Source organism: Paraglaciecola marina, from assembly GCF_004360155.1.
In the GTDB taxonomy this organism is placed as follows: Bacteria; Pseudomonadota; Gammaproteobacteria; order Enterobacterales; family Alteromonadaceae; genus Paraglaciecola; species Paraglaciecola marina.
On record NZ_ML178720.1, the window covers coordinates 1 to 57671 of the forward strand.

Annotated in this window: 52 protein-coding genes (1 of these 52 running past the window's edge); 27 read left to right on the plus strand and 25 right to left on the minus strand. The window is 40.6% G+C overall.

Annotated features, from left to right (window positions below):
* On the minus strand, nucleotides 1-2654 hold a 2654-nt coding region (locus tag EOK74_RS00005; protein WP_133467776.1), incomplete at its 3' end, for a VCBS domain-containing protein.
* A 428-nt stretch (nucleotides 2655-3082) separates the two neighbouring features.
* Between EOK74_RS00005 and EOK74_RS00010 the strand changes: the two genes are divergently transcribed.
* The 5 genes from EOK74_RS00010 (at nucleotide 3083) to EOK74_RS00030 (ending at nucleotide 9049) form a co-directional block, all read left to right on the plus strand.
* Nucleotides 3083-4012 (plus strand): polysaccharide lyase family 7 protein, encoded by a 930-nt coding sequence (locus EOK74_RS00010; protein WP_133467777.1) that lies wholly within the window; start codon nucleotides 3083-3085, stop codon nucleotides 4010-4012.
* A gap of 222 nt (nucleotides 4013-4234) precedes the next feature.
* Entirely contained in the window at nucleotides 4235-5002 is a 768-nt protein-coding gene (locus EOK74_RS00015; protein WP_133467778.1) for a DeoR/GlpR family DNA-binding transcription regulator, read from the plus strand.
* A gap of 16 nt (nucleotides 5003-5018) precedes the next feature.
* Nucleotides 5019-6851 (plus strand): glutamine--fructose-6-phosphate transaminase (isomerizing), encoded by a 1833-nt coding sequence (gene glmS, locus EOK74_RS00020; RefSeq protein WP_133467779.1) that lies wholly within the window; start codon nucleotides 5019-5021, stop codon nucleotides 6849-6851.
* 696 nt (nucleotides 6852-7547) lie between these two features.
* Complete coding sequence (locus tag EOK74_RS00025; RefSeq protein WP_133467780.1) at nucleotides 7548-7916, plus strand: hypothetical protein; 369 nt, start codon at nucleotides 7548-7550, stop codon at nucleotides 7914-7916.
* Nucleotides 7913-9049: a hypothetical protein gene (locus tag EOK74_RS00030; RefSeq protein WP_133467781.1), complete on the plus strand. Its 1137-nt coding sequence runs from the start codon at nucleotides 7913-7915 to the stop codon at nucleotides 9047-9049. The genes EOK74_RS00025 and EOK74_RS00030 overlap by 4 nt, the downstream gene beginning before the upstream one ends.
* Before the next feature lie 1203 nt (nucleotides 9050-10252).
* Here EOK74_RS00030 and EOK74_RS00035 read toward each other — a convergent pair.
* From EOK74_RS00035 to EOK74_RS00060, 7 genes are all read right to left on the minus strand, one after another.
* Nucleotides 10253-11308 carry a DUF2891 domain-containing protein gene (locus tag EOK74_RS00035; protein ID WP_239023970.1) on the minus strand — a complete coding sequence of 352 codons (1056 nt, stop codon included), beginning with the start codon at nucleotides 11306-11308 and terminating at the stop codon, nucleotides 10253-10255.
* Between the two features lie 778 nt (nucleotides 11309-12086).
* Nucleotides 12087-12596 (minus strand): winged helix DNA-binding protein, encoded by a 510-nt coding sequence (locus tag EOK74_RS00040; RefSeq protein ID WP_133467783.1) that lies wholly within the window; start codon nucleotides 12594-12596, stop codon nucleotides 12087-12089.
* Between the two features lie 238 nt (nucleotides 12597-12834).
* Nucleotides 12835-14049 (minus strand): Nramp family divalent metal transporter, encoded by a 1215-nt coding sequence (locus EOK74_RS00045; protein WP_133467784.1) that lies wholly within the window; start codon nucleotides 14047-14049, stop codon nucleotides 12835-12837.
* Between the two features lie 71 nt (nucleotides 14050-14120).
* Nucleotides 14121-17744 (minus strand): hydantoinase B/oxoprolinase family protein, encoded by a 3624-nt coding sequence (locus EOK74_RS00050; protein ID WP_133467785.1) that lies wholly within the window; start codon nucleotides 17742-17744, stop codon nucleotides 14121-14123.
* Between the two features lie 212 nt (nucleotides 17745-17956).
* On the minus strand, nucleotides 17957-18151 hold the full coding sequence (locus tag EOK74_RS00055) for a hypothetical protein (RefSeq protein WP_133467786.1): 195 nt from the start codon (nucleotides 18149-18151) through the stop codon (nucleotides 17957-17959).
* Nucleotides 18152-18427: 276 nt separating this feature from the next.
* Nucleotides 18428-18562, minus strand: coding sequence for a hypothetical protein (locus EOK74_RS21150; RefSeq protein WP_275404646.1), 135 nt, complete (start codon nucleotides 18560-18562; stop codon nucleotides 18428-18430).
* 208 nt (nucleotides 18563-18770) lie between these two features.
* Nucleotides 18771-19670, minus strand: coding sequence for a LysR family transcriptional regulator (locus tag EOK74_RS00060; RefSeq protein ID WP_133467787.1), 900 nt, complete (start codon nucleotides 19668-19670; stop codon nucleotides 18771-18773).
* A gap of 203 nt (nucleotides 19671-19873) precedes the next feature.
* On the opposite strand from EOK74_RS00060, the gene EOK74_RS00065 reads away from it, so the two are divergent.
* Together EOK74_RS00065 and EOK74_RS00070 are read left to right on the plus strand one after the other, a co-directional pair.
* Nucleotides 19874-21100, plus strand: coding sequence for a dicarboxylate/amino acid:cation symporter (locus EOK74_RS00065; RefSeq protein WP_205964436.1), 1227 nt, complete (start codon nucleotides 19874-19876; stop codon nucleotides 21098-21100).
* Nucleotides 21101-21194: 94 nt separating this feature from the next.
* A complete protein-coding gene (locus tag EOK74_RS00070; protein ID WP_133467789.1) occupies nucleotides 21195-22487 on the plus strand; it encodes an aminotransferase class V-fold PLP-dependent enzyme in 1293 nt (430 codons plus the stop codon).
* A 188-nt stretch (nucleotides 22488-22675) separates the two neighbouring features.
* Here the strand turns inward: EOK74_RS00070 and nrtS (EOK74_RS00075) are convergent, their stop codons facing one another.
* The 4 genes from nrtS (EOK74_RS00075) to EOK74_RS00090 form a co-directional block, all read right to left on the minus strand.
* A complete protein-coding gene (gene nrtS, locus EOK74_RS00075) occupies nucleotides 22676-22882 on the minus strand; it encodes a nitrate/nitrite transporter NrtS (RefSeq protein WP_133467790.1) in 207 nt (68 codons plus the stop codon).
* 68 nt (nucleotides 22883-22950) lie between these two features.
* Nucleotides 22951-24681 (minus strand): ArnT family glycosyltransferase, encoded by a 1731-nt coding sequence (locus tag EOK74_RS00080; protein ID WP_133467791.1) that lies wholly within the window; start codon nucleotides 24679-24681, stop codon nucleotides 22951-22953.
* The gene (locus EOK74_RS00085; protein WP_239023949.1) at nucleotides 24678-25397 is read right to left on the minus strand and encodes a TVP38/TMEM64 family protein; all 720 of its coding nucleotides are present in this window, start codon (nucleotides 25395-25397) and stop codon (nucleotides 24678-24680) included. Before EOK74_RS00085 ends, EOK74_RS00080 begins: the two co-directional genes overlap by 4 nt.
* The gene (locus EOK74_RS00090) at nucleotides 25390-26151 is read right to left on the minus strand and encodes a glycosyltransferase family 2 protein (protein ID WP_133468225.1); all 762 of its coding nucleotides are present in this window, start codon (nucleotides 26149-26151) and stop codon (nucleotides 25390-25392) included. Before EOK74_RS00090 ends, EOK74_RS00085 begins: the two co-directional genes overlap by 8 nt.
* A gap of 182 nt (nucleotides 26152-26333) precedes the next feature.
* On the opposite strand from EOK74_RS00090, the gene EOK74_RS00095 reads away from it, so the two are divergent.
* Nucleotides 26334-27005, plus strand: coding sequence for a response regulator transcription factor (locus EOK74_RS00095; RefSeq protein ID WP_133467792.1), 672 nt, complete (start codon nucleotides 26334-26336; stop codon nucleotides 27003-27005).
* On the plus strand, nucleotides 27002-28435 hold the full coding sequence (locus EOK74_RS00100; RefSeq protein WP_133467793.1) for an ATP-binding protein: 1434 nt from the start codon (nucleotides 27002-27004) through the stop codon (nucleotides 28433-28435). The genes EOK74_RS00095 and EOK74_RS00100 overlap by 4 nt, the downstream gene beginning before the upstream one ends.
* Nucleotides 28436-28843: 408 nt before the next feature.
* Here the strand turns inward: EOK74_RS00100 and nrtS (EOK74_RS00105) are convergent, their stop codons facing one another.
* A complete protein-coding gene (nrtS, locus tag EOK74_RS00105; protein ID WP_133467794.1) occupies nucleotides 28844-29050 on the minus strand; it encodes a nitrate/nitrite transporter NrtS in 207 nt (68 codons plus the stop codon).
* Between the two features lie 281 nt (nucleotides 29051-29331).
* Between nrtS (EOK74_RS00105) and EOK74_RS00110 the strand changes: the two genes are divergently transcribed.
* Nucleotides 29332-30420 carry a CFI-box-CTERM domain-containing protein gene (locus EOK74_RS00110; protein WP_133467795.1) on the plus strand — a complete coding sequence of 363 codons (1089 nt, stop codon included), beginning with the start codon at nucleotides 29332-29334 and terminating at the stop codon, nucleotides 30418-30420.
* 335 nt (nucleotides 30421-30755) lie between these two features.
* Nucleotides 30756-31442 carry a sulfotransferase family 2 domain-containing protein gene (locus EOK74_RS00115; protein ID WP_133467796.1) on the plus strand — a complete coding sequence of 229 codons (687 nt, stop codon included), beginning with the start codon at nucleotides 30756-30758 and terminating at the stop codon, nucleotides 31440-31442.
* A gap of 8 nt (nucleotides 31443-31450) precedes the next feature.
* On the opposite strand, the gene EOK74_RS00120 is transcribed toward EOK74_RS00115, so the two are convergent.
* Nucleotides 31451-32194 carry a TrmH family RNA methyltransferase gene (locus EOK74_RS00120; protein ID WP_133467797.1) on the minus strand — a complete coding sequence of 248 codons (744 nt, stop codon included), beginning with the start codon at nucleotides 32192-32194 and terminating at the stop codon, nucleotides 31451-31453.
* Nucleotides 32195-32380: 186 nt separating this feature from the next.
* On the opposite strand from EOK74_RS00120, the gene rlmE reads away from it, so the two are divergent.
* The gene (gene rlmE, locus EOK74_RS00125; RefSeq protein ID WP_133467798.1) at nucleotides 32381-33001 is read left to right on the plus strand and encodes a 23S rRNA (uridine(2552)-2'-O)-methyltransferase RlmE; all 621 of its coding nucleotides are present in this window, start codon (nucleotides 32381-32383) and stop codon (nucleotides 32999-33001) included.
* 119 nt (nucleotides 33002-33120) lie between these two features.
* Nucleotides 33121-34758, plus strand: a complete 1638-nt coding sequence (locus EOK74_RS00130; protein WP_133467799.1) for an NAD(P)/FAD-dependent oxidoreductase — start codon at nucleotides 33121-33123, stop codon at nucleotides 34756-34758.
* Nucleotides 34759-34772: 14 nt separating this feature from the next.
* Here EOK74_RS00130 and EOK74_RS00135 read toward each other — a convergent pair whose 3' ends face one another.
* The 3 genes from EOK74_RS00135 to EOK74_RS00145 form a co-directional block, all read right to left on the minus strand.
* On the minus strand, nucleotides 34773-35198 hold the full coding sequence (locus tag EOK74_RS00135) for a hypothetical protein (RefSeq protein WP_133467800.1): 426 nt from the start codon (nucleotides 35196-35198) through the stop codon (nucleotides 34773-34775).
* A gap of 112 nt (nucleotides 35199-35310) precedes the next feature.
* Complete coding sequence (locus tag EOK74_RS00140; protein WP_133467801.1) at nucleotides 35311-36417, minus strand: DUF3500 domain-containing protein; 1107 nt, start codon at nucleotides 36415-36417, stop codon at nucleotides 35311-35313.
* A 112-nt stretch (nucleotides 36418-36529) separates the two neighbouring features.
* Nucleotides 36530-37078 carry an RICIN domain-containing protein gene (locus EOK74_RS00145; RefSeq protein ID WP_133467802.1) on the minus strand — a complete coding sequence of 183 codons (549 nt, stop codon included), beginning with the start codon at nucleotides 37076-37078 and terminating at the stop codon, nucleotides 36530-36532.
* Between the two features lie 257 nt (nucleotides 37079-37335).
* Here EOK74_RS00145 and EOK74_RS00150 point away from each other — a divergent pair, with 257 nt between their 5' ends.
* Entirely contained in the window at nucleotides 37336-38556 is a 1221-nt protein-coding gene (locus EOK74_RS00150) for a helix-turn-helix domain-containing protein (RefSeq protein ID WP_166638685.1), read from the plus strand.
* Nucleotides 38557-38580: 24 nt separating this feature from the next.
* Here EOK74_RS00150 and EOK74_RS00155 read toward each other — a convergent pair whose 3' ends face one another.
* The 3 genes from EOK74_RS00155 to EOK74_RS00165 all read right to left on the minus strand — a co-directional run bounded on the left by EOK74_RS00155 (nucleotide 38581) and on the right by EOK74_RS00165 (nucleotide 41132).
* The gene (locus tag EOK74_RS00155; protein WP_133467804.1) at nucleotides 38581-38949 is read right to left on the minus strand and encodes a MaoP family protein; all 369 of its coding nucleotides are present in this window, start codon (nucleotides 38947-38949) and stop codon (nucleotides 38581-38583) included.
* A 210-nt stretch (nucleotides 38950-39159) separates the two neighbouring features.
* Nucleotides 39160-40395 carry an ABC transporter permease gene (locus EOK74_RS00160; protein WP_133467805.1) on the minus strand — a complete coding sequence of 412 codons (1236 nt, stop codon included), beginning with the start codon at nucleotides 40393-40395 and terminating at the stop codon, nucleotides 39160-39162.
* Nucleotides 40395-41132 (minus strand): ABC transporter ATP-binding protein, encoded by a 738-nt coding sequence (locus EOK74_RS00165; protein WP_133467806.1) that lies wholly within the window; start codon nucleotides 41130-41132, stop codon nucleotides 40395-40397. The genes EOK74_RS00160 and EOK74_RS00165 overlap by 1 nt, the downstream gene beginning before the upstream one ends.
* An 82-nt stretch (nucleotides 41133-41214) precedes the next feature.
* Between EOK74_RS00165 and EOK74_RS00170 the strand changes: the two genes are divergently transcribed.
* Genes EOK74_RS00170 through EOK74_RS00180 form a run of 3 tightly spaced genes read left to right on the plus strand, consistent with a single transcriptional unit; the run spans nucleotide 41215 to nucleotide 42958 of the window.
* Nucleotides 41215-41799 (plus strand): DUF3299 domain-containing protein, encoded by a 585-nt coding sequence (locus EOK74_RS00170; RefSeq protein ID WP_133467807.1) that lies wholly within the window; start codon nucleotides 41215-41217, stop codon nucleotides 41797-41799.
* Between the two features lie 11 nt (nucleotides 41800-41810).
* Nucleotides 41811-42257 (plus strand): hypothetical protein, encoded by a 447-nt coding sequence (locus tag EOK74_RS00175; RefSeq protein ID WP_133467808.1) that lies wholly within the window; start codon nucleotides 41811-41813, stop codon nucleotides 42255-42257.
* A gap of 20 nt (nucleotides 42258-42277) precedes the next feature.
* Entirely contained in the window at nucleotides 42278-42958 is a 681-nt protein-coding gene (locus EOK74_RS00180; protein WP_133467809.1) for a DUF3299 domain-containing protein, read from the plus strand.
* 27 nt (nucleotides 42959-42985) lie between these two features.
* Here the strand turns inward: EOK74_RS00180 and EOK74_RS00185 are convergent, their stop codons facing one another.
* The 3 genes from EOK74_RS00185 to EOK74_RS00195 form a co-directional block, all read right to left on the minus strand.
* Nucleotides 42986-43660, minus strand: a complete 675-nt coding sequence (locus EOK74_RS00185) for a DUF1826 domain-containing protein (RefSeq protein WP_133467810.1) — start codon at nucleotides 43658-43660, stop codon at nucleotides 42986-42988.
* Nucleotides 43661-43687: 27 nt separating this feature from the next.
* On the minus strand, nucleotides 43688-44095 hold the full coding sequence (locus tag EOK74_RS00190) for a MerC domain-containing protein (protein ID WP_239023950.1): 408 nt from the start codon (nucleotides 44093-44095) through the stop codon (nucleotides 43688-43690).
* Nucleotides 44096-44194: 99 nt separating this feature from the next.
* Complete coding sequence (locus EOK74_RS00195; RefSeq protein WP_133467812.1) at nucleotides 44195-44836, minus strand: ZrgA family zinc uptake protein; 642 nt, start codon at nucleotides 44834-44836, stop codon at nucleotides 44195-44197.
* 148 nt (nucleotides 44837-44984) lie between these two features.
* On the opposite strand from EOK74_RS00195, the gene EOK74_RS00200 reads away from it, so the two are divergent.
* From EOK74_RS00200 to EOK74_RS00240, 9 genes are all read left to right on the plus strand, one after another.
* Complete coding sequence (locus EOK74_RS00200) at nucleotides 44985-47417, plus strand: TonB-dependent receptor (RefSeq protein ID WP_133467813.1); 2433 nt, start codon at nucleotides 44985-44987, stop codon at nucleotides 47415-47417.
* Between the two features lie 37 nt (nucleotides 47418-47454).
* Complete coding sequence (locus tag EOK74_RS00205; RefSeq protein ID WP_133467814.1) at nucleotides 47455-48834, plus strand: 5-methyltetrahydrofolate--homocysteine methyltransferase; 1380 nt, start codon at nucleotides 47455-47457, stop codon at nucleotides 48832-48834.
* Between the two features lie 75 nt (nucleotides 48835-48909).
* Nucleotides 48910-49722: an HAD family acid phosphatase gene (locus EOK74_RS00210; protein ID WP_133467815.1), complete on the plus strand. Its 813-nt coding sequence runs from the start codon at nucleotides 48910-48912 to the stop codon at nucleotides 49720-49722.
* Between the two features lie 22 nt (nucleotides 49723-49744).
* The gene (locus EOK74_RS00215) at nucleotides 49745-51112 is read left to right on the plus strand and encodes an alkaline phosphatase PhoX (RefSeq protein WP_133467816.1); all 1368 of its coding nucleotides are present in this window, start codon (nucleotides 49745-49747) and stop codon (nucleotides 51110-51112) included.
* Nucleotides 51105-52112, plus strand: coding sequence for a CobW family GTP-binding protein (locus tag EOK74_RS00220; RefSeq protein WP_133467817.1), 1008 nt, complete (start codon nucleotides 51105-51107; stop codon nucleotides 52110-52112). Before EOK74_RS00215 ends, EOK74_RS00220 begins: the two co-directional genes overlap by 8 nt.
* Before the next feature lie 175 nt (nucleotides 52113-52287).
* On the plus strand, nucleotides 52288-52815 hold the full coding sequence (locus tag EOK74_RS00225; protein WP_133467818.1) for a DUF1993 domain-containing protein: 528 nt from the start codon (nucleotides 52288-52290) through the stop codon (nucleotides 52813-52815).
* A 286-nt stretch (nucleotides 52816-53101) separates the two neighbouring features.
* Complete coding sequence (locus EOK74_RS00230) at nucleotides 53102-54355, plus strand: hypothetical protein (protein WP_133467819.1); 1254 nt, start codon at nucleotides 53102-53104, stop codon at nucleotides 54353-54355.
* A 128-nt stretch (nucleotides 54356-54483) separates the two neighbouring features.
* On the plus strand, nucleotides 54484-54777 hold the full coding sequence (locus tag EOK74_RS00235; RefSeq protein ID WP_239023951.1) for a hypothetical protein: 294 nt from the start codon (nucleotides 54484-54486) through the stop codon (nucleotides 54775-54777).
* Entirely contained in the window at nucleotides 54764-56368 is a 1605-nt protein-coding gene (locus EOK74_RS00240; protein WP_133467821.1) for a diguanylate cyclase domain-containing protein, read from the plus strand. The genes EOK74_RS00235 and EOK74_RS00240 overlap by 14 nt, the downstream gene beginning before the upstream one ends.
* A gap of 51 nt (nucleotides 56369-56419) precedes the next feature.
* Here the strand turns inward: EOK74_RS00240 and EOK74_RS00245 are convergent, their stop codons facing one another.
* Entirely contained in the window at nucleotides 56420-56617 is a 198-nt protein-coding gene (locus EOK74_RS00245) for a hypothetical protein (protein ID WP_133467822.1), read from the minus strand.
* Between the two features lie 164 nt (nucleotides 56618-56781).
* On the opposite strand from EOK74_RS00245, the gene yjjX reads away from it, so the two are divergent.
* Nucleotides 56782-57315, plus strand: a complete 534-nt coding sequence (yjjX, locus tag EOK74_RS00250) for an inosine/xanthosine triphosphatase (RefSeq protein WP_133467823.1) — start codon at nucleotides 56782-56784, stop codon at nucleotides 57313-57315.
* On the opposite strand, the gene EOK74_RS00255 is transcribed toward yjjX, so the two are convergent.
* On the minus strand, nucleotides 57312-57671 hold the 3' portion of the coding sequence (locus tag EOK74_RS00255) for a CBS domain-containing protein (RefSeq protein WP_133467824.1). Its footprint extends 48 nt past the window's final position; the window shows 360 of its 408 coding nt (coding positions 49-408); the start codon falls outside the window, past its right edge; the stop codon is at nucleotides 57312-57314. The two genes, yjjX and EOK74_RS00255, sit on opposite strands and share 4 nt — an antisense overlap.

Sequence of the window (57671 nt, forward strand, 5' to 3'; positions counted from 1 at the left end):
TCACGATATTTAACCGCGCCACTACTAAACACAATTTCACCAGTTAGGTTATCTGAAGAGGCAGAGCCACCGTAAATACTAATGTAAGCGGTATTATCTTCATCCACATCTGGTGTAGCTGTAAAGCCACTAATCGCTTGTATTTTGATTGTGGTTGAAATTGAACCTTCATCAAGTGCTGTCGTTGTTAGGCGTAATTCAGCATCAGCATCTGTTGTTGTGTCAGCCATTCTTGCAACGTTATTGTCGCCCGTAGCAACAACTATGGTGCCAGAAATAGTAATTATTAATTCAGCAGTCGTTCCATCAAGAGATTCAATAGTAAATGTATCCGTCTCACGCTCACCTACTACAAGAGCAGCAATGGTTGTGTCAGTGGTATCAAGAATATAGGTCCACGAACCATCTTCTAAAATATCTAACGTACCATATGTACCAGTCAGGAAAGACTCAACGATAAAGTCTTCACCTTCGTTTTGGTCAAATACGCTTACCATTCCGGTTAACGCAGTTGTCTCATCACTGTCAATTGATGCGGTCAGGTCTTGGAATATAGCCGGCGTCGCCTCAACTGTGCCATCACCTACGTCATACACAGCAACCTCAGAGTAGATAGCTAAGCTATAAATGCTATCCGTTCCGTCTAAAGTATCGCCTTCATCATAACTTTCAAAATCATCTTCGAATACGCTTACAGTACCAGCGGTATCAGAAAACACTTCAATATTATCTACATAGTAAGAACCAAACAGAATGGTTCTATCATTATCACCAAATCTGAACTGAATTGTTTGAACACCATCTACAAACCACTGATCTAAGCCAGTGAAATCAGTATCAACAACAGCAGCGGTAGAGAAAGCCCCTCCCCCTATTTCTTCACCATCAATGGTTACAGTAATTTGCTCAGTTGCATCTAAATCCCAAGCAATTTCTACGTCATAGAATTGGTCTTCGACGAAGGGTGCTGTGATCATGTCACCAGGATAATCGTCACTGTCAGTATTTCGCACAAAGAAACGTGGCTCAATTGCATTGCCTTCACTATCAGTTTGGTTGCCTTGAATACGTAAGTCAATTAACGACTCACTAGAGCTACCTGAACTACCGTAAAGGGTAATATATGCATCTTTTACGTTTCCATCACTAGCAAGGGCATCTTCTTTAGCGAAAGAGGCACTTAACTTACCTTGACGTAAATTGTCTACGCTAAATCTTATTTCACCTGTATCACCCCCAGTATCAGTAATCTTAGCCACTTGTGTAAGCGCTGCGACACGTATTTCAACTTCCGCAGTAGTGCCATCGATTGATGATATAGTCACAGAATCATTAACTGAATTTCCTAACTCTAGGGCTGCAACCGTTTCATTGTCTACATCTACTGTGTATGACCAGCTACCGTCTGCATCGATACTAAAAGTACCGTAATCCAAAACAACATCCGTTTGGATAAGAATTGCATCTTCTTCAAAGTTAGGGTCAGTCACTGTCACTGCACCTGTAAGAGGGTCAGTTGCAGTGTTGTTAACAACACCACTAAATGTGCCTTCAATAATGGCAGCGACTGGGTCATTGTTATAACCAACAGCAGACCCAATTACATCTAATAAACTTGAGTCTATGTCTGCAGCGACTGCTGAAGTGGTTTCTAGGTTTTCTTGAGCAGTTTCAAATGCGGCTAGTGTCGCTTCTGAATAAGCACCGTCATCAGATATATCAGCAACTAGATCAGATAAAATAGTAGCAATGTCGCTATCGGCATCATCTGCATCTAATTGTGAAATAAGGGCCAATACCGAACCGTATCTGTCTGCATCTTCAGCGTCATCTGCGCCCAGAGCATCTACGCCGACAGTAGTAGGGTAAGTTTCTGTAGTGTCAAAACGAATACCGAAGCGGGCATTAATAATGTCAGCTTCGTCAGAATAAGTTGTAAGATCATCAGCTGCAGCTAGTACTACCATTTCAGTCAAAGGGGACACAATGTAGTCAGGAGCGATAATCGCAGTATCAATGTCATCAGTTAGATCTGAGTCAGCTACGTCTTCAATAACTTCAACCACAGCTCTTAAGGTGGGCGCGTCTAAAGTCTCACCCGTTGATTCATCAGTGTATGTACCACCAGTACATGATATTAAGCCTGTACCTGTAAAATGCACATCTACAAACGAAACCGCACCGCTTGCATCAGAAGTAGCTGAAGCTTGAATATTTGAATCTGCTACGCCACTATCATCTACTGAGACAATGTCACAGCTAGCACCACTTACAGGGCCTTTAACAACAAAAGCAGATACATCTAAAGTTGGAAGTATTTCAGTGGTATCCGCACCAATCGCTTGGTAAAAGCCTGCTTCATCTGTATACAAAGCTGAGGCTGTTAAGATAGAACCTTCATCTTCTTCAGTAATAGTATACGAAGTGCCTGTCGCGACAGTTTCACCACTATCTCTTGTCCATGAATAACTAATAGAATCATCTACTATGCCATCAGGATCAGTTAAGGTTAATGATAATGTAGTGCCAGCGATGAAATCGCTACCCACAATTTCGATGGACCCGTTACTATTACCTTGCAACTTCGCCTTGTCGTCTCCACACCCAACTAAGGCTGTCGCAACAACTAGGGGTATTAGTGATTTCTTAAACATGCTTTCTACTCCCGAAAGTTTTACTTATAAAATGGTGCTGCATAGCAAACCAACTGGTAAATGTATCTATAACGCAAACCAAATTGGTATGACAGAAAAGTAGGCTTTTGGTATTACCAATATATTTAACTTAGTTAGATACACCGAATATGAAACCATAAAACTCCGAATCTTACTAGCCAATTTTAACGTATTTATACATTTTTTTTACAAACCACCCCATTACTGGTAACTTACCATCTTCCTTTGGTTAGTGGGCATAGCGGTAAATCCCCCTCCCGTGTAATACCAATTTAAAGGGTATACCTTGACCAATTGGATCTAGTTATCAATGTTTACACTCTTACCAACTCATTAAGTTAGGTAGTAAGGCTTAAGTTAAATTGTCCTGTGACAAAAGCTCAAAACTGTTTTTTAAAGGTTGAATTATGTTTTTACAAAAAACTGTGGTGATTTCATCACTATTTCTTTTAATAATCTGTTGTACAACAATAGCTAACGAGAGCCTTACACTTAGTGCAGAGCGGCCACCTGGCCATAACTTTGAGTTAATAGATTGGAATATCAGCCTACCTGTAGATACCAATAAAGATGGCCAAGTCGATACCATCCCGGCGGTATATTTAGAAAAAGGATTTGAATACAAACCCTATTTTTATACTGCTGATGACGGCGGTATGGTGTTTACTGCATTCGTAGATGGAGTTAAAACCTCAAAGAATACTAAATACACACGTAGCGAATTACGAGAAATGTTAAGAAGAGGTGACAACTCAGTTAAAGTCAAAGGTGTCACTAAAAACAATTGGGTTTTTAGTAGTGTGAGGGGAAAAACCCAAAGACAAGCAGGGGGAGTAGATGGCCGCCTTGACGCTACCCTTGCAGTAAATAATGTTACGGTAACCGGAAAAGACTACCAAATAGGTAGAGTGATAATTGGTCAAATTCACGCTAAAGATGATGAGCCAGCCCGCTTGTATTATCGAAAGTTACCCAACAATAACAAAGGGGTAGTATACCTTGCCCACGAGCCACGTAAGGGCAACGAGCAGTACTACGAATTTAACGGCTCAAGAGCCAATGACATAGACGATCCTATTGATGGTATCGCCCTTGATGAAAAGTTTAGCTACACCATAGATGTTAAGGGCGACATATTAACCGTCACACTTTCAAGGGAAGGTAAAGAAGACATCACCCAAGTGGTTAACATGAAAGACAGCGGCTACCACAAACGAGACCAATACATGTACTTTAAGGCTGGAGTTTATAACCAAAACAACTCAGGGGATCCTAAAGATTATGTTCAGGCTACATTCTACCGTTTAGAAAACAGCCATACGGGTTACGACTATTAAACTAACTCATCAAATGTGCGCCTATGCAGTGGATAAGAGTGCGTATCAGCAACCTGCTAGAACCTGAGGTTTACTTCATACACTGCATGGGTAGACCAATCATCTATAAATAACAAAAGCAATTAGGTACAAAACCTTATACTTACATTTCGAAAGAAATACTTGACACTCGAAATATAATTATTAATATATATTTCAAAATGAAACTTATTATTTTGAAAAATGCAAAAACGTAATACTCAACAAAGACGAAGAGCCATAATCGAACGCCTGAATAATGAAGGCGAAGTCTCTGTTGATCAGCTTTCTAAAGCATTTTCCACCTCAGAAGTCACTATTCGCAAGGATCTAGCTGAGTTAGAAAACAACGGCTTATTATTACGAAAGTTTGGCGGCGCCGTATTATTACCTAGGGAATCTTCCGAGTTATCTAGTGAAAAAGTTTCAACTCGAAAGATAGCCATTGCAAAACTCGCTGCGACCTTAATCAAAGATCATAACCGCATCATCATCGACAGCGGCAGCACTACATCAGCACTTATTCCAGAATTAAAAAGCAAACTCGGCCTAGTGGTGATGACCAACTCCTTGCACGTAGCAACATCAGTATTAGAGCAAGAAAACGAACCTAAAGTCCTGATGACAGGTGGTACCTGGGACAGTCAGTCGCACTCTTTTCAAGGGCAAATGGCCGAACAAATGCTACAAGCATACAACTTTGACCAAGCATTTTTAGGGGCTGCCGGTATTGATATAGAAAGAGGCACTACTACGTTCAACGAGCTCACTCATTTGAGCCAAGTTATGGCGCAAGTATCAAACCAAATTATCGTATTAGCAGAATCAGAAAAGTTACAACGCAAAATTCCCAATGTGGAATTGCCTTGGCAATCAATTTCGGTATTAGTCACAGACGACAAAATTGACGCCAAATCAAAACAGACAATCGAAGAATACGGCGTGAAGGTTATGTGCGCCTCAACGCAATAAATACGGAGTAAAAAGTATGTGTGGAATAGTAGGCGCAATCGCAGAAAGAAACGTAGTACCTATTTTATTAGAAGGCTTAAGACGCCTAGAATACCGTGGCTACGACTCAGCTGGCGTAGCATTATTAGACGGCCAAGGTAACTTACAACGTACCCGCAGAATAGGTAAAGTTAAAGAACTAGCCGATGCACTACAAGATAACCCAATCAAAGGCGTTACCGGCATAGCCCACACTCGCTGGGCTACCCATGGCGGCGTTACCGAAGCCAACGCACATCCGCACTTCTCTAGTGAACGCATAGCTGTAGTTCACAATGGCATTATAGAAAACTACGAAAGCCTACGTACAGACCTAACAACAAAAGGCTACGGATTTACATCAGACACAGATACCGAAACCATAGCCCACCAAGTACACTTTGAGTTAGACAACTGCGACGACTTACTAACAGCAGTTCAAAATGCGGTTAAAAAATTCCATGGCGCTTACGGCACCGTCATCTTAGATAAGAACGACCCAGACCGCGTAATCGTTGCCCGCTCGGGTAGCCCCCTTGTAATTGGCCTTGGCCTAGGCGAAAACTTTATCGCCTCAGACCAAATGGCATTATTCCCAGTGACCCGCCGTTTCATGTTTTTAGAAGAAGGTGATGTAGCAGAAATTACCCGCACCAGTATCAAAGTATTTGACAGTGCAGGCCTACCAGTTGAACGCGAAGTTAAAGAATCAAACCTAGAGCACGACGCTGGCGACAAAGCCGGATACCGTCACTACATGCTCAAAGAAATTCACGAGCAACCTACAGTTATTCGCAACACCCTAAGTGGCCGCCTTCAAGACAACGGCATCAGCGCAAACATATTTGGCCATGGCGCAGACGAATTACTGGCTAAAATTAAACACGTACAAATCATAGCCTGTGGTACCAGCTACCACTCAGGCATGACAGCAAGATACTGGTTAGAACAATACGCCAATGTCTCATGTAACGTCGAAATTGCCTCAGAATTCAGATACAGAAAATCCTATGTACACCCCAACAGCTTAATTGTGACTATTTCACAATCCGGAGAAACCGCCGATACATTAGCAGCACTGCGCTTAGCAAAAGAACAAGGCTATGCCGCAAGCTTAACCATTTGTAACGTGCCCGGCTCATCATTAGTGCGCGAATCAGACCTCGCATTTATGACACTAGCAGGAGCCGAAATAGGCGTAGCCTCAACCAAAGCATTCACTACCCAGTTAACAGGCTTTTTGATGCTAACTATGGCACTTGGCAAGCACAACAACATGAGCCAAGACGATCACCAGCATATTATCAAAGCCCTGCACAGCCTACCTGCAAAATTAGAAGAAACCCTGCAACTAACAGACGGCATAAAAGCACTAGCAGAAGAATTTGCAGACATGCACCACAGTCTATTTTTAGGCCGAGGCGACCAATACCCCATAGCTATGGAAGGCGCCCTGAAGCTTAAAGAAATCTCATATATACACGCCGAAGCCTACGCCTCTGGCGAACTAAAACATGGACCATTAGCCTTAATAGACGACGAAATGCCCGTAATAGTGGTGGCACCAAATAATGAATTACTTGAAAAGCTAAAATCAAACGTAGAAGAAGTCCGGGCCAGAGGCGGCATTATGTACGTATTCGCCGACAAAGAAGCCAACTTCAAAAGCGACGAAACCATGCGCGTAATCAACGTACCTCATTGCGAATCAGCCATAGCACCCATCGTCTACACCCTGCCCCTACAACTACTGTCATACTATGTAGCAGTCATTAAAGGCACAGACGTAGATCAACCACGTAATTTAGCCAAAAGTGTAACGGTTGAATAAAAGCATGGGGGGAAGGTCTTTGTTGTGGTGTACTGATGTAGCAGAGATTTGTGCTCATTCTTCAGAAGGTTTGTATGCAAATTTTATCGCTAAACTAAGATAAAAGTTAACTGTTGATTTAACATCCAAAAGTCGTTCATATAATAGCCAAAATATTGCAAGCAATATGAAAAGCAACTTGTCTTAGCTCGAGTCGAAAAATGGGCGTGCAATTCAAACAAGTCATTGGTTTGGTATGGAGTTGAAATTTATTTCACCTACTAAAGCGGCACTTTGAATCTCCACCAACCTTCTGGTCTTTGACATTTTACGCGATGCCTAATTGTGGACGGAGTTCCCAAAACTTATCCAGTTCATCTTCAATATAAACCGTTTTATCCAACCTATAACTAAACCTACTTAGGAAGTAGTCATATTAATCTGATTATTCAAAATCTTACATCCGGGAACTTATATAATTGCATCCTCTTAAGCTCATACTATGCTTTAACGAATCGCTCGAAAATGAATTGAGTGGTGAGAGATATACGCCTATTAACGCACTTATCTCTTGAAACCTTCAGGGATGGTTATTGAAAAACCGTGAAATTGTGTTATCACGTCTAGCAACCTCCTTGAACCTAAATACTGTTTCCTCGATATCTTTTTGTTTCGGATGTCGACTGAGAAACTGACGCTTAAAAAAAGGAATTAACTATGTCTTGGAACGTAAATGAACCCGCACACCGTTTTCTTTGGCGTTGTGTTCGTAGCCACAAGTGGGACGCCGCCACCTCAGGTGGTAGCATGACAACTTTTGATGAGGGCGGCCAGTGGCTGAACGCCTTTATTATTGACGTTGTGCCTGGCGACAGTCCTGAAATGGTTCGCTTTAAAGCAGAAAAATTCATACTCATTCTTGACCGCCTAATGATTGATGTCCATCAAAACACACATGAGGCTGGTTATGACTTGTCTAAGACCATTGCTGAACTCGCACCTTTATTTGCCGCACCAGAATCAAAATTGGAATCCTGCGCTGAGGCCGTGGACAACGCTTATAAATGTGTAGGAGAGGATTTATGAAATTTCTCTATTTATCATGTGCATTTTTCTTTCTTCCTATCCCTGCATTGGCGCAAGTATCTGCTGACACAGGTATTTGCTCGGCAGGCATGACAAAGGAAGTGTGTGAAGCATTTAAGAAGACCTTCTATGAAGTTGTTACTGATGAAAATTTCGACTCATCTGACTACGATGGGTTTGTTGACAGTTTCAATGAGTCTTTCGAAAGCATAGTTAAGCAACCAGAATTTCTCAATAGCCTACTAGAGTCCCCTTCTGTAAAAGCTAAGCTTGATGGCATTCCACTAAACATGACATTTAAAATTGTCGACAGAGAAAATGCGGAATCAGTTTTAGCTGTTGATTTCTCTTATTCAAAGCAGTTAAAACGATGGAACCTAAATACAGATGACTCAACTATAAAAAACTTTAGTTTTGACTTCGCACTCAACGGTACAGCAACCCAAAAAGCTGAAGAAAATCCAAGAAATCTTATTGAAATGAGCGTTTCAGCCAAATGGTCTAATATGCCATCATTTTCTGCCAAAGAGATAGGTGATGTAGTAGTCAACGATACTTGCAACAAGCCGGAAATGATAGACGATGATTACTGCGCCGCGCTAGACCGTAGTAATTATTTAAACGCATTTCCTGGCTTTGCTGGTACATGGTTTACAAATTACGGTTTTGACTTTGGGTATGAGGCAGATCAGCGGTTCAAAGCTACTAATCGCAAAATTAGCGCATTTTATTTTGCCGCATATGAAGACTTTGATAGATCTACTACAATGGGGAAGTTTAATATTAAACCAGCGATCTTAATATCCATTGATACTGTCGATCCAAGCGCTGAAACTCCCAGAGCGATGGCGGGTGATGATTCGAGTTATGAAAGGATCTCGGCTGAGTTCTCTCTCAGTATTCCTCTCCACCAATTAGCGGATATTCCTTACACCCTTGGGTTTAGCTATCGGGCATACCAAGAAGTTGAAGCGTCTGACATCGTAAAAACAGTGAATTTAGATCGCTACCGTCTGCGTACTTATAGTTTAAATACTCCTATTGGACTGGTTGTGTCATATTCTTCTGGCCGACTACCTTTTGGCGTAGAAGATGAAAATATAGTGGAGCTTGGATTCAAAACTTACTTTTGAGTAATGTGTTAATAAGCCGTCTCGTCTTTTCGCTTGATGGCCTATTTAAGCAATTGTTTTTAGCTTGTGTCTTGTAAGCCAAAGCTTTCCAACTTTATTCGTATTAAACTGAGTTGGAATGACAGATACAATGAATTAAATTTTCCAACTATATTTCCAAAAGATCTAACTTTATTTGTAAAAATGGCTGAAAGTACCCAGTCCTACTTTCCAACATTATTTGAATACCACACATTTTGTGCGAGTACATTAAAGTTTAAAACTGGGAATTAATGTTTGAAACTCGCACAACCACGCACGTCACTAGGTTTTGGTCGGGTTTGTGCCATTAGTAGTCGTTGAGTTTAAAAAATTTCAACGACTGCTCTGTACGTGAAGCGGAAGTTGGTTCATCTAATTTTTAATTACATAATGCTATTACTTAAAACGGTGTTCGGGTCTAGTTTGCCACTACAAACGCATAAAAGGCTGTATACTCAAGTATTAAATACAAACTAACTTTTAAAAATAAATAGTTATAATCTGAGCTAAATTGCTTAAAAGGATTTTTCATGAATATTGAGGAAGGCTTTAGACGTATCACTTGGGTCATATCAAGAGTAGGCCCACTCATACTAATCTTATGGTATTTCGGCTTCAGCATTGCAATGATACTGTTTAATGGCGGATGGGATAGATATGTAAACGGTATAAGTAGCAACATAGACGAGGTTGCTGGATTTCTAATAGCTCCAATACTTTTATACATAATACCGCCGTTAATCATGAAAATGTTTGTTTGGATCATTGATGGATTTAGGCAAAAAAATGATTAATAATCTCATCTAGTTATGGTTTCCTTACTAAATTTTGGCGTCTCAGTGTCCAGACGTTCTTCGTGTTAATCTAAGGATCTTGGAGATGGAAATTCATTGCGTGAAGATCTATTTTACGCAAAAATGCTTCATTACAAACACTCAATCTGGCTTTCCGCACGTTGTCCAAAGCGGTCGAGCGATGATGCTCAAGTCAACTTCAGCTTTTCGCTCAAACCCGTTTGTCAGTTTATTAGGCAGACTGAGTTTTAAATATTAATGTGCTCGCACACATTTAACCCACACTAACAAACTATGTGGTACAGGGTGCATTTAAACCAACCCCCTATTACCACACACTCAAAAAACAATCAGCAGTATATTCCCTTATGTTGTTTGCTTAATTAGGCTATTGCTTGATCCCTCTTTGGGTCTCTAGGTAAGCAGCGAAGCTTCCTAACCAATGGGATCCCATGTAGTGCATATCTCCGAAAACAGAGTTAAGGCCTGCCTCTCTGTGAGCTTTTAGGTTCTGAGTCAACAGGGAAACCCGTTTGTCATCCTTTTTTAAACCACCAATAATGCCCTCAAGCATCCATGAACGGCTTAGGTTTAAGCCATCTAAATGAGCTAGCTTACCATCTGACTTGTCAGCTACTGTTGCTGGAGTTATCCAACTTTGGTCACCTTCATTAAGCTGCGGAAAAAACTCAGACAACCACACACTATACTCAGATTTTGGTAGTACTCTGCGCATTAAATCTGCTTCCGCCAAACAAGGAGACAAGAAGTCCTGACCAGAAGGCTCGTAGGCAATGGGGCAGGTTTTGTCTTTAAGGTAGAACTGCTTCACTTTCTTGGTTAGCAAGGCTTCAAACTCTGCATTCTCATTAGCACGGCTCCAATCTAACATTAACCCAAAGGCAAAAGCGGTTTGGCTATGTTCGCCGGTGCGAATTGGGTAAGCTAATTTATGTAACCATGAGGTGATGTTAGCCACTATTTTTACTTCTAGTGGCTGTAACGTTTCTATCCACCCTTTAGCTTGGGGGAAACTTGCCTGCCTAAGCTCTGTCATTAATTGCAAATACCATGCTAGGCCATATGGGCGTTCAAAAGTGCTTGTATCACTGCGAGTGTAGGTTTTCATTTCGCCAGCCAGTTTTTCTGGCGTAAAGCTTTGTGCAAGCTTTTCTAATATAAGGTCAGTATCAACCTTATCACTGGCTTTATTGAGCATACGCACTAGCAACCAATGGCCATGTACCGAAGAGTGCCAATCTAAGCACCCGTAAAACGCAGGATAAAGTTTACTCGGCGGCATAACATCCGCTTCACTTTTCATGCTGTGCTTTATTACATTTGGGTATTCTTGATGAATACAGTGTAGCGCTAAGTCTGCAAAGACTTGCTCGTAATGTTCAGATGCTGGCGCTTCCTTGGCACTCACCACATGACTGAGCATAAACAATATTGATATGGGTAATGCTGCTTTCTTGTAATGAATTTTCATACTCTGAATTCTTATGTTAATTTTTTAGAAAGGGAGCCTGCTCGTTAAGAGCAGGCGGGTCTGTCAACCTGTAGATATAAAGCTCTTACTTGATTTTGGTAGCACTCACACCAAAAAACACCCTACTCATAAAAGATACTCTTTCATCGAGTAAATTGCCTCGGTACGGCTAAACAAACAGATGATGCATTGTAGTTGTTGTTTGCATCATTGATTTCTCGTACCTGTTCATATCCAAAATCTTGTTGCACTACAGTGCCTTGAAGATTTGTTTAAATTAATCTTTAAGGCGCATACATATTAAGCGAACAATTAACAAACAGTCAAGCTAGCAATACACACAAATAACACTAGCGTTTTACCATTGTTTACATGAAATGATTTCAAATCATTGTTTTTTATGGAGTATTTCATAAAGTTTAAAAATAAAACTTGGAGTGAAAAAGTTTAGTTACTGAGATAATCAGTGAATAAAAGCCATCATTGGATTACTTTTTAACAGAACCGCATTGAATATTTAGATATAAAGCGGCCATATATATTCATAATTAACAGCACTTAAATTCAAAGGTTTAGTGGCTAATTGACCTTAGACTCTTACCCTATAAATGCTTTGCTTTATGGCAAGAATAAACCCGCGTCTTGAATGGATGGCTACTATTTACAGCAGCCACGGGTAACGCTCGTAAAGGTAGGCTTTAACCTTTAATAAAGATGCTAGGCACTTTCACTACAGACTTGCTGCAGCTCTAGCTGCTTGATCATATACCCCAGATAGCGAGCGTAATGTAGCAGCTACGTTAGACAAGTCTTCTGCGTCTTTACCAGTTAACCCTAGCGAAGAGACTAAACATTCTTCTCTGATTTTTCGGTACTCTTCACACAGTTTTCGGCCCTTAGCGGTAGCCGAGTAATACATTTCTTTGCCCCGTTTTTCCCCTTCTATCAGCTCCGACTTCAGGAGTTTCTTCAAGGCGTAATTGATAGAATGCGTGTCTTCAATATTAAGCATAAAACAAATATCAATCCGCCTTTGCTGGTTTTCTCTTGATTGAATATTATGCAGAGTCATTATGTCTAAAGGGCTTAGATCACTTACCCCTGCCGCCGAGGCACACCTCACAATCCACTTAGTAAACGCATTATAAAATACGGTTAAACCAAGCTCGACTTCTGACAAAGGCCAAGCTACACCTTCAGCCAAACTTTTTGACGAGACTATTTTTCGTTGTGAGGTCATTTATGGGTACTCCGCAGGGCAATGGGTATAATTAGCAAGCCAATATACACGCTATCATATCCGTTTTTAACCACCTTTTTATATACCCACTATTAAAGGGCACTAATCCTTAGGGTAAGTCGCAAATTCAATGAAATAAGCGCAAAGAGTAACCAGTAATAGAGATTTAGGCTGCAGTAGTTAAGTTTTTAACAGAAACTGCAGCCCGAAAAGTTCATATAATACGGAGCAACTGGACCTATATGCCTAGGGCACTAAACACCATTTTTGCACCTAAACCCGCGGTGATAAGTACAACTATACCGCCAAGAATATTTGCTTTTAAAGAGTTGGCATATTTACCAAGTAATTGCTTGTTGTTCATGGCATAAAGCAAGAAGCAAGCAACAATAGGTAAAAGCAAACCATTAGCAAACTGCGCTAAAAGGATCACAGTAACAGGCTTTACACCCGTTAAAGCCAGCAAAGAACCAATTGCTATCACGCTTAAACTGATCCCTCTAAAAGCGGCTCCTTTGTTTTCACTGCTAAGTTTTAACACCTCACAAATGGCATAGCCGGTTGCTAAGGGCGCAGTAATTACACTGCTCAGCCCAGCGGCAAACAAACCTACGCCTAGCAAATACTTAGACCAAGAGCCAAACAAGGGCTCAAATTGATGCGCCATGTCAGCTGCACTATTAACCGATAAACCATGGGCAAACATACTTGCAGCAGACGTAGAGACAACAAGAATAGCAATCAGCCCCCCTAGCCCAATAGATACAATAGTGTCACTTTTAGCATCACTTAATTGCTCTGAACTATGCCAATGGTTTCTGGCGGCAGCGGCGTGCAAAAACAAATTATAAGGGACCACTGTGGTGCCAATTAGCGCGATAACCGTAAGCAAACCACCTTCTGGTATTTCGGGGAAAACTAGCCCTTTAAAAATATCAAGGATACTCGGCTGCACAAAAAAGAAAGTCAGCACAAATGAAAGCCCCATTAAGCTCACTAACCCAATCAATACCTTTTCGATTTGCTTATAAGACCCAAGCAGCAGTATGCAAGCACCAACAATACTAAGAATCAATATTGAGGCAGTGTAGCTGTCTGTGGTTTCACCTACTATCGCTTGAATACCTATAGCCGCTCCGGCTAAGTTACCTGCTTCATAAGCGGAGTTCCCCCCGTAAAGCGCGATAATTATCAGTAAAATAAGAGGCCATTTAAAAACTGAAGCGCTAAACATATTAACAAGCACTTCCCCCAGCCCTTGTTGCGCTACTATTCCCAAACGAACCGCCATTTCTTGCAAAATGATGGTTGATAATGTGGCAAAAAGCAGAGCCCATAGCAAAGCATAGCCAAAATTTGCACCGGCTAACGTGCAAGCGGTAATTGTGCCAGGACCAATAAATGCAGCTGTTACTAATACACCTGGTCCTAAATTTCTTAGTTTTGTTATCACAATCTCAACTCCTGAGTATCCATTCCCCCTTAAAAAAGAGGGAAGGTATTGCCTTTATTATTAGGGGCTGTTTACTTTACTTCGCCATACCCCCCACCAGTTGGAGATTCAATATTAACCGAATCTCCGGGTAAGACCTTGGCATGACCACAACCACCAAGCATCTCCCTATCTCCATTTTTACGTTCAATCCAATTACAGCCAATTTGCCCTGGTTGCCCACCTTTCACGCCAAAGGGAGGGTACTTTCGGTGCTCTGATAAAATCGAACACTCCATCTCATCCTCAAACCTTATTTTGCGATAAATACCATCACCAGCATTCCATTTACCTTTACCACCAGAGCCACGACGAATAGAAAACTCTTCTAAAATAACTGGGTATCTTTGCTCCATGATTTCTGGGTCTGTCATACGAGTATTAGTCATATGAGTATGGACCGCTGCCACACCGTCAAACCCTGGGCCTGCTGGGCTGCCAGAGCATATTGTTTCGTAATACTGATACTTCTGGTTACCAAAGGTCAGGTTGTTCATGGTGCCCTGACTTGAACCAAGTGCTCCTAAAGCACCAAATAACGCATTAGTGACTGCTTGACTGGTTTCTACATTTCCAGCAACGACAGCAGCTGGATATTCTGGGTTCAATAAGGTGCGACTGGGGACCTTAATTGTGATGGGTTTTAAACACCCAGCATTGAGTGGGATCTGATCATCAACCAAACACCTAAACACATAAAGTACCGCTGCGTGAGTAATCACCTTAGGTGCATTAAAGTTGTTATCTAGTTGGCCAGATGTGCCTTCAAAATCAATTACGGCACTACCCTCTTCTTTGTTTACAGTGATTTTTAATGCAATCACAGCTCCCGAATCAAGCTTATATGTAAACTCACTATCGTTAAGCTTTGAGATTGTTTTACGCACTGATGCTTCAGCACTTCGCTGAATGTGTCGCATATATGCATGCACAGTTTCTACACTGCTTTCGTTCACTAGCTTAAGTAACTCATTTGCACCGGTATTATTGGCGGCAACTTGTGCCATTAAGTCCGCCACATTCTGGCTGATATTTCTAGCTGGATAGGGGCCATCTGACAGCCTTTTGGTTATGTCATCAACTAAAAAAGTGCCTCTATCCATTAGCTTCACACAGTCTAAGATAATCCCTTCCTGTTCTATACTAGTAGCCTTAGACGACATAGAGCCTGGTGCTATGCCACCTATGTCTTCGTGGTGTGCCCTACTTGCCAGATAAAAAATAATCTCGTCTTCAGCTTCATTGAAAACAGGCGTTACCACAGTAATATCAGGTAAATGTGAGCCGCCGTTGTATGGGTTATTTTGTACAAACACATCACCTGGGTTTATCTCTTGGTCACTCTCAATGATAACTTTTACCGAGGAGTCCATAGAGCCCAAATGCACAGGTACGTGAGGAGCATTAGCCACCAAGTTTCCTTGGTTATCAAATAGCGCACATGAGAAGTCTAAGCGCTCTTTAATATTTACCGATTGCGAAGTATTTTGCAGCACCAGCCCCATCTGCTCTGCCACAGACATAAACAAGTTATTGTAAATTTCTAAGGTAACCGGATCGCATTTATCGCCTTCATTGGTATTTCGCTTGGTACTCTCTTGCACGTTGCTCAATACCAAATGTCCATATTTATTAACCGCAGCCTGCCAACCGGGCTCAATAACAATTGTCCCCGTATTCTCTATAATCAAAGCGGGCCCTGTAAATTCATGGCCGTGCTTAAGTTGAGTGGCTAGATAAATAGGAGTGGAGTGCCACTGGCCTTTGCTAAACATCATTTCAGTGCGTTGTGGCACCAAGATACTAGGCTCTGAATCTGTCGCTGCAGATTCTACGTTTGCATCACCTTTTACAGACGACAATACCCCGATAGTATCGATTAGGATGTTCTTTTCTGGTGAGATAAAGCCAAACTGCCTTTTATGAATTTTCTCAAACTCTCCTTGCATCTTTTGATGATCGCTAAGGGGTACTTGAATAGTAGAATCTGAATTTTGATACTTTAACTGGGCCCAACGTGTATGAAGAATCTCGTCTTTATTTAAGCCCTGTTCCATTAAAACATCGCTATTTACAGCGGCCATTGACTCAAAATCGTTTACGGCTTCTTGTATTTCATCAGCGCCTAAAGGTTTTCCAAACACATGCTGCTGTTCGGTAGAGATATCTGCTAACCCCATACCATATGCCGATAACACGCCAGACAAGGGGTGCAAAAATATTTTAGACATACCTAAACGTTCAGACACTAAGCAGGCATGCTGCCCTCCAGCGCCACCAAAGCAATTAAGTACATACTCTTGAAGGTTATACCCCCTAGCAACCGAGATTTTTTTAATGGCTTGAGCCATGTGCTCAATCGTAATATCAAGAAACCCTTCCGCAATTTCTTGTGCAGATTTATCTCCGCCTAAGCGCTCAGCAATGGCCGCAAAACCTTTCACAGAAGCTTGTTTGTCTAGTGGTAAGTCTTGCTGTGGTCCAAAAATACTTGGAAAATAATCAGCTTGGATTTTACCTAAACAAAGATTGATGTCGGTGACAGCAAGTTGCTGCCCGCGGCGGTAACAAGCAGGCCCAGGGTTTGCGCCCACCGACTCTGGCCCCACTCGAAAACGGTCTCCATCAAAGGTAAGTTTTGAACCACCACCAGCGGCAACAGTATGAATGTACATCATGGGTACTCGCATGCGCACACCGGCTACTTCTGTCTCGTAGACCTTCTCGTACTCGCCAGCAAAATGAGAAACATCTGTCGATGTACCGCCCATATCAAAGCCAATCATTTTGTCAAAACCCGCTAGTCTTGCGGTATGCACAGCACCCACAATACCACCAGCTGGGCCAGACAAAATTGCATCTCGTCCACGGAATAGGTGCGACCCAGTCAGTCCACCAGAAGATTGCATAAACAGTAACTTACCCTGCTCACCCTTAGCCCCTATGGCATTTTCGATACGATCAACATATTTACGAAGAATAGGAGTCAGATAAGCATCAACAACTGTGGTTTCTCCCCTTGGGACAATCTTAGTTAACGGGCTCACTTCACAACTTGCAGAAACTTGCGTAAAACCTATTTCACGAGCAAGGTCGGCAACTTGTTGCTCATTGGCGGGATAACGATAGGCGTGCATAAAAACAATAGCGATTGAACGAAAGCCTTTTTGATAAGCTTTAGTCAATTGAGCACGAGTTTGCTCAAGATTTAAGGGAGTAAGCACCTCACCCTCAGCGCCAACGCGCTCTTCAACTTCAACAACCTGATTATATAGAAGATCAGGCTTTTTAATATTTAACGCAAAGATATCACTGCGAGCTTGGTGACCTATCTCTAAAGCATCACCCAAGCCCTTGCTAATAGCGAGTACAGTTGGCTCACCCTTTTTTTCTAGCAAGGCGTTGGTGGCAACAGTCGTGCCCATTCTTACGACTTCTATCTCTGCCGTGGGGATTTCATCGTCAGAGCCAAGATTCAAAAAACCTCTGATCCCATGCAGCGCCGCATCATCATATGCTTCTGGGTTTTCAGATAACAATTTTTTAGTATGCAATTCGCCAAGAGGATCTTTAGCTACAATATCTGTAAAGGTTCCACCTCTATCAATCCAAAATTGCCACTTTCGAACAGATTGGGTAACTTGATTCAAACTCATAAACACTCCAGGCACAGAAAACCTATTTCAAATGGGTAAAATTGAATACCATCTAACAGCAATGTTAAACTAAATGTCGAAATAAACCCTTTTGCACTTGCTCAAAACGTTAAATCAAATAGTAAACATCCACTTATAAACCAGCCCAAACTAGGTAGGCTTGCTACTACAAAATATTCTTAGGCGTATTTAAACCGCCCAGCAAGCTAATGCTAATTGTATCCTGGCACGTAGCTACTCAATTCTTCACTCGCCAAGGACACAATAATTCGAGTATTCACATCATCACAGCTAAGCGGCACTTTGTTGCGTGAAAAATTGGGCAGCACAGTGGCCTGCTCAACACAATTTGCTTCTTTGTGTTCGCTATTTTTAACGTTCGAGTTACTAGATTCAACAGTATTCATACCATCTACCCATTCAGTAAATTTTATTATCACAATAAATACTATCATAACATCTGTATTTTGCTAGCGTTTTATGATTAACAATGATACAGCGATAATCTGCATGTTTATGGCAAATAACCTACAGCTAGGTTTTGGATGAGCCAATTGTTTAATTATTGCATTACGCAACGGGGCCCGAATGGTCTCGAGCTTTGCTTCTGCTTCTATGTGCCTAGGTGTGTTTCGGGTGTGGTCAAAAATCAGCGTATCTAGTATTGAGGTCAACTGGCCAGTCTATAAAATGCGGTCTACCCATAGGTATGCTTCTTTATGATTACCTTTAATAATTTGATACGTAGCACCAGCTTCTAAATCCTCAAGTCGCTCAAAATCTGCGGGTGTTTTTCCAGTAAAATACCTCTCTAACAAATCTATAAACTTAGAAGCGTCTGGATGACGATAATATTGCCAAAAGTAGCCACCAAAAACGGGAATAATGATATTTGAAGGTCCAAGGTTATCATCGAAACAATTGTAAGAAAGACAAACCTGCTGTGCATCTTCAAAAAATGCAGCTAAGTTTTTGCACTGATAATGTAATTCAAGTTTTAATAATGGATTGCCATCTTTTGGGCAATTATTTAATGCTATTTAAGAAGCTCTCTGTCTTCATATATGCACCCAATGCTATCGAAAAGGTTTCAATTGTTTTTATCTTACTCGATTTTGGATATCTATTTGACACTAGGTAACAAGCATACTCGGGAGCTGGCACCGAAAGTTCCGAAATTTTAACTGAGTGCTGTTTTTCGAATATCCGCGCAATCCAAATTGGTACTATTGCCCATTTTTCAGTTAAATCAAACATGGTAAATAGTAAAGATACTGTATCCACACTAGAGTGTTCGTTTTGATCGTTTCCCCACCAGCTATTATGCCAAACATCGTAATCAGGTATGTAAGAAAATAGTATTTCATCAGAGGTTTTTAAAGCATGGGGGTGAACTTCTGCTGGGTATTTTGATGATATTGAAGATATTACTACCCCCCTTGACTTAAATAGCAGTTTGGCAATGGCATTGGGGGATTTTAATGAACTCATAGTGAACCCTATATCAGCCTCATAACGTTCAATTAAGTCATACACTGTTTTGGTCCAGTGTGAACTTACATTGAGCGATATGACATTATCACTATTGATAAGATCCTTATATAGCCCTGAAAAAACGCAAGTGTTTAAGCTATCAACACTGGCTAGAGTTAAATTTACTTTAGACTCTTGTTTGGTCCAGAGTTTGGTTTCATTCCATAACGCCTTCCAGCGAGTCGCTATTTCAATAAACTCCTCACCTTTTAATGTCAGGCTGACAAACTTCTCACCTCGCGCTCTAATCAATAGCTCGCAGCCAAGCTTCTCTTCTAAATTTCTCACTCTGTGGCTAACGGCAGACTGAGAAATACAAAGGTTTTGAGCGGCAGCTGAGAGGCTCTTCGTTTGAGTTATCATCAAAAAGGTTTCAATCTGCTCAACAGTCATAAATTCACCATAATGCTAAGTCACTCAAAATATTAAAAATATTCATATATAAGGGCAGGTTAATTCATTATTTATATATTAACAATGGTGATAAATTAAAACTCATACATATTGATAAGCTAGCTAAGAGGTGAGCCTCCCAAGCAGAATTAAATTGGCAGCATGATTACTTAATAAGAAGTGTAACTATGATAAAGAAAAAGATGCAATTAAGTACAAAGGTCTTTATTGGTTTTGCCATCGGCATTTTGGCGGGCGTATTTTTTAAAGAACAAGCCATGCTTATAAAACCCATTGGCGACTTATTTTTAAACCTTATTAAAATGATAGTCGTCCCATTAGTGGCATTTTCTATCGCTAGCGGAATCTCCAACATGGGAGATATTGGCAAGTTAAAACGAGTCGGTACTAAAACATTACTGTTTTATATCGTCACCACAGCTTTATCTGGAATGATTGGGCTAGCAGTTGCACATTTACTAGCGCCTGGAAATGGATTTGAAATAAGCCATATTTCAACGGAATCTGTCGAAATAAAAGAAATGGCGAGCTTCTCAGAAACAATTCTTAACATGGTACCTGTTAATCCTATACAAGCTCTTGCTGAGGGTAACTTAATGCAGATTATTGTATTTTCAGCTTTTTTTGGTGTGGGTATGACACTAATGAGTAAAAAAAGCGAACCAACGAAAAAGATAGTGGATAACCTTACTGAGATAATGCTTAAAGTCACAGGCGTTATCATGACGTTTTCCCCTTATGGTGTTGCCGCATTAATAGCCGCATCAGTAGGAGAGTATGGCTTAGAGATATTTGGACCATTAGCGAAGTTTATTTTGGCTGATTATGTGGGCATGATATGTGTTGTTTTATTTTTATACGTCTTTATGTTGAAGTTCATCGCCAAAGTCAGCTTAAAAAAGTTCTTTAAACATATACCAGAAGTGTGGGCAGTCACAGCAAGTACCACTAGCAGCTCAGGATCTCTGCCAGTCACCATGAAAGTAGCAGAAGAGAAATTTGGTGTTAAAAGTGAACTGGCGGGTTTTTCTCTTCCTTTGGGTGCAACAATCAACATGAATGGCGCAGCAGTGTATTTTGCTGTTGGTATCATTTTTGTCGCTCAAATATATGGTGTTGAAATGACACTATTTGAACAATTTATGACCATCATAATGGCTACGCTAATTTCAATTGGATCCCCAGGTATTCCTGGTGGTGGCATCGTTATGATGGTTATGCTACTCAATACTATGGGATTACCCGCTCACATTATTGGTTTGATTGCTGCCATCTACAGAATTATAGATATGGGCCACTCTACTCTGAATGTAACAGGAGACATGGTTTCAACACTGTGTATCGCCCGCTTAGAAAACCTTTTCGAGGAGGGTACAGCCAATAACGCAGTGAAGCCCAAAGTAAATTAGCTTAGCCGTGGTATTGATGTCGCTTTAGAAATTTAATCATTTAAGAATGTATAGACTGATTTTCAGATGAAAGTCAGTTGTAAGGACGTGAGTAATGAACAACAAGATAGAGCATGGTGAACTTTTTAGTGACCTCATGATAAAAGAAATCAAAGATAAATTTTATCATGTGGACATTGACCCTATTAGCAACAAAAGAAGGCTGTTTTTCGATAATTCAGGTGGCGCTTTTAGGTTAAAAGCAGCGAGCCATTGTTTTAAAAAATTAGACGACTTACCCGATTGCCCTGAACACAACAACGGTACTGCTAAATGGCTAATGGATAAACAAAAAGAGGGATATAAATCCATCGAAACTATTCTGAATAGCCACTCAGGAAGCATCGTCACATCACTTACTGCGTCAATGGTTATGTTTGATATGGTTAGAGCTGTCATGGAAAACATTCCAGGGGGCAACGTGGTTACCACTATGCTAGAACACCCATCGGCTTATGATGCTATGGTTTCGTATGCTCAAAAAACAGGTAAAGAATTAAGAGTAGCTAAAACAAACCCGTTAACTGGGGGGGTTGATGTAGACGAAATAGTAAAGCTAATTGACCAAGATACTTGTTTACTGACTTTTATGTATGCGTCTAATATCTCAGGCGCGTTGTTGGATGCGGAACAAATTGTTGCTCAAGCTCGAAAAATAAAGCCAAGTCTCTACATAGTAGCAGATGCTGTTCAGCATGCTCCCCATGGGATTATTGATGTCAGCAAGGTACCTGTCGACGGCATCAACTTCGCACCTTATAAATTTTTTGGTCCCAGAGGCTTTGGCGTTGGCTATGTATCTGAGAGATTGTCCAAAGTATCACACGATAAATTAATTGCTAAACCTTATGATTACTGGCAACTAGGCAGTCCTGCCCCGGGGCATTTTGCCGCTATTACAGAAGTGTTTAATTATGTTTGTTGGATTGGTAGGCAATACATCTCATCAACCGACAATAGGACAGTTTTTGTTGAGGGTATGAATAGAATTAAGTTGCATGAAAGAGCACTAATGCACGCAATGCTTGAAGGAACATCGAATGTACAAGGAATTAGGCATATGGAAGGTGTTCATGCCTATTTAGACTGTAAAGACCTCACCCAAAAAGATTTCATAATGGCCATTGGCTTTGACAATCTAGACGATAAACAAGCGGTAGAAATGTATGAAGCCGCTGGAGTTATTACCTTTGAACGCCTACTATCAAGCCCTTATTCATCGAGAATGCTGGAGTCGTTTGGCTTAAAAGGCTCTGTCAGAGTATCCCCTATTCACTGCCATAGCACTGAGGACATTGAAGCGTTTTTAAAAATAACAAAAACACTTTGTGATGAAAGAGCCTGCTGATGTTTATTGTGAGTTTTTAAAATCCAAAGTGAGTGACTCACACAGAATGACTTGTGAACGTGAACATTAAATTTATAATATATTGGCGTGATTTAAAGGGTACCTGGATTCTAGTATTCTGCGGACTACTGACTGGCTGCTATAACCATTTCTGCTAATAGCAGCTAGGAAACCAATTTTGGCTTTCTCTAGTCAACTATTTCAGCTTTTTTTATATCTTTTGCTGCCTTTATGCTTGAATACATAGATACACAAAAAGGCACCATATAGGTAGTGATCACCTTACACCAATTTAGTTCAGCATCACCTAAAAAGGCTTCACCTTGATTTATAAGGGTTAGCAAACTACCGACAATTATGCTGATGTAAATGGCTGTTTTTTTAGTGAACGGCACAACAGCCTTCTCTAAATGAATTACTACCACCGCTATGCAACGACTATGACAGCCAACAGAGCAAGTTATTAAAGCTTTGATTGATACATATATTCACGAAGCTGATATTTTGAATCTTCACACCCTATTTTTTTAGCTAATTTAGGTACTAAATACCAATGTCGCCTATGGGCGAAACCTAAGTCTATGGTCGCTTCAATATCGTAACACTTACCGTCAATTAACCTTTCTTCAAGCAATAAATATTTGTCTTCACTGCTTTGCCACTGATACGCAGCAAGCAGTTGACGTTGTGGCGTTGTGTAATATCCGAAATGGTAAATAGTATATGGTGAAAATAAAATGAATTGTTCAGAAAAGTCCACTAACGCAAGCTTTGAATCTTCGCTAAGGTATTTGCTAGCTTCTTGGTAAATGCTGATAGGCGTACTTATAGAGTTACGGAGTTGATAACCGTAAGTACTGTAGGTCACCCATAAAATACTCATAAATAGTGGCCAAGCCAATAATCGGTTTTTACGCAAAATAGGCAACAAGCTAATTATTCCCAATCCCCCTGTAATACAAAAGAAATACCAAGGTTCAAGTTCTAACTTTGAGGCAAATCGAGTCATAAACTCAACATTAAACACTCCCATTAACCCTGTAATAGTTAGCGTCAAAGCTAACATCCCAGCTATGCAAAACATTAGGTTAATCAACCATCGGGTTTTAAATAACTGTTTGTAATAAGGGGCAACTGCTAGTACAAAAACAGGCAGAGCAGGTAAAATGTATACGCCACGCTTACCTGGACTAATACTAAAAAAAACTAAAACTAAAGCCACATATCCCAAAGGTAGAATGACTCGTGGTTCTAGTGCTTTAAAAGCTTGCATCCAAGGTTTAATTAATACAGGGATCATTAAGCTAACGGGTAACCAAAAAACCGGAATGACTGAAACAAGGTAATACCATACAGGCTTGATATGATGCCAAGATTTGGTGTATCGGGTGACAGTTTGTTTCAATAGAATATTGTCACGATACAGCTCGTACGCGCCATTATCTGAGGCATTGACTATTAATAGCATAGGAATAAACCATAAGCTGATAGCCAGCAACATGGCGAGTGGGCCACACCACCAAGCCCAAGTAGGAACATTAACAATTGGTTGCTGTTGTTTGGCCTGAAATCGATAAATCCAATAAGGCAGCAACATCAGTAGGGGTAAAAACCCTACACCTTTAGTGATAACGCCAACCCCCATAAAAAACCATGCAATCAGGTACCAAAAATATTGACCATCATCTAAACAGAATCTTAATAATCCATAACACCCTAACGTCATCCATGCGCATACCATAGCGTCAATTTGAGCGGTTTTGGCTTGCAGTGTAAACTGGAAACTAAATAACAATAACCAACCAGCTACTAACCCAACGTCTTTGCTCCAAAGTCGTTTCGCTATATCTACGGTTAAATACACAGTTAATATAGAACAAAGTGCCGATGGCAGTAAAAAGGCAAATCGAATCGACCCCGTAATCCAATAAATTAATGCAATTGACCACATAAAAATGGGAGGTTTATCGGGATATAACTCTTGTGCTCGTGCAGGGAAAAACCACTGTCCTGTATCTATCATTTCTTTGGCTATGAGTGCAAAGCGAGGTTCATCGGCAGGCCACGGATCCCGTAAACCTAACCCAACCAAAATTATGCTTAATGTTGTAATAATAAGTGGCCAGTAAGACGACAAAAGTAATTGGCTCACATTCGTTGTGATGTATGGGTGTGGCTTAACTGAAATATTCATGACTGTTTTGAAGAAATAAAAGTAGATGCTTGCTGCACTCCGTCACATTGTAACGAGCGGGCGATTTTTTGCTTTTTAAACAACATAAAACTGATATAGCTAGACACAAGCAGCAGCACAATACTGGCCATAATCTTCCAATGTGAACCAATCAAAACCCCTTTTCCAAGCAAGGCAAAAATAACAGTTTGCGGTAAGTACCCAATCAGAGAGCCTGTAAAAAAAGCCGTTGATTTAACCTGAGTCAGGCCTGCAGCCATATTAGTTACTAGGTTGCTCCCGACTGGTAACAACCTTATAACAATAGTTTTTTGTATCGCTTGGGTACTTAAAAAGCGGTCAATACGGCTAGCTTGTTTTTCAAATCGTTTTAGTACGTATGGTCTAGCAATAAACTTGGCGACATAAAAAGCCATGATACAGCCCAATAACGTGGCAAATAACGCCAATAAAACCCCAAGAGTAAAACCAAAAGCGTAGCCACCGAGAAACGCCACCACTTGGCGAGGGGCCCCGCAACCAGTGAGCAGTACACCCATAAAAATAAAATAGCAGCCACCTAACATTCCATTGTTACGTACATCTCGGTCAATCCAAGCTTGATTAAACTCAGACAAAATACCACTGTGCTGAATCAACACTCCCACCCCAATGCAAAAACCAAACACAAGCAGCCCGTGTTTATACCAAGGCTTAGCAGTCTGCGGCTTACTCATGGCTAGTCACATTTTCTAATGTTACTGATTCTTTCAAAGTGGGTAACTTTGTTCTACGTTGTAGCCACATCACACCACACATGTCAATTAACCCAGCAAACAAGCGGCCCCACATTCCATATTTAGACTCACCGTGCCGCCTGTCTCTATGACTAACCTCAACCACTTCGATAGTGCCACCAGCTCGCTGTATCAATGCAGGTAAATAACGATGCATATGGTCAAAATAGGGTAGCTTTAGATACGTGTTTCTAGGAAACACCTTTAGGCCGCAGCCAGTATCGGGGGTGCAATCATTCAACAGAGTCGAACGCACTTTATTTGCAATACGAGACTGAAAGCGTTTCCATGGTGTATCTTTACGGTTTTTACGGTAACCAGCGATACAAAAGTCTGCCCCAACAGGATAGGTTTCAGCCCTCTGTAATAGTTTAGGAATATCTTTAGGATCATTCTGGCCATCTGCATCTAAGGTTACTATGGTTTGACCATAGGCATGACACACACCGGAATAAACTGCAGTGCTTTGCCCAACAGCTTCTTCATGTTGTATCAAGCGGACTTTCCCAGGAAACGCCAAAACTGAAGCATTTACCTGATGAGCGGTTAAGTCAGTACTACCATCATCTACGTACACTATTTCAAAATCGTGTCGCGTATTGAATTGTGTGATAATTTCATGAACTAACGTCTCGATATTTTCTGCTTCATTTTTCGCGGGAATAACCACACTAATTAATATGCTTTCTTTCATAAACCAAGCGGTCAACCGACCATCCTATATAAAATTCTATGGCCGCAGGTTATTCAGATATACTTAAGAACAGCTTAAGATTGTCTGAAAAATAAGTAGCTTGGCAAACATTCAGTACTTCTAAAGCAAACCTTAAGTTTGATACTAGAAAATTACAAAAAATTTAATTGAAACAGGTAGATATGAAAGTCCTATTGGTTGAAGACTCAGCGTCACTTCGTAGAAGTTTGACTACCGGATTAAAAAATTTGGGGTTTACGGTAGACGATACCGCCGACGGTTCTGAGGCCTTAAGCATGGCACTCACCGGCAACTACGAAGTCATAGTGTTAGACATTATGTTGCCAAGTATCGATGGCATAACCTTGTTAAAAACTCTACGCCAAAATAACAATGATACTCGAGTGTTATTACTTTCTGCTAAAAGCGCCCCAGAAGATAGAGTAAAAGGGTTACTAGCTGGTGCAGACGACTACCTCACCAAACCTTTTTCATTCGACGAATTACATGCACGTTTATTATCTTTATTGCGCCGTGGCACTTTACGGAAAAATATAGATAAAATAGATATCAACGGTATAACCTTAGACCTGCAGTTAAAGACTCTGCGCTGCAATAACAAGTTTATTGATTTAACACCCAATGAATACAAGATAGTAGAATGTATGTTCACCAACCAAAACACCATAGTGACCGCTGAAAAGCTCAGTGAACATATTTCAGGTCAATATGACGCTGTATCCAAAAATTCCATCGAAGCCCATTTATCTTCAGCCAGAAAAAAAACCAAAGTATCAGGAGGTGAGTTACCTATTCACACTAAACGCGGTTTTGGGTACATGATTTCAGAATGAAACCCCAATCAATTCATCGCACCCTAGTCCGTTCGTTATCGGTATCACTGACCTTAGTCATCATCGCTATACTGTTAGTAACTGATATAGCCGTTGATACTTGGGTGCATGGTGAGTTTGAACGGGCCATGGAAAACAAAACCAAATTGTTAACTACCCTAGTCAGTGAAAATCAAGAAGGTATAGAGTTCGATTTTGCAGGTGAGTTTATGCCTGAATTTGAAGGTGAAGAAGATCCTGAATATTTCCAACTTTGGCATAACTCAAGTGTATTTGAACGCTCGCATACACTTGAACTCTTTGGCAACAAAGCATTCGCCAACATTGGATTAAAACTAGGTGAAAAAAGAGTTAAAGAAATCACTCTACCCGATGGCCGCTCTGGATTAATTTTATATTATCGATTTTTACCTCAGGTCAATTCAACCCATCGAGCTGCATTTAAAAGCTTTTTAAAAGAGTCTGGTACTACTCAAAGTTCAATGCTTATCGCATATGCTATGTCAGCTGAAAAATTAGAATTTATCGCTTATCTAATTGATATCAGCTTTATTGTAGCTGCGCTTATCGTAGTGTTGATGGTGCGAATTTTAGTCACCCGTGCTGTCAGAAGTGGACTACAGCCCTTAAACGAGCTGACCGAGAATATTAAAGGTATGAGCTTGGCAGACAAAACTACAGAGCTAATTTCTAATCAGCAAGTCGAAGAGTTGCAACCTATACAGCAAAGCCTTAACACTTTCATCCGAGAAAACAGAAGCTTATATCAAAAAGAGCAACGATTAGCATCTGACATTGCCCATGAACTAAAAACCCCCATTGCTGAACTAGTGAGCATGGCCGAAGTAGCCATTCGTTTTCCTGAAGACAAAAAGTTCCTCGAAACCTTTACTCCAGAAGTATTAAATGTGGGTAAAAGACTACAACATGTAGTATCTAATATTTTGCTATTACACCGGTATAGCAGTGACGCATTTGAAAGCACTGACGTTTTCGATTTAACTCAAGTAATACAACGTTTAATCGAATCGGATCAACAGCGTATTAGCTATTCAGGCAACGAAAACATTCCCCCTTTAACTTCAAATTTATTCGCAGTTGAAACCATACTTGGCAACCTAATCAACAACGCTTTAGTTTACAGCCCGGCAAATAGCTTGATTTTTCTCAGTGCAAGTCAAAACATTGAGAATACGGTATGCATTACGATTACAAACATATGCACAGAACCTTTAGTAGAAGAAGATCTAAAAGCGATGTTTGATCCACTTTGGCAAAAAGATAGCGCCCGCACTAGCACGTCTAACTTTGGCCTAGGGCTTTCCATAGTTAAATCTTTTTGTGCAGCCCTCGACGGAAGTATTTCTGTTGCCTTAGATAATGGCAGCATTAGCTTCACCGTATCCTTACCTCAACAGCCAACTCCTTAAGGTTACATACAAGTTTAATCGTCGAGGATTTCAGTTTAAGCCCAGCGAAGTATCAGCCTTGATATGAACCAGCTATCAGGACTGGCAAAAGATTTAGGCTCTGCCCTAGTGACGCTTAGCCTTATTTTAGTGGCTACATTTTGGGGGTATGTAACCTTAGTACTTTAATTACCGAAATGTACAAAAAATAATATTTGAGGCTACCCGTGTAAACTATTCAAGATCTAAATAGCCTATGTAAGCATTCAAAGGGGCCTGAGTTATTTTAAAGTCCCTACTCTTCATTAGTAATAAGCTAGAGAGCAAAAGTAAATTTTATACATAAAGTTTGAAGTAGTAGTTTTATACGTCCTTAATGACGTATTTTTACCTTGTTAACTTTAAGTGGTACAAGCCACTTCAACCAGTTTAAGGTTTTTTTATGGTGTCTCTGGTTGCCATTATGCTTGAATACATAGATACACAAAAAGGCACCATATAGGTAGTGATCACCTTAAACCAGTTTAGTTCAGCGTCACCCACAAAGGCTTCACCTTGATTTATAAGGGTTAGCAAACTACCGACAATTATGCTGATGTAAATGGCTGTTTTTAACTGTTTTTTCGTGATGGCCATATCAAGCGTTCACCTGTTTCTATCTTNAACTGTTTTTTCGTGATGGCCATATCAAGCGTTCACCTGTTTCTATCTTGTTGCACAGTAGACCTTTTTTACTGTAAAAACTTTCATTTTCTATTACCTATAGTTTTGGCAACCTAATTAATAATCATGATTAACTGCCCAAGGTAGCGGGCTGTAATACACACGTATAACCTGTGATTACGCCCTTACATTGACAGGTACTAAGCAAGTTGTTTATGGTTTCGAAACATAATCCAAAAACTGTAAGAATTTGTATGTCCAACACACGACGCCGCTTTCTTGGTGCACTTAGCCTAGTCCCATTAACCTTTGCCAAGTCTAACTTAGTATTTGGGCAAACAAGCCTGCCCAAGTGTGAAACCGAAAACTTAGAAAAAGGGGCGTGGCGTGCTAAGATCACCGCCCAAGATATTAGTATTACGCTCATCAATAGCCAAAATCACTTTAAGCCTGCTGAAGCGCTATCAATATATGCAGAGTATAAAGATAGCGAGTCCCCTAGCAAACCTAGTTACTTAGATGTGTATGCTGATGACCAATTTGTAACAAGTGCATTTGGTTCAAAAAAAGCACCGCTAAACCCCGAAATAAAAATTACAATAAAAGATGGGCGACCCAATACAGACTTTGTGGTGAATGATATATTGCAAAATATCGATATACCTGGGAACACCATTAGATATGAGAGTAAAGAGCCAGGGCAGAAAGGGCAGTATATTGTAAACGGTAGGTCAATAACCCAAAGCTCATTGGCTACTTTGCACCTTATGACAGATGGCGCATCACCGAATATCAATAAAGTGGTTGACGCGGACATATCACAAAGCAAAATGAAGGTAAGCTTTGATTTTGATCCCTTGCTTCTTTCACAAAAGCTCATACTTGCTTATACCTTTGAAGACAGGCCTATGTATTATCTAGATATCCCATCCAAGGGATTGCTAGAGCTCATCAAAGAATCCTTATCACTGCATATCCCCTTAACTAAAAAACTAGCCCAAAACATGTGTGAATATGATGATTGTTTTGTTACCAGTGCAACATGTGGCCATATTGGTCTTACGGATGATTGCTGGGAGTTAACGCAATTAAGAGCTTTTCGAGATAATTATCTTTTGACATTGCCTAACGGCAAATCACTGGTCGATAAATATTACGACACTGCACCTAAATTACTGCAGGTTATCAATAACAAGGAGTACAAATCCAATATACTCTTGAGTCTATATTTTAAAGATATTCTGCCGTCGGCAATTTTGGCAAGGTTCAAGTTAAATAAGCTCGCTCTTTGGCGCTATAAAGCCATGATGAAACGGTTAGAAGAGCAATATTTGAATGTATAGACAATAGCCTTAAAAACCATAATAAACTGGGGGGTATTAAGTAAAGCTGTTGATCCGTTTATGGCATTTACTGGATTTTGCCCCCAAAGCCTCACTTATAAGGTAAGAGTAACCCGCCAATGTTTGCCAAAAGCAAACTTAGGTAATCACATTATTGGTATAATTTTTACCTAAAAAATAGGCCCACCTCAACAAATTAACTGGCTGATCCTACCTAACTGATACCACAAACCCTGTATACTAGTCGCCGAACTCATATTCTTGATATGGGAAAACTTATTCTTATACTCATGGTCATAGTAAAAAGTATATTGACACTCAGCACGGACACATCAGTGATAATTAGCCACAAACACAAATTTATATTCATCAAAACCATAAAAACAGCCGGTACCAGTATCGAGCATTACCTCTCGCAATTCTGTGGTGAAGAGGATGTACTAACGCCTCTTTTTCCTAGAGTGGAGCCCCACAAAGCGCAGCATCATAAAGGGTTGTGGAACCCATTACCTGAGCTAGGTAAAGTCCCCACAAAAGAGAAAGTGTCTATTATGTGGGATTTGATGAAAGCCAAAAAATTCCGTAATCATTCCTCTGCCATGAATGTTAAACACCGTATTCCAACTCGTATCTGGAATAGCTATTACAAATTTTGTGTTGACCGTAACCCATGGGACAAGTCTTTATCTCAATATCATATGAGACGAAAGCGCCAAGGTAACACCATGACATTCGACCAATATCTAGACTACGGTAAACTTTGCCATAATGCTCCCAAATACCTAGATAACACAGGCGCTTTAATGGTGGACCGCGTTCTAAAATTTGAAGAGTTGGAACAGCACCTAGGTGAAGTATTTAAAGAGCTTGCTATTCCCTTTGAAAATGGCCTAAACGTGAGGGCAAAAGGTGCTTACCGAGCCGACAAGCGGCCATATCAAGAAGTGTATACCCCTGCACAAAAAGATCATATTGCAAGGGCCTTTTCGCGAGAAATAGCTATGCACGGATATGAGTTTTAGACTCAGAGTTAAACCGATAACTGATACACGCACATGTTGACGGCACTTGCTAAATTCAGTGAATCTATAGTGCCATTGCCGGGTATGGTAAAAGCCTCAGCATCACATTGATTTAGTGCATCTTTTGGTACACCACGGGCTTCGTTACCGAATAAGTAACAATCGTATTGGGAAAATTCAGCAGTATTGATAGGCTTACCTTGCATGTCTAGGTAAGCAAATTTTGTAAAGCGCTTTTGTAACGCGTCAAGCTCAACATCAAGCTCAATGGGCACATGAAAAATGGCCCCCATACTCGCCCTAACTACCTTAGGGTTGTATGGATCCACACTGTTGGCGCTTAGCAGTAGTTTAAAGTTCCCAAACCAGGCTAGGCTTCGTAGTATTGTTCCTAAATTCCCGGGGTCTTGCACCTCATGTAGATAAATACAAAGCTCTTCCTTTGAGGTACTTTGCTCACTTTCTGCTGCTTTTGGTAAAGGCACACAAGCAATAATACCTTGGGGTGACTTAGTATTACTTAACTGCGCCATTTGCTTGGTAGTCACTACCACCAGCGTAAAATCAAACTGCAGCGACCCAGTCCAGTCTTGGTAGTCCTCGGTAACATATAAGGTGATATTGTTAAGGTCTTTTTGAGACAGTGCTGCTTTTTGTAACTCAAGTATTAGGTGTTCACCTTCTACTAGGTAATAACCAAGTTGCGAACGGTATTTCTTTTGGTGCAGCTTTTTTACGTCGTCTAATTTCATATCACCTTGCCTAACTACCCTGATAGGGGTTTCAATTGGCTGAATTATAACTGTTTGCTCAATTCAAGTCAGGCTAAAACCTTAATTGCAAATAAAGGGGTGATTTGTCAGCCCAATGAATTGGAAAATACCCGCTGCGGGCTTACAATATGCATCGTTTTAGCGTGAGCAATAGGTGAATAAAAAATGGCCCAATCAGCAAGCAGTAAAAAATGGATGGACGAACACGTCAGTGATCCTTATGTAAAAAAAGCCCAAGCTGATGGCTATCGCTCTCGCGCAAGTTATAAACTCATTGAAATAAACAACAAAGACAAGCTCTTCAAAAGTGGCGACTCTGTGATGGATTTAGGTGCCGCTCCCGGCGGTTGGTCACAAGTCATAGCCCCTGTGATCGGAGATTCAGGGCAGCTAATTTCTTCTGATATTTTGCCTATGGACAGCATTATAGGTGCACACTTTATTCAAGGTGACTTCACCGAAGAATCTGTGTACCACCAAATATTAGAAGCCCTAGATAACAAAAAAGTGGATGTGGTGGTCTCAGACATGGCCCCAAATTTAAGCGGCGTAAAAACCACAGACCAATACTCTTCAATTTATTTAGTTGAGCTTGCTTTAGATATGGCCCGTAATGTCCTTAAATCTAATGGCAGCTTTTGCGCTAAGGTGTTTCAAGGGGTGGGTTACGAAGCTTATGTTAAAGATGTACGTGCATCTTTTAATAAAGTAGTTATCCGCAAACCCGAGGCATCACGCCCCCGCTCACGTGAAGTTTACGTAGTCGCTAAAGGCTTTAAAGGTTAATACTTTTAGCCTTAACGCCCAAACCCTAGGTTAAACATCTATCTATCACAGCGCGGCTGATTTAAAATAACAACGCCCTGACAGAGAGGCTGTCCGGCGTTTTCAAGAGTAAGTCTACTATGCTGCGTTTAACTGATATCAAATTACCCCTAAACCATGACGAACAAGCCATTGAGCTTGCCATTTTAAGCAAACTTAACATTACTCAAAATGAGCTTGTGTCTTTTGATATGTTCAAACGTGGTTACGATGCCCGTAATAACAAAAATATTCAGCTCATCTACACCTTAGACGTTGAAGTAACGAACCAAGACGCCCTACTCGCCCAATTTGAAAAAGACCAGCATGTACGCTTAACCCCAGACATGGACTATAAGTTTGTTACCCAAGCACCTAAAGACTTAGAGGAACGCCCTGTAGTAGTCGGTCTTGGGCCTTGCGGTTTACTTGCGGCTCTTACCCTTGCGCAAATGGGCTTTAAACCTATTATTTTAGAGCGCGGTAAAGTAGTACGGGAACGCACCAAAGATACCTTTGGTTTTTGGCGTAAAAAGAATGATCTCAACCCAGAGTCAAATGTGCAATTTGGAGAAGGCGGTGCTGGTACATTTTCTGATGGCAAGCTTTACAGCCAAATAAAAGATCCTAAACACTATGGTCGCAAGGTACTAAAAGAGTTTGTGAAAGCCGGTGCCCCAGAAGAAATCATGTACGTTAGCAAACCTCATATCGGCACCTATAAACTCATCAATATGATGGAGGCCATGCGTAAAACCATTATTGAGCTAGGGGGAGAGTTTCGCTTTAGTACCCGAGTTGAAAAGCTTGATTTTGAAGGCCAAGATGACGCTGACAAGGACACTCGTAAAATCAAAGGATTATTCCTGTCTGGCAACCAGTACCTCAGCTGTAAGCACGTTATTTTAGCCATAGGCCACAGTGCTCGCGATACCTTTGAAGCCCTTTATAAACAAGGCGTATACATAGAAGCTAAGCCTTTTTCTGTAGGCTTTAGGATTGAGCACAGGCAAACCATGATAGACAGCTGTCGCTTTGGCGATAACGTCGGCCATCCAATTTTAGGAACAGCCGACTACAAACTAGTACATCACTGCAAGAATGGACGTTCTGTTTATAGTTTTTGTATGTGCCCAGGAGGAACAGTGGTAGCTGCGGCCTCTGAGCCAAACCGCGTGGTTACCAATGGCATGAGCCAATATACAAGGCACGAAAGCAACGCGAATAGTGCTATTGTTGTGGGCATCACCCCTGAAAAAGACTATCCAGATCACCCCTTAGCTGGCATAGAGTTACAACGTAACTTAGAGTCATTAGCCTTTAAGGTTGGCGGTGAAAACTACCACGCTCCCGCCCAATACATAGGTGACTTTTTAGCGAATCAATCAAGTGCAACCACAGCAGAAGGCGAAATAAAGCCTTCGTACACTCCTGGTATAACACTTACCGATTTAAGCAAAGTAGTACCTGACTTTGTTACTGAGGCTATTCGTGAAGCCATACCCGCCTTTGATAAAAAGATAAAAGGTTTTGCTCGCGCAGACGGGCTATTAACTGGAGTGGAAACCCGCACCTCATCACCTATTTGTATTAAACGAGACAAAAGCTTTCAAAGTGTCAACGTACAAGGTTTATACCCAGCAGGAGAAGGTGCAGGTTACGCAGGCGGAATTTGGTCTGCAGGCATAGACGGTATCCGTATAGCTGAAGCCGTAGCTTTAGATATAGTCAAAGACTAGTTTACTCTCAAAAGCTAATAGGATTCGCCTACAGACAACTGAGTGTAATGGCCTCTTAAGGTGCCTAAAAATTCTGGAACCTCTTTACTTGTGCCTTGGGGCATTAACCAAAATTTTGCTTTGTGGGTGATGATCCTCTCGGTGATAACGCTGTAATCAATATCAAAAACACTTGGACTCTCGCCTTTTGGGGGCGTCACCGTGACATCTACTTGCCAGTAATTATGGGAGTCTGGTTCAACTACTTGAGTGATTTTTTGTTGCCAAACCTTAGCCCCAGAATTTTGTGAGTGAACATTCACATTCTTTATAACGTAATCATGAAGGTTACCTATAGTAGGCGCTGTGCTAAGTGCCGCACCTAACCGGTTATTGGGTAGCCGCAAAGTTAACAGGACTGAGTCTGGTAATACATTCACCTCGACTTGCGAGGATGACATGGGATGCCCATGACTCACTTGGGTAAAAAATAGTAGGCAAAACGCCACATAGCATAAGCATGCTATGGACGTTTTGTTATTAATGTAGCTTTTCATTTAAGGGGTAAACCTATTAAAGATCGAAGTTTCCGCCGTAATCTAGCTCTTTATCACGCCAGATACTATGGTAATGATTGTCACTAAACACCACACCACCTTGAACAGTAAACTCAATCCAAATATTTGGACCGTCAATTCTTGCGTAAGAGTCTTGAGTGGTTATATCTGGGTATGAACCATAAGCAATGTAAGTTAAGTCTAACTGCTCATCACTTGTGTAATTAGCAAACTGGCCAGTTCCGTTTGCATCGCCAGCGTAAGCTTCTATTACAGCAATCACTAGATCTTTTTGTGCATCGCTTAGCTCTGCAACACTTAAACCTTCTTGCTCTTCAGGGTAATTACCATCGTCTTGAGGGCCAACTAATACGTCGTCATATACATCTGGTAATAAAGCTGTTACTAACTGCCCAGAATCAAGGCTGTCAAATAAAGCAACTAAGGCTTCTTGATGCTGTGCCATTGGTGAGTATGTTTCGCCGCCATCAGTCCACGTTACCGGCTCTACCGCAACAAAGTTAGGGGTTAAGCTAACTGGCTCTGCATTGTAGCTTGCGAAAAATGTGTAATGGTGGCCAGCAAATTCAACAATCCAAGCTTCGTCTGTTGAAGGTGTACCTAAAAAGGCGACTGCGTAGTTATCTTCACCGTAAACATTGCCATCAAATGTGCTTAGATATTCGTCTGCTAAACGAATTTCTTCCATGGTTTGATTACCTTGGTCACTTAAGGCGGCATCTAGTAATGCTTCTGCCGCTTCTTGCGCTTCATCGCTCAGGTCGTCAATTAGGATACCGTTATAGTCGAATGAACCTGCAGGTAAGTTAGACCAAGATTCAGTGGCATTGGTCTCAGTTAAATCGTTCAGCATAGTATCGACTTGTGTAGTAGTCAGAGTCGAAAGTAGGTTTTCGGCCAAACATGTCATTAGCTCAACTTGCACAGTTAGCTCGCTACAGTCTGCGTAGGTATAAGCGCTTTCTGTCTCTTCGGTTTCTGAATCGACTGGATCAACTATGGTGTCTGTGGAGTCTGAGCTACCGCAACTCGTCATGAGCACAAGCAGTGAAGTATTAATAAGCAAACTTGTTTTTGAGAATAAAGGTTTTAGTTTAAACATGCCAGAAGGCACTCCTATAGTTTAAATAAAATGTAAAAGTAAAATCCGTGCTCAAACTTAAGGGCATTGAACCCGGTGTATTTTGTTGGTTAATTTAAGGCTAATCCTCAGCCTACAAACTTAAGGTCGTCCAAATTTGAAAAGGGGCGGCTTGGTCACTGCAAACTTGCAAAGAAAGAGAGCGCATTACATGAACAGGCCTTCCACCGCGGCCTTCTTTTTTATGGTTCATGTTAGCTGTCACACAAAGTTCAGGATTGGCAACTAGCACTAGATGCCCATCTTGCTGTAACGAAAATTCTTGATTGCTGGCGCCATTACATTTAGCCAGCTCAATTGCTGCACTAGCTTGCAACGATGAGGCCTGCATACACACATCAAAATAAGGAAGTTTGAACATGTTTTCCTTGATAAGGGCAGGATCAAAACTTTGGTCCTCTAACAAACGACCTTTGTAGTCATAACAAGTATGGGCTTGTAAACCTTTATTAAGCGGTGCGCGGGTGCCTTGTCCTCCGGCTACATCAAGGCAATAACCTCTAGCCTCATCAATATCATCCACAAGCCTTACTTCTACTAACTTCTCACTGCTCTGAACAGCAGCAGATAAACATAGCAAGCATGTTAAAAGGAACATGCCAATGGATTGATGTTTTTTCATAATCATTACCTTGGTTAAAATTTTTTTAAACAGGCCCAGTGTCATCTTTAAGGTTAATTACTTAACCATGAATAACTTGCACATTATTTACACTTTATATGGCCGTTTAAGCAGGCACCTGCTGTTAACTAATTGTGACTTTAGGGGTAAAATTTACGGTGTAAAGGTAGGTAAGTCGTCCAAATGGCGTTATTTGGACTTTTATTTTGTAGTAGATGTTTGTCTTTATAAATTATGGCAGCAGTAGGGGTTTAGGTTTGTTTGAAATAGAAAGTATTACCTGGGAAATGAGTATTATTGGGTTGTCGCTTACCTTGTTCACCGTATTCAATATTACTGCTAAGTCTTACGTTCATAAAACAGATATTCTTTTATGTGGTTGGTTATTCGTCCTAAACACCCCGCTACTACATACTTTATTAACCCATTTTGATGTGCACTCTGCGCCTTTTAATATGTTAACCAACCCAATGCTTAATCTGTTACATGGGCCTATTTTATATTTTTATGTACGAACCTTAATAAGTGACAAGTCACTTAGCTCAAAGTCAGATTTATTGCATTTATTGCCATTTGCCATTATGTATCCACTCTTTATGTTGATGGCACATCCAAAGCCTATGGTGCCTCTTCCGAACAGTGCTGATAACAAAGTCGGTCCTATAGGAGAGCATGGAATTACCAGTCTATTTGAACCAGTTTTTGTGCATTTTGGGCTTATTAATGGGCTTATATTTGTGATTTATTCTATTTTGACCATCAGCCTTTTGATAACCCATCAAAGAAAAATTTCTGAATTATTTTCACAAAATGACAGCAGAATTAGCTTAAGTTGGGTATACGCATTACCTGGAACCTTTGCACTTATGGTCATCATTAATGTCATAAATGAAGAAGTGTTAAACCCAGCTTCTCAAGCTTCAGCCCATACCCTTCACATGCTCTCTTTTTTAATAATTAGCACAGTGCTGTGTTTCTTTGGTGTAAAACAAAAACCCGTATTTTACTTTAGGGGACTGTCAGCAACCAAAGAAGATACCCTACAAAAAGCTGCGCCAGTTGATTTGCCACAACAAGATAACTGTAAAGAAGATAATAGCCCTCTGAGTAAAGAAGCAATTCAAGATATCATTAATAAAATGAATACCTACATGCAGACCCAAAAGCCCTTCCTAGAGCCAGAATTTACAGTTTATGCTCTGGCTGATGAATTAAATATCCCAAGGCGGATGCTATCTCTTGTGCTAAGTAGTGGCTTATCTACAAACTTCTATCAGTATGTTAATGAGTTTAGAGTAAGCGAGGTAAAAGCCTTGCTAGAATCCCAAAACGGTCCTCAAACGACTATTTTAGATCTGGCGTTTCAGGCGGGCTTTAAATCTAAATCTAGCTTCAATAGCCTATTCAAACAACACTGCAACCAAACGCCTACTCAATACCGTAAAATGCTAATAACAAAGGCAGCCAGCCAAGCCTAGTATTCAAAGATATAAACTTGGATTTTACACTTCAGCTTCTAGATCATTACTATCGTACTCTTCTGCATCATTATCTAATAATTTAGATTTTGATGCTGAGCTATATAAGGTAAAAAAGGTTCGTTTAGTTCTTGATAAACGTACGTATTTGATCCACGTTTTTTCAAGCTTTGAATCAGCTTCAAGTTTACCTGTCACCGCTTGTACAAAATGAATTTCGGCGTCAGTCTCGGGGGTCACATCCCCCATTTCTAAGGCTAAAAGGGTATGGCCATAGGTACTTAAGATTTCTGATTCAGTAATACTAAAGTCACCGGATTTTCTAAAGCCATATTTGAAATTTAGCGGGTCAAGGTAGGTTTTACTGCCAGGTCGAACGTTAAAAGTATCCACTTTATTTGCTCCTAGAGATCTACAGCTTTGTTGGTTGTTAAAACAGCACCGTTTTAAACAAAAATGTACAGGAAGAAAAACAAATAATTTTTACTATGACGACAAGTTTTTTAACTTAATAAATTTAGGATTTAATGCACGATATGAAGCACAAAAGATATGTCGATGACATCGACATATCTTTAATGGGATTGAACGGCAGTTAGCGCCTTAGCGCCCAGATAACTGGGTGTGAATAGCGTTTTTGTATGCTTCTAAGCCAGGTATTAAGGCCGTAATAACTGTGGCAGCAGTAATAACAGCAGACAACTTGAGTAAGTCCATAGAGAATACATTGTTACTTAAAAATAAGCCGTACTCTGCAGTTAACCAACTGTCTAGTAAGGTGAGTAATAAGGTCACAAACCCTATTGAAAACACCAATGCCAATAAGCTGATGATGAGCGCCTCTAAAATAATTAGCGAAACAATTAGTTTAGGTGATGCCCCGAGAATACGAAACACAGCAATTTCTCTTTGCCTTTCGTTCATGGTGGCTAACAACATAGTGGCTAAGCCAAATAGCGATGCCAATAAAACTAAATAACCAATAACCTGCAATAGGTTTTCAACATTCGCCATCAATTGCCACAGCTGAGCCATCGCCACCCCGGGCAGCACGGCCATCAACCTATCTTTTTTGTAATTATTGATTTGCCTCTGTAGTGTAAACGTGGCGAACTTGTTGTTTAACCCCAACATCATAGCGGTAATGCTTTTAGGTGATGCTAGCTGCGTATCAGGGTTATCTACCAATTTTTTTAATTGGCTAGGGGGTAAATGAATAGCATCGATAGCTGCCAAACTCACATGCACGGTTTTATCTACTGGTGTGCCCGTTGCGGCCAAAATACCACTTACAGTAAATGGCGCTTGGTCATGATTCACAAAGCTAGTACTACCAATGCCGTGGGCTATTACTATTTTATCACCTTGCTTGTATCCTAACTCTTTGGCTACGTCGGCACCTAGTACAGTTTCGAATGGACTGGCGAATTCTTTACCCGCGGCCATAGTGAGGGGCTTATCACTACCGTATTTAAAATATTTAAAATAATCAGTATTGGTACCCATCACGCGAAAACCACGATGGGAGTCACCCAAAGAGACTGGAATAGCCCAAGCCACAGATTTATTGGCCTTTAACATAGTAAAACTATTGTAATCGATATTATTAGTAGGGCTCCCCATTCTAAATACCGAGTACAAAAGTAAGTTTAATTCACCACTAGGTGCACCTACTATTAAATCCACACCGGATATGGTTCGGTTGAAACTTTCTTTTGCTTGCAAGCGTATATGCTCAACGCTTATCAAGACACTAATACTCACCACTAAAGATAAGAACGTTAGAAATACAGTCTTTCTTCGGCTAACTAAACTGCTCCACGCGATTGAAGTAAGCATTAACCAACCACCTCATCACTGATGCCATTGCAAAATGATGTAATTGGCGTACGTAACGAAAAAAATGGCTCTAGACCAGTATCATGACTCACAAAAATCATGGTGGTGTTGTGAGCCTGACACATTTCTAATAGCAAGGTCATAAATCCATGTTTAGCAGAGTTATCAAGTGCTGAGGTTGGCTCATCAATTAAGAGTAATTTAGGCGCATTAATAAAGGCTCGCATAATCGCCACCCTTTGCTGTTGCCCCACACTTAAACTTGAAACCGGCGTATGTAAAATACTACTAGGTAACTTCAGTGCAGCCATCAGCTGTTGTAAAGATTCAACTAATTGCTGTTTTGAGGATTTAGCCAAGTACACAGCCAACTCAATGTTTTTTGCAACACTTAAGTAAGGGATCAAATTAAACTGCTGAAACACCACGCCTATATTTTCAGCTCGAAAGCGGTCTCGCCCACTGTTAGACAAGTCGCTCATTTCAGTTCCAAATAGCTTAATGCTACCCAGCTGAGGGGCCAAAATTCCTGACAGTAAATTAAGCAAGGTTGATTTGCCCGAGCCTGAGTCGCCATACAGAAATACCTGTTGGCCTATCTCAACTTTCCACTGGCTAAAGTGTAATGATTTGCTATTTGCCTGTTGCTTACCATAAGTATGCACCACATTTTGCAACTCAATGGCTGCAACTTGGTTAATTATTTTATCGTTTGAGATATTTTCTTTTAAGGTCATAAATAAGATGGAGCTAGCGCTTATTATTATTGATATGATATAACATTATTCATAGTATTACTGGTCACCCTGACAATCAATCATGAACACTAAAAAAATATGTCATTTGCAGTACCTTAGTATTGTTCTTATAGCAACACTTTGGTTCGCCAATGTAAATGTCAAAGCAGCTGAAACACAAAATTATCAAGAGGTTGAATGGATTCAGTTGATGCCACAAGATGATTTAGAAGCCTTACTCAATCCGCCAGACTATCTAGCTGATATTCAAGATGGCAGTGAGCAGGACTCGGTTGATGCTTTCTCTGGTATAACAAGTGAAGATGCAACAACCCAGCGCTTTCAACAGGCATTAACCTCCGTTAGAGTTATGACAGAATTTGATAACAAGCCCGTTAGAATTCCTGGGTTTGTCGTCCCCTTAAAGTCTGATGAGCAACAGCGAGTCACAGAGTTTTTTATTGTGCCCTACTTTGGCGCCTGCTTGCATATGCCACCTCCACCGCCTAATCAAATGATATACGGTAAGGTAGAAACCGGCTTTGAATTAGCCCAGCTGACTGAACCTTTTTGGTTTGAAGGTGTGCTGCAGATAGAAACCATAAGCAATACCACAGGTACATCTGCTTATGGTATGTCCTTGGACAATATTAAAGCTTACGAATAGAGAGTCGTTCAATGAAACTTAAACTGGTTAACTTACTATTATTGATACCTAGCACTTTGCAGGCTTTTGCTTGTGAATTTCACGGCGGTGGTTTTGGAATGGGCTCTTTTGGGCAATTTCATCCTCTTGCACAACAGCATATGAATAACTCTGCCCCAGTCGAGTTAAAAGTAACTCACGATAACCGAGTAAAAGTAACCGCAGCCACAGATGCTAAACTACAGTTACGTTACGTGGTACCTGACGACTATACCAATGCCGAAGTCATTCTAACCCCGAGCAAAAATTTGATACTGGCTGATTCATCACCTCTTAGTTTATCTAAAGATAAAGGCTTGATAGATGTCACCTTCCAAGCCACGGGGCCAGGTGAACACTTTATTATGGTTAGAATAGACGCCACACAAAGCTACAGACCCTATTCAAAAATTCAACGAGTGAGTGTAACCGCTATCTAGTTAGGCTGTATTTTCCTACAATGGGGTCACAACTAAAAAGTAAACTTAAAATCATCTTAACCTTTGTACTATGCATTGGCTTAGGTGTGTGGATTGGGCGTTTAGCCTTAGACAATTGGGCAAGCATCAAACAAGCTGTATTCCATAAAAAAACTCTGTATGCAACGTCAGATCCTGCGCTGCAATCTTTAGCCAACCAAGCTCAGCCCTTTGTCTTAAAATGGGCTTCACTGTTACCTAGAGAAGAGTATGAAGTGATTGCTCGCTATCAAACTACACAGCCTCAAAACTTAGAAGAAATGACAGCACAAGTGATGCGCTCTATCAACGCGTCTACAGACCAGAATTATCAAGATGCCTTAATCTCTACCAAAACCATGACTGAGTTTGAAAATAAAATGGTGAGTATTTCCGGGTTTATTGTTCCCATCGATTTTTATGATGATAAAAGCGTGAAAAGCTTCTTTCTTGTACCTTACTTTGGGGCTTGCATCCACTTACCCGCTCCACCGCCAAATCAAATGATATACGTTGAACTAGAGAAAAGTTTTAAAGATGTGGACATCACTAATACCTATACCTTAATGGGCAAACTCAACATAGAATTGTTTGAAGATTTAATGGGGACCTCAGCCTACACTCTAGACTTGGTTTCTATTATGCCTTTTTACGGCCAACCTGATGATTTTCGGACACACTAACCATTGTTCCAAAGAAACATTTAAGTCCTAAGACAAAAAATCTAAGGTAAGTAATAAACGTTTATCACCTTCACGATATGGTGGCGATCTATGCACTACAGCAGTCTCTTCATTACCTATCCAAGCAGACCCCTTAAGTAAGGCGACGTCTCCAGTAGTCATACTTTTTATATTTGCATCCGATATATACAGCCCAGACTCGCTATCATCTAAGCCTTTACTACCGTGACCTAACTTACTTCTATCAATATGATTGCCGCTTAACCACTGTGTACCTTGCCCGAAAAACGTAGTTACTAAACGGCAAGGTACGCGGTCTATATGAAATCGTGGGCACATGGGAGAGTCAAGTAAACGAATGCGGAAGCCCACTTGGTCTAAATCAAACAAAGTGCAAAACATATCTATAACTTCACTGGCGTTACTAATAAAAGCATTGCCTAAAGTAGTGTATTTTAATTCATCACGGAGATCGTCTTCAATATGCTGCATTCTGATAAAAGCCGAACGCTCCAAATGTGATGCTGTATTAATAAAGCGTGTGACATCCGCCTTAATCTCATTGGATAAATCACGTTGCCAAATGGCTAAATTAACCGACTCATCATAAATGCCAGTAAGAATACTTGGTTCATCAAAACAGCTGGAACGTCTAATGACACTATTAGTTGTTTGGTCTTTTAAAACAGCTTGCGACGGCATACTCCACTCCGATTTGATTTTAAAATGTTAACTGGTACTTCTAGCAGCAACTGGATGACACTGACTTAACTGTCTGCGGGCTTTAAAATTTATGATATGGCCGTAAGCCACCAAGATAGAACCTATTACTGAAGCAAATACCTCACCCTGCTCACCAAAGACATCGTGCCCAAAAATAGCCACAGTCACTAAAACTCCCATGCCCATTGATGTAATCAATACCACTAACCAGCTGCGATGATGGAAATACCCTAGAACCACGGCAAAAGCACTAATCGGCAGTACCGCATACAGTAACCAAGTATGAAAGCGCTCATCGCTAAAGAAGGTCAAGGTCGTTAAAGTAGGCAATAGAATTAAAATAAGCGGCAACACTAAACAGTGGATCATACAAAGTGTTGATAGAAATATAGCTGAACGATCAGCAAGGTTCATAAGCCTCTTAAACATAATAACCCTTTGCTAATAACGCCTTTAAAAAAGCTAAGTTAGACTGCAGTTTTTGTTTAGGCATATTTAAGCCAATACTCACCATTAATTAAATTCCATATTTGTAACACTGTTTGTAAGAGTCGCCGACCCTTGCCCAGACGCTATACTCCATTGCACCTCAAGTGTTTGTAGACTATGCATCTTGTCGAATATGGCGAAAGACAAGCCTTTTATTTGGTTTGTACATTGCAGTGTATAAGACACTTCAATATTCTGATGATGAACTTTGTGCTCTTCATCATGGCCATCGTGATCCTCATGGTGCCCGTCATGTTCGTCATGCTCGTCATGCTCGTCATGCTCGTCATGCTCGTCATGCTCGTCATGATGATGCTCTTTTTCCTCTTCATGATGGTCGCCATGTTTGTGTTCTGCGCTTTCTTGACCTTCAAATACATCTAAATTATGAGAATAATCGAGCTGTTTACATTTGCCATCTAGTTGCACAAGGTTCTCTATCTTTTCCAAGGTATGACCAAGATTTGCAAGACTATCTCTTTGTTTTTTATCTTCAGGAGCATGCTCAAAACCCAATGCATCTGCGGCCGACAGCACATATTGCATTTGCCAATGAGCACCATCTTGAATGACAAAAACAGTGCCAGCACCATGCACATGCTCTTGCGCTTTAGCTATTCCGCCAAAACAAAGACTTAAGCATATTAATTGTTTTGTAAATTTCATTTTTCTCTCCACCTAATTCAATACTATTCACCTACAGACATTACCAAACCTAAGTTCACGATAGCTAGAAAATGATTGAAAGCCGATTTGTTACAATATAACATAACCATTAGCATTGTTACAATATAACATAATAAAAAGGAATAGAATGTATAACTTATCTCGCATTGCAGCGCTCATGGGGCTGCTTTTACCCACAAGTGTTTTAGCTGCACAATCTTTAGAAGGGCTAGTTGAAAACAGTAGCGGTAAAGCTGTATCTGGCGCATTAGTTCGTGTTGAAGGTACTAACCTAAATGCAGTAACGGGAAAAGATGGCCGCTTTGTCATTGATGATTTAAGTATCGGAAATAACGAGTTCCACATATCGGTTTCAGGTTATGCACACTTGCATAAAGATATAGTTTTTTCTGAAGATGAATCAAAAACCTTAACACTTACTCTAACTCGCTCACCAATAGAAGTCATTGATGTAGTAGCTACACCTATTCATATGTCTGTCATGGAATCTGCTGCGCCCGTTAGTGTGCTTGCCGGTGAGGCATTACGTCGTCAACAGGCAGCCACATTAGGAGATAGCTTAGAAAAACTCCCTGGTGTGCAAAGTAACTTTCATGGCAATGTTGCCAGTACACCTATTATTCGAGGTTTAAGTGGACCTAGAGTATTAATCGCGCAAAATGGATTAGACGTAAGCGATGTATCTAGAGTGGGGCCAGATCACTCAGTTGCTGCTGAAGCATCAACTTCGCAACAAATCGAAGTATTAAGGGGCCCTGCCACCTTATTTTATGGAAGTGGCGCGATTGGCGGCGTAGTAAATGTAGCCGATGGCCGCGTACCTACAGATAGCACTACCCGTGGCGAATGGTTACTTGAAAACAGCTCAGTAAACGACCAAAAACTAGCTTCTTTTAATGCTACCACTGGGACAGAATCATTTGGGTTTTATGCCGATGGTTATTGGCGTAAATCAAACGACTATGAAGTCCCAGTAGACCCTGATTCAGATCACGATGAAGATGACGAAGATCATGAAGAACACGACTTTGTAGTAGAAAACAGTGCCGAAGAATCAAACGGTATAACACTCGGCGCTAGTTATCTTTTTGATAAAGGTTTTTTTGGGGTAGCTGTAGAGCAGTTTAATCGTGAATACGGCATTCCTGGTCACACCCATGGCGATGAAGAAGAGCACGATCATGATGAAGAGGAGGAAGAAGAAAGCGTCTTTGCAGACCTAGAGCAAACTCGAGTGCAATTACTTGGTGAGTTTAATGCCGATGGCGAGTGGATCAAAAAGATCAATTTTCGCGGGGGCTTTACTGACTACGAACATGCTGAAGTTGAAAATAGCGAAGTTGGAACTCTGTTTGAAAACCAAACCTCCGAAATAAAACTAGATTTCATTCATAGCACCTTTGCAGACTGGAATGGCGGTATAAGCTTCCATTTTAAAAACAGCGATGTCGCTGCCCAGGGCGAGGAAGCCTTTACGCCACCATCTAAAGCACAAACCTTTGCACTAGCCATAATGGAAGAAAAGCATATTGGTGAAGTTTTAGTGCAGTTTGGTGGTCGTATAGAGCAAGTAACTTTGGAAGCGGACAACGTATTACTTCCTACGCTAGAAACCCACCATGAAGACGAGGAAGAAGATGACCACGACCATGATCACGACGACGAAACCAGCATCACCCGAGTATTCGCAGTAGATCATGAGTTTACCCCAGTCAGCTTGTCAGTTGGGTTAGTCTGGGACTTTACCGAAGGGTACAACTTTGGCCTTTCTGTATCACGCTCACAACGTGCTCCATCAGCTGCTGAGCTTTTATCTTTTGGACCGCATATTGGTACCGGTAATTATGAGGTGGGCGCTTTGTTTGCCTTATATGAAACGGAACACGAAGCTTATATTGGTTTGTCTGATGAAGAAATTGATCTAGAAACAGCAAACAACATTGACCTAACCTTCCGAAAAACTGAAGGGGACATAGCTTTTGTATTTAATGCCTTCTATAACCAAGTAGATAACTACTACTATCAGACGTCTACTGGGCTATCAGCTGAAAGTGGTCATGACCATGATCACGGTGATGAAGAAACCGAAGAAGAAAGTAGCGAAGAACTACTGCCTGTTTATATTTTCGAAACCGATGATGTAATTTTACATGGTTTTGAAGTGCAAGTAGCGTGGCAAGTTACCAATGCATTTAAGGCGACCTTCTTCTCTGATTACGTGCGTGCCCGACTCAAAGATGGCGGTAACTTACCTCGTACCCCTCCCCTTCGATTAGGAACTCAGTTCAGCTATGAAAATGAAAGTATTAGTGCTCATTTAGATATTACTCGTTATGACACTCAAGACCGGATTACATCTGATGAAACCGTTACTGACGGTTACACCTTAGTTGATGCTAGCGTGTCCTATGACATTCCTGTTTTTAATCAAGATATCGCTCTTTACCTCAAAGGCAGCAACCTAACCAACACCGAAGCCCGAGTGCATAGCTCGTTTATTAAAGATGTTGCCCCACGTCCGGGACGAAACATAGCAGTGGGCGTTAGAGGCTACTTCTAACCCCCGATATAACTTTTAAATACTTAAGGAAGATATAATGAGCAAATTACCAAAATTAAACATACTGGCAATGGCCATCGCTAGTTTAATGCTATATGGCTGTGGTGACGCAACAACAAACATCATCGAAAAAGAGTCTATCGTTGAGGAAGAAGACGAGCATGATCATGACGAAGATGATGATGAATATACCATAGAGTCAATGGGGCGACTTGCCGTGTTGTCAGCTGAAAGCAACGAAGCCACTATCTTTGATTTAGACGACAATGAATTGTTGGATACGTTTACGTTAATTCACGATACAAACACACTTACCGCCTCTGCTGACTATCGATTTGCAGTGGTCACCAGTCGAAGTAATGACTATGTGGGCTTTATTGATGGAGGAATGTGGCGAGAAGATCATGTGGAGCATTTACATGACTATGAGCAGACTCCGGCTATGAGTGACTTTGAACTCGAAGGAAGTCGTCCAACACATGTCATTAAATATGACGGTCAAACTGCTGTATTTTTTGATGGTGACGCAGAAACAAGTTTAGCCGCATCAGTACAAGTTGTATCAGATACAGACATCAGCAGTAACACCACTGAAGTTGCCACCCTAGAATACGCTGTAAACATGCATGGTGTGGCAGAGCCAAATAGTGACCATTTACTATCAACCATTCATCGTGACGATGCAGAAACCACTTCAGCGACCACTATATTACCGGACCAAGTTGGTGTTTATCACCTTCATGATGGTGAATATGAGCAAGAACAAGTTTTAGAAGCTACCTGTCCTGACTTACATGGTGCCGCCCAAAATGAAGAATATACCGTTTTCGGTTGTAGTGATGGTGTATTAGTGGCTTATCAAGAGAGTGATGAAGAGTATCATGCAGAAAAAATACCTAACATTGATGCATTAAACGACGTGCGCATTGGCAGTATTTACTCCCATGAAGAAAATGACTCATTCATTGGCGTTGCCTCTGCTTACGGAGTAGAGGGAGTTATTTTAGTCAACATAACCCCCGAAAGTGGCATGGAAGTTTTAGAGTGGCAACCTGAAACTGATGCGGCTCCCATCTCTTATGGATTTGCTTATGAAGGCGAACATTTTCTTATTTTAGATGAGCTAGGGTTTCTCAATGTACTTAGTGGTCATGACCACGATGGCGAAATTGAGTGGGAATTAGAGACCAGTATAGATATCTCTGATGAAGATCTTTCTAACATGCCAGAGGGCATGTCATTTAGTTTTGCTGCGGCTCAAAATGGTCACTATGTATACGTATCTGATCCGATTGCACAGCATATATTGCAAATTGACCTTGAAAGCATGACTATTACTGATGATATAGAAGTAGACTTCTCACCCGCTTCTCTAACTTGGTTAGGAATTGCAGAAGAGGAGCATGACCACGACTAGATCTGGATGGGTTATGGACAAAATAAACCTTTGTTCATAACTCCCTCAGTATAGTTTTCAATTAGGTAATAAATAATGAACAAAGTAGTACAACTAATAACACTGTGTTTCTGTGCAAGCATATTCGTAGGATGCACGGCTAATCTAGTGGCAGAAGAGAGTAAAGAGAGCTGGGTAGAATATGAAAACAGCGCGAGCTTGACAGCACTGCCCCTTTCTAACTCGGTAAAATGGCACACTAAAAGTAAAGAATATCAACTTATTACCCAAGGTGTATATCAGCAAGCAGAACAACAATTACCAGTGGTTGCTTTACAAAATGAACCTTGGGTAGTGGTGATGGATGTTGATGAAACGGTATTAGATAACAGCCAATATCAGGTGATGGTAGACCAAACAGATGGCCATTATACCTCTGAGAGTTGGGCTAGCTGGATAGTAGCCAAAAAAGCGACTCTTGTACCTGGTGCTGCAGAGTTTATGAAAAAGGTTTATTCATTGGGTGGAAAAGTCGCGCTGGTCACAAACCGAGAAAAAAGTCTTGATGCATATACCTGGGAAAATATTTCGGCATTAATCCCTGCAACCTTCGAAAACACTTGTTTACTGGGACGCACTCAAGCAGACAAAGACGCCATAAATGAAACAAGCATAATTAATGACAAAGACCTCCGTCGCCAGCAAATTACTAACGGTGAGGTTGTTTGTTTCTCTGAGCAAGGCGAACAAACAAGTTGGCAATCTGGACATACTATTGTCATGCAAATTGGCGACAATATCGAAGACGTCAATGGCATCACCCAAGAGAACGCCAATATAGAGGCTTTAGAGACGCGACTTTATAAAGATATATTTATCTTACCCAATGCTATGTATGGGTCTTGGTAAATTCAACTAAGGAATAAAATACATGTTTACCCGTAGGCAGTTTAATCAAGGTTTAGTGGCAGCGGCCCTAAGCGGTTTAGCCACTCATTTGAATGCATCAGCTGTTTTTAAAGACTCTGCTATCCCTGCAGGTAAAAATCCATTGCTGCCAGATGCCAATGAAATATTAGATTTACCTGCAGGTTTTAGCTACCAAGTGATCTCTAAGCTAGACGACAAAATGAACGATGGCCTTAAGGTTCCTGACCGAGCTGATGGCATGGGTTGTATTCCCCTTGATGATAAACGCGTAGTTTTAGTGAGAAACCACGAAATACCTCTGTCTAAAACACCTCAAGCGTTACAAGACTCTATGCAACCTAGCCGTGTATTAAAAGCCTACGACACCTATAACTCAGGGCTGCCTCTAGCAGGGGGAACAAGTAGTATTGTTTACAACTTAGAAACCCGTCAGGTTGAGCACCAGTGCATGTCTATACTGGGCACAATTCGAAACTGCTCTGGCGGCGTCACCCCTTGGGGGAGCTGGCTAACCTGCGAAGAATCCGTTGCTACCGCCTCGGATAGAATAGCGAAAGACCATGGCTATGTATTTGAAGTACCAGCCAAAGCCAGAGAGTTGGTCGAGCCCGTACCTATCAAGGAAATGGGCCGTTTTAACCACGAAGCAGCCTGCGTTGATCCCAAAACTGGAATTGTGTACTTAACCGAAGACAGACAAGATAGTTTGTTTTATCGCTACGTTCCCAATAAACCCAACGACTTGCTAGCAGGCGGAAAGTTGCAAGCCTTAATGGTTTCGGGACAGCCCAAATTTGATACCCGAAACACCCAAGCCCCTTACATGGAAGAAAGCATAGATTATGCTTGTGAGTGGATTGATTTAGACAATGTGGATAGCCCAGAAGATGATTTACGTCACAGGGGCTATAACAAAGGTGCTGCATTGTTTGCCCGTGGTGAAGGCATACATTTTGGCGATAATGACATGTACTTTTGCTGTACCAGTGGTGGTAAAAAGGCATTAGGGCAGATTATGCGATATGTCCCTACTCCTTTGAGAGATGACCAAGAAAGCATTACTCAAACAGGCACATTAAGCCTATTTGTAGAAAGCCATAACAAAGCCACCTTTAATTTTGGTGACAACATAGCTGTAGCGCCAAATGGCCATTTAATGGTATGTGAAGATCAATACTCAGCCATAGTGGATAACCACCTTAGAGGGGTAACGCCAGAAGGCGAGGTTTATGATTTTGCAAAGGTACGTTGGCAAACTGAACCCGCTGGCGCATGCTATTCACCAGACGGTGAAACACTGTTTGTGAATTTGTATTCTCCTACTCTTACCTTGGCTATTACAGGACCTTGGCAAAACCTGTATGGATAAAATTGCACAAGTCCCCACCAATATTATTACTGGTGCACTTGGGGTAGGTAAAACCACACTTATCCAAGCATTGTTAAAGGCCAAACCCAGTGATGAACGCTGGGCTGTGCTTGTAAACGAATTTGGCGAAATTGGCGTAGACGGAGCATTATTATCCTCACCTGAAGACAAAGGTGTATTTATTCGGGAGGTACCAGGGGGCTGTATGTGCTGTACCTCTGGGTTGCCCATGCAAATTGCCTTAAACATGCTACTCGCGAGAGCCAAACCACATCGATTACTAATTGAGCCAACTGGACTTGGACATCCCAAGGAGGTGCTGCAAACGTTAACCGCAGAGCATTATCAAGGTGTGTTAGATGTTGGCACAACACTTACTCTTATCGACCCGAGAAAATTGGCAAGCCAGCGCTGGCGCGAACATCAAACTTTTCAAGAACAGTTACAAGTAGCAGATCATATCGTTGCGACTAAATCTGATTTGTATGAGCAAGACTTGCTCCCAGAGCTAAAAGCTTACTTAAACAAACTAGAGATTACTGACACGCCTATTAGTTTGGCAGAGCAAGGTGAAATTGATATAAACATATTGTTTGGGCAGTCTAAATATCAACAGACAGTAAACGAAAATAGCCATTCTCATTCACATTCTGCGATTGAACACAGCCACAATATTAAAGCTCCCGCTGTTGGATCCATAAAAGTTGCCAATAATGGTGAAGGCCATTATTCCTTTGGTTGGATATGCTCACCGACACTAATATTCAATTATAAGCTTGTGATGGATACATTATTCACTGTAGCTGTTGATCGTTTAAAAGCGGTAATCATTACCGAGCAAGGAGTACTTGCCTGCAACATCAGCGATGAGTGCGTATCTATAAATATAGTAGCTCATGAAGCAGCTGATTCGAGAATTGAGTTTATCACTGAAAATGAACAACTTGCTCTGCAAACGTCTGAAAAAATTGAAACAGTTTTTGGCTTAGCCTCTGAGTAGAAACGGATAAACTTTGATGAACACTTTGCAGTGAATTGACGGAGTTTATATTCTAAAGGTCTATAGTCCTTAAGTATTTGACTTAAAATAAAATTTTTTGAAATAAAAACTCCAACCTACATTTCTTAACATAAAGCCCCTTATTTTCCCCCCAAAATTACAACAGGAATGAAACATGATTAGTTTATATGAAATGACCATAACTAACTTTATACGCACCTTAGATGCAACAGTTGATGTGATGAAAACAGGCGAAGTATATTTTAAAGAGAACAAGATCAATACAGACGAAATCGTTACTATGCGATTTGCAGAAGATATGTTGCCCTTTAGTGCTCAAGTTAATATAGCAGCCCACAATGCAGCTGGGGCTATTCAGTCTTTATTTGATGGTGAATTTAAGCCACCTCAAGTATCTTTAGACGGGCTAAGCTACAGTGAGCTTATCGCTTACTTTGAAAAAACAGTGGAGACCTTAAAAGCGTTTGCTGAAAACGAAGTGAATGCTCTTTACGGCAAGCCATTACAGTTTAAAGTGGGCGGTCATGAGCTACCTTTCACTACAGAAAATTTCATGATGTCATTTGCCATCCCTAATGTGTATTTTCATACAACAACCATTTATGACATGTTAAGAATTAAAGGTGTGCCACTTGGTAAGAAAGATTATTTAGGCGAGATGGCAGTAAGCGCCCCAGTTTAAACAATAAACTATTTCAATTTTAGGCTTGTTAAATTTTCTATTCTTCCAAAGCAGCCAGTTTCAAAATTTGTCACTTACAATAGCTGGGTAGAAATTATAACCGCTGCATTTTTAAACGAATACGCGTTTGCAAAAGTAATTCTCAAAAATTTTAAAAAAGCTACTTTCTACCAATCAAAACGTGGTATTTTTTCATCAAATATCACTATTTTATTTGCAGTTAGTACTTTTTACAGGTCAGTGACAAAATAATCGTTTAAGAAGTACATAAATAATAAAGGTTAGTATGAAGTATCTTCTTTGGCTTGGATGCACTGCACTATATTTATCATCGAGTTTAGTATCAGCCACTAAAGCTAATTTTAGTGGCTTTGCGACCATTGGCGCTACGTATTCAGATAACCAAAATCTTGAGCTTACCACCGACTTCTTAAATAAAAGTTATAGTGGCTTTACTTTTTTAAACGAATCTAAAATTGGTTTTCAAACTAACCTAACGCTAGCAGATAAATGGGATGCAGTAGGCCAAGTTGTGTTTCAGGATCGAAACAGTAAAACTCTCAATGATTTCATTGAACTAGCTTTTATTCGCTACCGCCCTAACAGAAACTGGTCATTACGAGCAGGAAGGGTAAATAGTGACTTGTATCTTTTATCTGATTACCCCTATGTTGGGTACGCCTACCTTTGGAGCAGGCCACCCAATGAGTTCTATTCTATTGCTTCACCCGCCAACAACTTTGATGGGGTAGATCTCGAATATAAAAATCATATAGCTAATGGTTTCTTAAGGTTTCGATTAGGGTACGGACAAACCAGTCCTGAACTACATGGAGTGGGCAATCGGTTTGGCTTTACATCCAAAGACTTGATTCTAATTAGTGCTTCTTACCAGCTCAATAATTGGTTAATACGTTTAACCCATAGCCAATCAAACTTTGACGATTTAAGAGCCCCTGAACTTTCTGAAGCTCAACTTATTTTGGAGCAAGCTCCTGACGATATATGGCCAGCAAAGGTTGAGCTATTAGACAAGTTTGATATTTCTGGTAAATCTTCATCCTATGATGCGTTAGGTATTTCTTATGAAAGTCAGTCATGGTTATTCTATTCTGAGGGAGGGATATCAAAAAATGACTGGCTACCTTTTAGCTCTTCTACTTCCGGTTATGCCACTTTGGGGTACATCCAAGAGCAGACCACCTATTTTATCAGCCTATCTACCATTAAAAATTCAGATAGAATACCAACGTATTCATCCCCGGTATTTGATGCGAACACTCCTGCAGAGTTAGCTGCCTACCTCTACGCGGTTAGTGATGCCGTCACAACCATACTAGACTCCATAACAGCGAGACAAACAACAATAAGCGCTGGTGCAAAACTTGACTTACCATCAAGTATGAATATAAAACTACAACTGGACCATACCAATATTAGTCCTAAGGGATATGGCCTTTGGAACACAAAAGCACCTGAAATATTAACTACAAGAGACAAAGTAAATACACTTAGTCTCAGTTTTAATGTGTTGTTCTAATGAAATTAAAACAACTTTACATAATGCTTTTTTTCATATGTTCAACACAAGTTCATGGGCTCGTTATTGTCGTTAATGAAAATAATCAAATTAATAGTCTGACTAAGCGACAAGTAATAGATATCTATATGGGTAGATTCAACACATTCCCTGACGGTCAAAAAGCGACTCCAATTGATTTCCCTGCACAATCAGCGATAAAAAGTCAGTTTTATATGCAGCTAGTGCAGCAAAATGAAAGAAAGGTAAGTACATATTGGGCTCGTTTACTTTTTTCAGGAAATGCGACTCCTCCCACAACAATAGAGTCTGTCAAAGACATTATTAATACAGTACGTGCAAATGAGGACATGATTGCATATATCCCAGAGTCAGAGGTAACAGAAGGCGTAAAAGTGGTATTTAAAGTTGCTTCAAATTAGTCAAAAACTGTATGTAAAAGTTGCACTTACTATTGCTTTCATAGCAATAATTATTTCTTTACTTGCATCTGCACTTTCTTATTATTTGGGCTTAGAAGCTCGGAGTCAATCCAGTCATATATTAGCAGAGCAATTATCTAAGACAGTTGAAAAAACTGCCGTTGTTGCAGCCTACATAAACGATGCTGATCTTGCTCAGGAAATAGTAGATGGGCTAGTTATTAATGATTTAATAAAAGGTGTAAAGCTAAGTAATGACGTTGGTTTAGAGGCTATATCCGGAAATCTAAATGGTCAAAATAAGCAAATTTCAACCTTCTTGAATCACCCTTTCTTACATGAAGAAAAAGTAGGCACCTTAGACGTTTACTTAGATCAAAAATATATTGAGCTACAAACTAAAAGAGAAATTGTAAAAGAAACGCTTATTAAGCTATTTTTATCATTAATATTAGCTTTTTTTGTCTCTTTAGTTGTTCACCGAAAATTAACTAAGCCAATTCAAAAGTTAGTTGATAACTTCGAACACATAGACCCACACCGCCCAGAAACAATGCAAGTTTTACCTCACAAAAATAAAGATGAAATAGGTAAACTTATTCAGGGTATTAATGCGTTAATACAAGGATTGCACCATTCATTTAGTGTCGAAAAAAATTTACGGATCAAGACTCAAAATCTAGAAAACCAATTCAGGCTTATATTCGAGCAAGCCAGCGCTGGGATTTGCTTAGTTGATCAAAACAACAATATTTCGGCCTTTAACCCTGCGTTCTCCAGATATTTTACTCCTTTTAATAATGAGGCACTCAACCTCAAGCACTTTCCTAGTCTATTTGTAAATCCGAATAGCTTAGAACAGATTCTCAATTCGATGCGTAATGACCCTTTATTGGATCAAGTAGCTTTAGACCTTGATTACTCAGCTGGTAAGCAAAAGAAGTGGATGCATTGCTTATTTGCTAAAGTCACAGAGCAACGTATGGAACGTAAAAAAGATACTGGCTCTATTATCGAAGTTATTTTATATGATATTACCGAGCGCACAGAACGGGAACATCAAACCCGCTTCGAGGCCGATCATGATCCACTCACACATATACTTAACAGACGAGCGGGTGAAGAAAAACTGAATAGTATGTTAGATCTTAGCGTTGAAACTCAACAGCCATTGATGTTAATGATGATTGACCTAGACAAATTTAAGCCAATTAATGACACCTACGGCCACAAAGCTGGCGATAGAGTACTTCAAGAAACTACGAAAAGAATTACAAACAAATATAAGTCACAGAATGATGTATGCATCCGCTGGGGAGGTGATGAGTTTGTTGTCGCAAGTAACGCCTCGAATAGCCAACAAACCTTCGTAGAACAAGCCGAAGAGTTACTTCTGTCAATACAACAACCTATTGAAGTACATCCTAGCGTAACCTGCAGTATTGGCGCGAGTATTGGTTTAGTTATCGCTCCAATTCACGGACATGACTTACATCAACTATTGATGCGTGCAGATAGCACTATGTACCAAGCCAAAGAACAAGGACTTTGTCGTGTGGAATTGTATTCCGCTGTAAAAAACACAGAATAAAAATAAAGTTAAAGGCCATTTAAAACCTATCAAATGACCTAACAATCACATTTAAGTTTGAGCTGAACTAGATGTGGGAGCTTCTTCAGTAAGATCAACTTGCTCTTCAATATACTGGATAGCTTTATGTAAACTACCAAAAGCATTAATTAAGTTTTGACGGCCTTTGTTCATTATTTCCGGGTTGTTAGTGTCTGACATCATCCATACCCAAGTACGAATTAATGATTCAGGTGGAGCATTTTTCATATAGCAATTGTTCTTAAAAATTAGTGAATCCTCACTAATTATATCCTGTAGAATAGACCACATTGAAGCCCTTTTTTGTAACAATATCACACACAATATGTTGCAATATCAATTTGCTTAATTTTAATAGCCTAGGGGCACACACAAGGGAAAATACTATACCTATGATAAAAATTGCAGTGGGCTCTACTAACCCCATCAAAGTTAATGCGGTAAAAAAAGCGACCTCAGAGGTTTGGCCAAATCAAGATATTCAGTGCTTCTCAATGAAAGCACCATCCGCAGTATCTGAGCAACCTATGACAAGCGATGAAACCCTAAAAGGTGCTGTAAATAGAGTTAAATTCTGCCAGCAACAAACTAAAGCGGATTTCTATGTAGCAATTGAGGGTGGTGTAGACAACTTTGAATACGGTCCTGCCACATTTGCTTATGTGGTTATTGCCGATCACGAAAGAAGCTCAGTAGGTCGCAGCAGTAACTTGCCGCTGCCGCCTCTGGTATATCAGGCCCTCAAGAATGGTGAAGAACTAGGTCACGTAATGGACAACTTGTTTAAAACAGATAATGTGAAACAAAAAGAAGGGGCTATTGGTTTATTAACCAATAATCTAGCTACCAGAGAAAGCGTTTATACATTGGCTACAACACTTGCTTTAGCACCCTTTATCAATCCTGACTTATACAAAGGCCTTTAGGCCATCTCATTTAGCTTTTTGTCTAACATCTTGAGAATATCTCGACGAGTTAACACCCCAACCACTTTATTACCACCATCAACGACTGGGTATGTAGTGGCCCCACCAGCCAACATTTTTTGAGCTACATCAAGGGGCTCACTATTTAATGAAAGAGTGAGTACATCTGTTTGCATTACATCTGCCACAGTTGCTACTCGGGTATTGTGGTAAACAACTTGAAGGGTGCAATGCAAACATTCCTGGTCTGAAATCCAGCCAATAAGTAAGCCTTTACTATCAAGAACGGGGCCTCCTAGTAATGATTTCTTAATTAGAATAGCAGAAGCTTCTGCAACAGGCATATCTGGCTTAAG

Bases quoted from the DNA above. Each gene is read 5' to 3' on its own strand.
- EOK74_RS00095 (WP_133467792.1), top strand. From the start codon at position 26,334: ATGAAAGTCCTATTGGTTGAAGACTCAGCGTCACTTCGTAGAAGTTTG.
- EOK74_RS00120 (WP_133467797.1), bottom strand. From the start codon at position 32,194: ATGAAATTAGACGACGTAAAAAAGCTGCACCAAAAGAAATACCGTTCG.
- EOK74_RS00050 (WP_133467785.1), bottom strand. From the start codon at position 17,744: ATGAGTTTGAATCAAGTTACCCAATCTGTTCGAAAGTGGCAATTTTGG.
- EOK74_RS00140 (WP_133467801.1), bottom strand. From the start codon at position 36,417: ATGTTTAAACTAAAACCTTTATTCTCAAAAACAAGTTTGCTTATTAAT.
- EOK74_RS00205 (WP_133467814.1), top strand. From the start codon at position 47,455: ATGAGCAAATTACCAAAATTAAACATACTGGCAATGGCCATCGCTAGT.
- EOK74_RS00055 (WP_133467786.1), bottom strand. From the start codon at position 18,151: ATGAATACTGTTGAATCTAGTAACTCGAACGTTAAAAATAGCGAACAC.
- EOK74_RS00185 (WP_133467810.1), bottom strand. From the start codon at position 43,660: ATGCCGTCGCAAGCTGTTTTAAAAGACCAAACAACTAATAGTGTCATT.
- EOK74_RS00160 (WP_133467805.1), bottom strand. From the start codon at position 40,395: ATGCTTACTTCAATCGCGTGGAGCAGTTTAGTTAGCCGAAGAAAGACT.
- EOK74_RS00235 (WP_239023951.1), top strand. From the start codon at position 54,484: ATGGGTAGATTCAACACATTCCCTGACGGTCAAAAAGCGACTCCAATT.
- EOK74_RS00080 (WP_133467791.1), bottom strand. From the start codon at position 24,681: ATGAATATTTCAGTTAAGCCACACCCATACATCACAACGAATGTGAGC.
- EOK74_RS00110 (WP_133467795.1), top strand. From the start codon at position 29,332: ATGTCCAACACACGACGCCGCTTTCTTGGTGCACTTAGCCTAGTCCCA.
- EOK74_RS00220 (WP_133467817.1), top strand. From the start codon at position 51,105: ATGGATAAAATTGCACAAGTCCCCACCAATATTATTACTGGTGCACTT.
- EOK74_RS00130 (WP_133467799.1), top strand. From the start codon at position 33,121: ATGCTGCGTTTAACTGATATCAAATTACCCCTAAACCATGACGAACAA.
- EOK74_RS00070 (WP_133467789.1), top strand. From the start codon at position 21,195: ATGAACAACAAGATAGAGCATGGTGAACTTTTTAGTGACCTCATGATA.
- EOK74_RS00135 (WP_133467800.1), bottom strand. From the start codon at position 35,198: ATGTCATCCTCGCAAGTCGAGGTGAATGTATTACCAGACTCAGTCCTG.
- glmS (WP_133467779.1), top strand. From the start codon at position 5,019: ATGTGTGGAATAGTAGGCGCAATCGCAGAAAGAAACGTAGTACCTATT.
- EOK74_RS00165 (WP_133467806.1), bottom strand. From the start codon at position 41,132: ATGACCTTAAAAGAAAATATCTCAAACGATAAAATAATTAACCAAGTT.
- EOK74_RS00065 (WP_205964436.1), top strand. From the start codon at position 19,874: ATGCAATTAAGTACAAAGGTCTTTATTGGTTTTGCCATCGGCATTTTG.
- EOK74_RS00145 (WP_133467802.1), bottom strand. From the start codon at position 37,078: ATGAAAAAACATCAATCCATTGGCATGTTCCTTTTAACATGCTTGCTA.
- EOK74_RS00090 (WP_133468225.1), bottom strand. From the start codon at position 26,151: ATGAAAGAAAGCATATTAATTAGTGTGGTTATTCCCGCGAAAAATGAA.
- EOK74_RS00230 (WP_133467819.1), top strand. From the start codon at position 53,102: ATGAAGTATCTTCTTTGGCTTGGATGCACTGCACTATATTTATCATCG.
- rlmE (WP_133467798.1), top strand. From the start codon at position 32,381: ATGGCCCAATCAGCAAGCAGTAAAAAATGGATGGACGAACACGTCAGT.
- EOK74_RS00200 (WP_133467813.1), top strand. From the start codon at position 44,985: ATGTATAACTTATCTCGCATTGCAGCGCTCATGGGGCTGCTTTTACCC.
- EOK74_RS00025 (WP_133467780.1), top strand. From the start codon at position 7,548: ATGTCTTGGAACGTAAATGAACCCGCACACCGTTTTCTTTGGCGTTGT.
- EOK74_RS00035 (WP_239023970.1), bottom strand. From the start codon at position 11,308: ATGCTCAGTCATGTGGTGAGTGCCAAGGAAGCGCCAGCATCTGAACAT.
- EOK74_RS00015 (WP_133467778.1), top strand. From the start codon at position 4,235: ATGCAAAAACGTAATACTCAACAAAGACGAAGAGCCATAATCGAACGC.
- EOK74_RS00170 (WP_133467807.1), top strand. From the start codon at position 41,215: ATGAACACTAAAAAAATATGTCATTTGCAGTACCTTAGTATTGTTCTT.
- EOK74_RS00030 (WP_133467781.1), top strand. From the start codon at position 7,913: ATGAAATTTCTCTATTTATCATGTGCATTTTTCTTTCTTCCTATCCCT.
- EOK74_RS00010 (WP_133467777.1), top strand. From the start codon at position 3,083: ATGTTTTTACAAAAAACTGTGGTGATTTCATCACTATTTCTTTTAATA.
- EOK74_RS00195 (WP_133467812.1), bottom strand. From the start codon at position 44,836: ATGAAATTTACAAAACAATTAATATGCTTAAGTCTTTGTTTTGGCGGA.
- EOK74_RS00040 (WP_133467783.1), bottom strand. From the start codon at position 12,596: ATGACCTCACAACGAAAAATAGTCTCGTCAAAAAGTTTGGCTGAAGGT.
- EOK74_RS00210 (WP_133467815.1), top strand. From the start codon at position 48,910: ATGAACAAAGTAGTACAACTAATAACACTGTGTTTCTGTGCAAGCATA.
- EOK74_RS00060 (WP_133467787.1), bottom strand. From the start codon at position 19,670: ATGACTGTTGAGCAGATTGAAACCTTTTTGATGATAACTCAAACGAAG.
- EOK74_RS00225 (WP_133467818.1), top strand. From the start codon at position 52,288: ATGATTAGTTTATATGAAATGACCATAACTAACTTTATACGCACCTTA.
- EOK74_RS00175 (WP_133467808.1), top strand. From the start codon at position 41,811: ATGAAACTTAAACTGGTTAACTTACTATTATTGATACCTAGCACTTTG.
- EOK74_RS00215 (WP_133467816.1), top strand. From the start codon at position 49,745: ATGTTTACCCGTAGGCAGTTTAATCAAGGTTTAGTGGCAGCGGCCCTA.
- EOK74_RS00085 (WP_239023949.1), bottom strand. From the start codon at position 25,397: ATGAGTAAGCCGCAGACTGCTAAGCCTTGGTATAAACACGGGCTGCTT.
- EOK74_RS00100 (WP_133467793.1), top strand. From the start codon at position 27,002: ATGAAACCCCAATCAATTCATCGCACCCTAGTCCGTTCGTTATCGGTA.
- yjjX (WP_133467823.1), top strand. From the start codon at position 56,782: ATGATAAAAATTGCAGTGGGCTCTACTAACCCCATCAAAGTTAATGCG.
- EOK74_RS00180 (WP_133467809.1), top strand. From the start codon at position 42,278: ATGGGGTCACAACTAAAAAGTAAACTTAAAATCATCTTAACCTTTGTA.
- EOK74_RS00190 (WP_239023950.1), bottom strand. From the start codon at position 44,095: ATGAACCTTGCTGATCGTTCAGCTATATTTCTATCAACACTTTGTATG.
- nrtS (WP_133467794.1), bottom strand. From the start codon at position 29,050: ATGGCCATCACGAAAAAACAGTTAAAAACAGCCATTTACATCAGCATA.
- EOK74_RS00245 (WP_133467822.1), bottom strand. From the start codon at position 56,617: ATGAAAAATGCTCCACCTGAATCATTAATTCGTACTTGGGTATGGATG.